The 57671-nt window shown below is 58.3% G+C and carries 52 protein-coding genes and 4 pseudogenes (1 of these 56 only partly in view); 28 read left to right on the top strand and 28 right to left on the bottom strand.

Annotated features, from left to right (window positions below):
• Positions 1-145 carry the 3' end of an MFS transporter gene (locus ACLH0J_RS04905; RefSeq protein WP_411391074.1) on the top strand. Its footprint begins 989 nt before the window's first position, so the window shows 145 of its 1134 coding nt (coding positions 990-1134); the start codon falls outside the window, past its left edge; its stop codon occupies positions 143-145.
• A 28-nt stretch (positions 146-173) separates the two neighbouring features.
• Here the strand turns inward: ACLH0J_RS04905 and ACLH0J_RS04900 are convergent, their stop codons facing one another.
• The gene (locus ACLH0J_RS04900; protein ID WP_411392924.1) at positions 174-434 is read right to left on the bottom strand and encodes a hypothetical protein; all 261 of its coding nucleotides are present in this window, start codon (positions 432-434) and stop codon (positions 174-176) included.
• Here ACLH0J_RS04900 and ACLH0J_RS04895 point away from each other — a divergent pair.
• From ACLH0J_RS04895 to ACLH0J_RS04885, 3 genes and pseudogenes are all read left to right on the top strand, one after another.
• Positions 420-620, top strand: a pseudogene (locus ACLH0J_RS04895) (integrase); the annotation flags it as partial. The gene ACLH0J_RS04900 and the pseudogene ACLH0J_RS04895 sit on opposite strands and share 15 nt — an antisense overlap.
• Entirely contained in the window at positions 617-889 is a 273-nt protein-coding gene (locus tag ACLH0J_RS04890; RefSeq protein ID WP_411391073.1) for a hypothetical protein, read from the top strand. The pseudogene ACLH0J_RS04895 and the gene ACLH0J_RS04890, both read left to right, overlap by 4 nt.
• A 216-nt stretch (positions 890-1105) precedes the next feature.
• Positions 1106-1426: a hypothetical protein gene (locus tag ACLH0J_RS04885; RefSeq protein WP_411392923.1), complete on the top strand. Its 321-nt coding sequence runs from the start codon at positions 1106-1108 to the stop codon at positions 1424-1426.
• A 10-nt stretch (positions 1427-1436) separates the two neighbouring features.
• Here ACLH0J_RS04885 and ACLH0J_RS04880 read toward each other — a convergent pair.
• The 8 genes and pseudogenes from ACLH0J_RS04880 to ACLH0J_RS04845 form a co-directional block, all read right to left on the bottom strand.
• Positions 1437-1571, bottom strand: a pseudogene (locus tag ACLH0J_RS04880) (hypothetical protein); the annotation flags it as partial.
• Positions 1572-1689: 118 nt separating this feature from the next.
• The gene (locus tag ACLH0J_RS04875) at positions 1690-2820 is read right to left on the bottom strand and encodes an acyl-CoA dehydrogenase family protein (protein ID WP_411391072.1); all 1131 of its coding nucleotides are present in this window, start codon (positions 2818-2820) and stop codon (positions 1690-1692) included.
• Between the two features lie 13 nt (positions 2821-2833).
• On the bottom strand, positions 2834-3304 hold the full coding sequence (locus tag ACLH0J_RS04870; RefSeq protein WP_057711097.1) for a YbaK/EbsC family protein: 471 nt from the start codon (positions 3302-3304) through the stop codon (positions 2834-2836).
• A complete protein-coding gene (locus ACLH0J_RS04865; RefSeq protein WP_411391071.1) occupies positions 3291-4886 on the bottom strand; it encodes an amino acid adenylation domain-containing protein in 1596 nt (531 codons plus the stop codon). Before ACLH0J_RS04865 ends, ACLH0J_RS04870 begins: the two co-directional genes overlap by 14 nt.
• Positions 4873-5640 (bottom strand): thioesterase II family protein, encoded by a 768-nt coding sequence (locus ACLH0J_RS04860; RefSeq protein ID WP_411391070.1) that lies wholly within the window; start codon positions 5638-5640, stop codon positions 4873-4875. Before ACLH0J_RS04860 ends, ACLH0J_RS04865 begins: the two co-directional genes overlap by 14 nt.
• A gap of 4 nt (positions 5641-5644) precedes the next feature.
• Complete coding sequence (locus ACLH0J_RS04855; protein WP_179029042.1) at positions 5645-5914, bottom strand: phosphopantetheine-binding protein; 270 nt, start codon at positions 5912-5914, stop codon at positions 5645-5647.
• 25 nt (positions 5915-5939) lie between these two features.
• Entirely contained in the window at positions 5940-6899 is a 960-nt protein-coding gene (locus ACLH0J_RS04850) for a chlorinating enzyme (RefSeq protein WP_057711101.1), read from the bottom strand.
• Positions 6900-6929: 30 nt separating this feature from the next.
• Positions 6930-7619 (bottom strand): GntR family transcriptional regulator, encoded by a 690-nt coding sequence (locus ACLH0J_RS04845; RefSeq protein ID WP_411391069.1) that lies wholly within the window; start codon positions 7617-7619, stop codon positions 6930-6932.
• A gap of 395 nt (positions 7620-8014) precedes the next feature.
• On the opposite strand from ACLH0J_RS04845, the gene leuA reads away from it, so the two are divergent.
• The 10 genes from leuA to ACLH0J_RS04795 all read left to right on the top strand — a co-directional run bounded on the left by leuA (position 8015) and on the right by ACLH0J_RS04795 (position 21380).
• On the top strand, positions 8015-9709 hold the full coding sequence (leuA, locus tag ACLH0J_RS04840) for a 2-isopropylmalate synthase (RefSeq protein ID WP_411391068.1): 1695 nt from the start codon (positions 8015-8017) through the stop codon (positions 9707-9709).
• A 1-nt stretch (position 9710) separates the two neighbouring features.
• The gene (locus tag ACLH0J_RS04835; RefSeq protein WP_145336603.1) at positions 9711-10451 is read left to right on the top strand and encodes an AraC family transcriptional regulator; all 741 of its coding nucleotides are present in this window, start codon (positions 9711-9713) and stop codon (positions 10449-10451) included.
• Between the two features lie 212 nt (positions 10452-10663).
• Positions 10664-12160, top strand: a complete 1497-nt coding sequence (locus ACLH0J_RS04830; protein WP_411391067.1) for an efflux transporter outer membrane subunit — start codon at positions 10664-10666, stop codon at positions 12158-12160.
• A complete protein-coding gene (locus ACLH0J_RS04825; protein ID WP_411391066.1) occupies positions 12157-13329 on the top strand; it encodes an HlyD family secretion protein in 1173 nt (390 codons plus the stop codon). Before ACLH0J_RS04830 ends, ACLH0J_RS04825 begins: the two co-directional genes overlap by 4 nt.
• Positions 13322-14866, top strand: a complete 1545-nt coding sequence (locus ACLH0J_RS04820) for an MDR family MFS transporter (protein WP_057711107.1) — start codon at positions 13322-13324, stop codon at positions 14864-14866. Before ACLH0J_RS04825 ends, ACLH0J_RS04820 begins: the two co-directional genes overlap by 8 nt.
• Before the next feature lie 462 nt (positions 14867-15328).
• Positions 15329-16105, top strand: coding sequence for a DUF3050 domain-containing protein (locus ACLH0J_RS04815; protein WP_154974216.1), 777 nt, complete (start codon positions 15329-15331; stop codon positions 16103-16105).
• Positions 16102-16449: a DUF4437 domain-containing protein gene (locus ACLH0J_RS04810; protein ID WP_057711108.1), complete on the top strand. Its 348-nt coding sequence runs from the start codon at positions 16102-16104 to the stop codon at positions 16447-16449. Before ACLH0J_RS04815 ends, ACLH0J_RS04810 begins: the two co-directional genes overlap by 4 nt.
• A 25-nt stretch (positions 16450-16474) precedes the next feature.
• Entirely contained in the window at positions 16475-17404 is a 930-nt protein-coding gene (locus tag ACLH0J_RS04805) for a diiron oxygenase (protein WP_154974272.1), read from the top strand.
• A gap of 12 nt (positions 17405-17416) precedes the next feature.
• Positions 17417-20893, top strand: a complete 3477-nt coding sequence (locus ACLH0J_RS04800) for an amino acid adenylation domain-containing protein (protein ID WP_411391065.1) — start codon at positions 17417-17419, stop codon at positions 20891-20893.
• Between the two features lie 19 nt (positions 20894-20912).
• Positions 20913-21380 (top strand): SRPBCC family protein, encoded by a 468-nt coding sequence (locus tag ACLH0J_RS04795; RefSeq protein WP_154974212.1) that lies wholly within the window; start codon positions 20913-20915, stop codon positions 21378-21380.
• Between the two features lie 409 nt (positions 21381-21789).
• Here ACLH0J_RS04795 and ACLH0J_RS04790 read toward each other — a convergent pair whose 3' ends face one another.
• The 5 genes and pseudogenes from ACLH0J_RS04790 to ACLH0J_RS04770 form a co-directional block, all read right to left on the bottom strand.
• Positions 21790-21957: a hypothetical protein gene (locus tag ACLH0J_RS04790; RefSeq protein ID WP_411392922.1), complete on the bottom strand. Its 168-nt coding sequence runs from the start codon at positions 21955-21957 to the stop codon at positions 21790-21792.
• A pseudogene (locus tag ACLH0J_RS04785) lies at positions 21920-23176 on the bottom strand (integrase domain-containing protein). Before ACLH0J_RS04785 ends, ACLH0J_RS04790 begins: the two are co-directional and overlap by 38 nt.
• A 1014-nt stretch (positions 23177-24190) precedes the next feature.
• Positions 24191-24778, bottom strand: a complete 588-nt coding sequence (locus tag ACLH0J_RS04780; RefSeq protein ID WP_411391064.1) for a hypothetical protein — start codon at positions 24776-24778, stop codon at positions 24191-24193.
• Positions 24779-24867: 89 nt separating this feature from the next.
• Positions 24868-25995, bottom strand: a complete 1128-nt coding sequence (locus ACLH0J_RS04775) for a hypothetical protein (protein ID WP_411391063.1) — start codon at positions 25993-25995, stop codon at positions 24868-24870.
• Entirely contained in the window at positions 25992-26969 is a 978-nt protein-coding gene (locus ACLH0J_RS04770) for a hypothetical protein (protein WP_411391062.1), read from the bottom strand. The genes ACLH0J_RS04775 and ACLH0J_RS04770 overlap by 4 nt, the downstream gene beginning before the upstream one ends.
• Before the next feature lie 165 nt (positions 26970-27134).
• Between ACLH0J_RS04770 and ACLH0J_RS04765 the strand changes: the two genes are divergently transcribed.
• Together ACLH0J_RS04765 and mobI are read left to right on the top strand one after the other, a co-directional pair.
• Positions 27135-28526 (top strand): hypothetical protein, encoded by a 1392-nt coding sequence (locus ACLH0J_RS04765; RefSeq protein ID WP_411391061.1) that lies wholly within the window; start codon positions 27135-27137, stop codon positions 28524-28526.
• 410 nt (positions 28527-28936) lie between these two features.
• Positions 28937-29398, top strand: a complete 462-nt coding sequence (gene mobI, locus ACLH0J_RS04760) for a conjugative transfer protein MobI(A/C) (protein ID WP_411391060.1) — start codon at positions 28937-28939, stop codon at positions 29396-29398.
• A gap of 369 nt (positions 29399-29767) precedes the next feature.
• On the opposite strand, the gene ACLH0J_RS04755 is transcribed toward mobI, so the two are convergent.
• The gene (locus tag ACLH0J_RS04755; protein ID WP_017735521.1) at positions 29768-30133 is read right to left on the bottom strand and encodes a hypothetical protein; all 366 of its coding nucleotides are present in this window, start codon (positions 30131-30133) and stop codon (positions 29768-29770) included.
• Positions 30134-30681: 548 nt separating this feature from the next.
• The gene (locus ACLH0J_RS04750; protein ID WP_411391059.1) at positions 30682-31656 is read right to left on the bottom strand and encodes an integrase; all 975 of its coding nucleotides are present in this window, start codon (positions 31654-31656) and stop codon (positions 30682-30684) included.
• A gap of 306 nt (positions 31657-31962) precedes the next feature.
• Here ACLH0J_RS04750 and ACLH0J_RS04745 point away from each other — a divergent pair, with 306 nt between their 5' ends.
• The 4 genes from ACLH0J_RS04745 to ACLH0J_RS04730 are packed head-to-tail and all read left to right on the top strand — an operon-like array spanning position 31963 to position 36442.
• The gene (locus ACLH0J_RS04745) at positions 31963-33642 is read left to right on the top strand and encodes a Mu transposase C-terminal domain-containing protein (RefSeq protein ID WP_003465068.1); all 1680 of its coding nucleotides are present in this window, start codon (positions 31963-31965) and stop codon (positions 33640-33642) included.
• 2 nt (positions 33643-33644) lie between these two features.
• Entirely contained in the window at positions 33645-34553 is a 909-nt protein-coding gene (locus ACLH0J_RS04740) for a TniB family NTP-binding protein (RefSeq protein WP_003465065.1), read from the top strand.
• Positions 34550-35767 (top strand): TniQ family protein, encoded by a 1218-nt coding sequence (locus tag ACLH0J_RS04735; RefSeq protein WP_054881237.1) that lies wholly within the window; start codon positions 34550-34552, stop codon positions 35765-35767. The genes ACLH0J_RS04740 and ACLH0J_RS04735 overlap by 4 nt, the downstream gene beginning before the upstream one ends.
• Positions 35768-35827: 60 nt before the next feature.
• A complete protein-coding gene (locus tag ACLH0J_RS04730; RefSeq protein WP_000904941.1) occupies positions 35828-36442 on the top strand; it encodes a recombinase family protein in 615 nt (204 codons plus the stop codon).
• Between the two features lie 52 nt (positions 36443-36494).
• Here the strand turns inward: ACLH0J_RS04730 and merE are convergent, their stop codons facing one another.
• The 6 genes from merE to merT are packed head-to-tail and all read right to left on the bottom strand — an operon-like array spanning position 36495 to position 39642.
• The gene (gene merE, locus ACLH0J_RS04725; protein ID WP_001087809.1) at positions 36495-36731 is read right to left on the bottom strand and encodes a broad-spectrum mercury transporter MerE; all 237 of its coding nucleotides are present in this window, start codon (positions 36729-36731) and stop codon (positions 36495-36497) included.
• Entirely contained in the window at positions 36728-37093 is a 366-nt protein-coding gene (gene merD / locus ACLH0J_RS04720; RefSeq protein WP_003465059.1) for a mercury resistance co-regulator MerD, read from the bottom strand. The genes merE and merD overlap by 4 nt, the downstream gene beginning before the upstream one ends.
• A gap of 16 nt (positions 37094-37109) precedes the next feature.
• Complete coding sequence (gene merA, locus ACLH0J_RS04715) at positions 37110-38756, bottom strand: mercury(II) reductase (RefSeq protein ID WP_411391058.1); 1647 nt, start codon at positions 38754-38756, stop codon at positions 37110-37112.
• Complete coding sequence (gene merF / locus ACLH0J_RS04710; protein WP_000654684.1) at positions 38753-38998, bottom strand: mercury resistance system transport protein MerF; 246 nt, start codon at positions 38996-38998, stop codon at positions 38753-38755. The genes merA and merF overlap by 4 nt, the downstream gene beginning before the upstream one ends.
• Before the next feature lie 2 nt (positions 38999-39000).
• Positions 39001-39276, bottom strand: a complete 276-nt coding sequence (gene merP, locus ACLH0J_RS04705) for a mercury resistance system periplasmic binding protein MerP (protein WP_000735441.1) — start codon at positions 39274-39276, stop codon at positions 39001-39003.
• A 15-nt stretch (positions 39277-39291) separates the two neighbouring features.
• Positions 39292-39642, bottom strand: a complete 351-nt coding sequence (gene merT, locus ACLH0J_RS04700) for a mercuric ion transporter MerT (RefSeq protein ID WP_001294667.1) — start codon at positions 39640-39642, stop codon at positions 39292-39294.
• Positions 39643-39713: 71 nt separating this feature from the next.
• On the opposite strand from merT, the gene merR reads away from it, so the two are divergent.
• A complete protein-coding gene (merR, locus tag ACLH0J_RS04695) occupies positions 39714-40148 on the top strand; it encodes an Hg(II)-responsive transcriptional regulator (RefSeq protein ID WP_000429838.1) in 435 nt (144 codons plus the stop codon).
• Positions 40149-40536: 388 nt separating this feature from the next.
• Complete coding sequence (locus ACLH0J_RS04690; protein WP_262049555.1) at positions 40537-41079, top strand: recombinase family protein; 543 nt, start codon at positions 40537-40539, stop codon at positions 41077-41079.
• Between the two features lie 211 nt (positions 41080-41290).
• Here ACLH0J_RS04690 and ACLH0J_RS04685 read toward each other — a convergent pair whose 3' ends face one another.
• Positions 41291-41854, bottom strand: a complete 564-nt coding sequence (locus ACLH0J_RS04685; RefSeq protein WP_262049554.1) for a hypothetical protein — start codon at positions 41852-41854, stop codon at positions 41291-41293.
• A 168-nt stretch (positions 41855-42022) separates the two neighbouring features.
• Between ACLH0J_RS04685 and ACLH0J_RS04680 the strand changes: the two genes are divergently transcribed.
• Positions 42023-42946, top strand: a complete 924-nt coding sequence (locus ACLH0J_RS04680; RefSeq protein WP_262049553.1) for an HNH endonuclease — start codon at positions 42023-42025, stop codon at positions 42944-42946.
• Positions 42947-43226: 280 nt separating this feature from the next.
• Here the strand turns inward: ACLH0J_RS04680 and ACLH0J_RS04675 are convergent, their stop codons facing one another.
• Positions 43227-44972, bottom strand: a complete 1746-nt coding sequence (locus tag ACLH0J_RS04675; RefSeq protein ID WP_262049552.1) for a recombinase family protein — start codon at positions 44970-44972, stop codon at positions 43227-43229.
• A gap of 41 nt (positions 44973-45013) precedes the next feature.
• Between ACLH0J_RS04675 and ACLH0J_RS04670 the strand changes: the two are divergent.
• Positions 45014-45583, top strand: a pseudogene (locus tag ACLH0J_RS04670) (ATP-binding protein); the annotation flags it as partial.
• Between the two features lie 9 nt (positions 45584-45592).
• Here the strand turns inward: ACLH0J_RS04670 and ACLH0J_RS04665 are convergent.
• A complete protein-coding gene (locus tag ACLH0J_RS04665) occupies positions 45593-46807 on the bottom strand; it encodes a benzoate/H(+) symporter BenE family transporter (protein WP_411391057.1) in 1215 nt (404 codons plus the stop codon).
• Between the two features lie 142 nt (positions 46808-46949).
• Here ACLH0J_RS04665 and ACLH0J_RS04660 point away from each other — a divergent pair, with 142 nt between their 5' ends.
• Positions 46950-48449, top strand: a complete 1500-nt coding sequence (locus ACLH0J_RS04660) for a PLP-dependent aminotransferase family protein (RefSeq protein ID WP_411391056.1) — start codon at positions 46950-46952, stop codon at positions 48447-48449.
• A gap of 12 nt (positions 48450-48461) precedes the next feature.
• Here the strand turns inward: ACLH0J_RS04660 and ACLH0J_RS04655 are convergent, their stop codons facing one another.
• Positions 48462-50438 carry a methyl-accepting chemotaxis protein gene (locus ACLH0J_RS04655; RefSeq protein ID WP_411391055.1) on the bottom strand — a complete coding sequence of 659 codons (1977 nt, stop codon included), beginning with the start codon at positions 50436-50438 and terminating at the stop codon, positions 48462-48464.
• Between the two features lie 177 nt (positions 50439-50615).
• Positions 50616-51536, bottom strand: coding sequence for a LysR substrate-binding domain-containing protein (locus ACLH0J_RS04650; RefSeq protein ID WP_411391054.1), 921 nt, complete (start codon positions 51534-51536; stop codon positions 50616-50618).
• Between the two features lie 152 nt (positions 51537-51688).
• Between ACLH0J_RS04650 and ACLH0J_RS04645 the strand changes: the two genes are divergently transcribed.
• On the top strand, positions 51689-53092 hold the full coding sequence (locus ACLH0J_RS04645) for a NorM family multidrug efflux MATE transporter (RefSeq protein WP_411392776.1): 1404 nt from the start codon (positions 51689-51691) through the stop codon (positions 53090-53092).
• Positions 53093-53098: 6 nt separating this feature from the next.
• Here the strand turns inward: ACLH0J_RS04645 and ACLH0J_RS04640 are convergent, their stop codons facing one another.
• Complete coding sequence (locus tag ACLH0J_RS04640) at positions 53099-54763, bottom strand: putative bifunctional diguanylate cyclase/phosphodiesterase (protein ID WP_411391053.1); 1665 nt, start codon at positions 54761-54763, stop codon at positions 53099-53101.
• Positions 54764-55018: 255 nt separating this feature from the next.
• Between ACLH0J_RS04640 and rep the strand changes: the two genes are divergently transcribed.
• Both rep and ACLH0J_RS04630 read left to right on the top strand, forming a co-directional pair.
• Positions 55019-57028, top strand: coding sequence for a DNA helicase Rep (gene rep / locus ACLH0J_RS04635; protein WP_411391052.1), 2010 nt, complete (start codon positions 55019-55021; stop codon positions 57026-57028).
• Positions 57029-57086: 58 nt separating this feature from the next.
• Positions 57087-57659 (top strand): xanthine phosphoribosyltransferase, encoded by a 573-nt coding sequence (locus ACLH0J_RS04630; RefSeq protein ID WP_411391051.1) that lies wholly within the window; start codon positions 57087-57089, stop codon positions 57657-57659.
• The last annotated feature ends 12 nt before the right edge of the window (positions 57660-57671 follow it).

Genomic DNA, 57671 nt, shown 5'->3' with positions numbered 1-57671 from the left:
GCTGGGTGTGATCATCGGCGCAGGCGCGCTGGATGTGGCCGGGTTCAAGGGGGCAATGCTCTCGGCCAGTGTGGTGATTGTCCCTGCTATCGTCCTGATGGTTGCCATACGGGTTCGCGCTCGGACAGAGCCTGTGTTCTTGTGAATGTGGCCTTGCATTCCATGACACGGCCTCATCGAGTGACAATCAACACGGGAATCGCGTTGTTGAGGGAGAACGCCACCAGAAACACAGCCAATCCCACATCGATCTGGCGGGTGTATTTGAGAAACAGCGCCTTGATCGGGCCCTGGCCGAAGAGCAGCGAGACCAGGGAGTACCAGATGACTTCCAGGGTAGAGCACAACATCACCACCAGTACCTTTTCCAGGTCGGTACGTGGTGCAGAAAGAAAGCCGGCGTAGATGCTGATCATGAAGGCGATGGTTTTCATGAGCTACGGGCGGCTTACGCCTGTGAGCGCTATGAGCAACTGAGCGGCGTCCCTGCACCTGTTAATGGCGGTCGTGTTGATCGAGAGGAAAGAGCGCTCGATCAGCGTGCACGACAGCAAATCAGCCACGAGTTGGGACACAACCGCATTGATGTGGTGAGTGCCTACATCGGAGGTCTGCGATGAGATCTGAGTTCGACATGGTGTTGTTTCTGAACCCTGTGCTCAAAGGTGCGCATGCCACGCGGCGGCGGCACATCAGGCAAGCAGAAAGGATGCACGAGGCAATTCGTGAGCGCTGGGGTTGCGCGACTCCATGGTCCTGGAGAGAAAAGCATGTGGGATGGTTTCTGAATCATTACCTGAGCGGCTCCGCACCCGCAACCCTTTACTACTTTGAGTTAACAGCGCGGTTGATCCGTGGCGCGAAGAGCAAGTGTGCATCCGATTCATGATTGGCAAGTTGCGCGCGTAAGCTGGGGCAACATGATCCTTCAGAAACCGTCTATTTGGTGTTAAGTATTTTTATAATCTTATTTCTTAAAAGTATTGGTTTTTAGAATTTCCGCGATGTACTAATCGCTTCGTAATCAGGTCGGATCCAGAGAGATTAAGGCCATTCTCATACCTGTCTGTCACGGAAACTTGGAAAGCGATCAGGACGGTGATCCATGGACGATCAGAAAATTCTGGATGAAATAAAAGATTGGTTTGTCAGTTGCTTGGGATGCGCGGCGGGTAGACGAGAGTTCAGTAAGAATCGCTACATGCTGGCTATTGCTCGAACCGCCCAAGAGGCCAGGGCCAGTTTTGAGAATTATGTGCGAGCGCTTGAGGCCAGAGAAGCAGTAGCTTGTCTAATCATCTGCCCGACCACCAGCGTAGAGCAGAACACATACAGCGTGGCTCAAGAAGTTCGACGTCTATCTGCGCCGTGTCAAGGCTATAGGGGCTTGGCCAATATGCATGCCTCAAAATCCTTATGCCGATGATGAGAACGTAGCAGGCACCTGCTAACTGGATGCCTACGACGAGCAGGTTTGAAGCCGCAATCACTGCGCCCAGGCCATAAAGCAGAAGAGTGGCGGTGATCAATGTACCGCCGAGGTCGGCAAGCAGGCGTCGTACGGCAAACATCCGGCTGTAACGCAGACTATTACGTACCACGAGGATCGTCGAGGCCGAGCGATAAAATTGGCAGCAGTGAAAGTCCGAGAAAATTGACCATGTCCATGGTGATTGCCTCTTTGGATATTCAACTTGCTGGCGTACTGTCGAAGATCATGTCGCGCATCAGTTCACTCGCACCGGCGGCTATAGTGCCGGCCATGGCATCTCGATACACGCGTGCCACCTCGGAGTTAAGTTGATAGCCCTGCGCACCATGCAGTTGCGCGCAAGCCTGCGCGGCGCTGAGAGCGAGTTCGGTGGCGCGCAGTTTGAGGATGCAGGCGGAGCGCGTGTCGAGTTGGCCTTTGCTGTGCTGCCATGCCACCTGATAGGCGTAGTGCCGTAGGATTTGTTGTTCGCCGACGAGGTCTGCCAGACGGTGCCGGACACTTTGTTTGTCGCTGAGTGGCCTGCCCTGGAGTTGATGTCGGCGCACGAACCCGTCGAGTACACGGATGCTGTGGTGGGCCCCACCGAGGGCTAGAAGACCTGCGACCAGGCGTTCGAAATCCAGGCCCTGCATCAGGTAGAGCAGGCCCTTGCCGGATTTGCCGAGCACATTGCAGGCCGGCACCACCAGATGGGTGAAGTCGAGATCGCAGACGTCGGCGCTGCACCAGCCAAGCATGGGGTGCGGCGTGCGCACCAGCCCCGGGCTGTCGCCATCGATCAGCAACAGACTGCTGCTGCCCAGTGCGTGCTGGCCTTCGCCGCTGCGCACCAGGGTCACGATCAAGGAGGCGCGGGAACCATTAGCGATATAGCGTTTGCTGCCCTCAACGATAAAACCGTTAGCCGAGGGTAGCGCCCTGCATTGCATCTGGCTGAGATCGCTTCCGGCGTGTTCTTCGCTGATAGCCAAGGCGGTGATGATCCGTCCTTGGCGAATGCCAGGAAGGTAGCGCTGGATTTGTTCTTCGCTACCGAACAACTCCAGGTAGGCGCTGGCCATGTAGGCATGCACCCCAACCGACGCACGGATACCGGCGTACCCCAGCGCGCCCAGCTCTTCAAGGAACACAGCGCTTTCCAGAAAGCCTTCGCCACGCTGTGGCAAACCTAGCAGGCCGTGCTCGGCCAGGATCTGCCAGGCGTTTTCGCACAGATGTCCACGTTCTTCGGCCGCGTCTGCTATCGGCAGAAGCTGACTCTGCAGGATCTGGCGCACCTGTAGGGCGAAGTTGCGATGGCTGTCGCTCAGATGGGGGCTGGGCATAGTCGGTTCGCTTTTATTTCACCGAGATCACTTGGTGTGCCGAGATGATGTCTGTCAGACAGCCAGGAATTCTGAATACGGCGTTAGGGGTACCGGCTGCGGCCCAAATTTCGTCGAACGTCAGCAAGTCTTCATCGACGAACAGCTTCAGCTCTTGCTTATGTCCGAGAGGCGGAACGCCACCGATGGTGAAGCCGGTCACCTCTTTGACGAAGTCGGCATCTGCCTTGAAAATCTTGTCGCCGACCAAGCGCGAAATGGTCTTCTCGTTCACTCGGTTCGGCCCGCTTGCCAGTACCAGCACCGGGATATTGTCGCGGGTCCGAAAAATCAGCGACTTGACGATTTGGGCCTTTTCGCATCCCAACGCTTGGGCGGCATCGTCGGCAGTGCGGGTCGAGTCCGGCAACTCCTGAACGGTCAGGTCGAGGCCGCGCTCATGAAGGGTGTCCTGGAATTGCTGAGCGCGTTTACTGATTGTCATAAGCGGGTTCTCCCAATGGATGAAGCGTAGATAGCAGTCGCCGATGATCGATCTTGCCGGTGGCGGACAGCGGCAGGATTTCGCAGAGTTGGATGTGGCGTGGAACCATGTAGGCCGGCAGCTGCGTGGCTAGGCTAAGACGCAGTTGCTCCGGGCAACATGAGGGGTCGACGGCGATCACGAAGGCGACCAGCGACTTCTCGCCCTGCGGTGATTCAGTAACGGTAATGACGCTTTGCCGCACCTGCGGATGGCGGTTGAGATGGTAGGCAATTTCCCCCAGTTCGATTCGAAAGCCGTTGATCTTCACTTGGTCATCAATACGTCCTTGGAACACTATCGCACCGTCTCCGCGGAAGTAGCCTCGGTCCCCGGTACGATAGAGCCGTTCCTGGCGTTCGCCGATCAGGCATTCAAAGAAGCGCTCGCGGTTGACGTCTGGCAGTCCGAGGTAGCCTGGGGAAAGGCCGGGTCCGGCGAGACAAACCTCGCCGCTTTGACCCTGTTCGCAGAGGCGATCCTGGTCAATCAGGTAGACGCGGGTGTTCTGGATCGGGAAGCCGATGGGGAGGGCGGTATCCTCGTCGCGCAGTCCGCAGAGCGGATAGTACGTCGCGAACGTTGTACTCTCTGTCGGGCCATAGACGCTGACGATCCGTCCCGGGCCGTATCGCTCCAGAGCTTTGGCCATATGCCGCAGAGAGTGTGCTTCTCCGCCGGTGAGGACGGTACCGACACTGTCCAACGCCTGTGGCATTTCGTCGATCAGGGTATTGAATAGGGCTGTGGTCAGAAACAGCACGCTGATCTTTTGCGTCTGCAGGATGTGCTGTAGCCGCGAAGCGCGAATGTACACGTCCGGGTAAAGCACACAGGTGCCGCCGAGCAGCAGGGCACCCCAGATTTCGAAGGTGGCCGCGTCGAAGGTCGCAGGCGCCATTTGCAGCAACCTGCTGTTCTCGTCCAGGCAGGCGTAGCGGGCGTTGTATACCAGGCGGGTAATGCCCCGGTGTGGGATAGGCACGCCTTTGGGCTTGCCTGTGGAGCCGGAGGTAAAGTTGATGTAGGCGATGGCGTCGGCTGCGATTGTGAGCGGCGGGTCGCCTCGATCCTCAGTCGCTTCTGCAACAGCACTGGGTGCCAACACGTGGTAGCGGGAAAAGCGGGTGTCGTGCCTGGTGTTTTCGCTTCCCATCAGGTAGTCGCAGCATGCTTGGCCTAGCACTTCATGAATACGTTGCTCCGGCCAACCCTCATCGATGGGCAGGTAGCTCGCTCCAGCCTTCAGGATCGCCAGGAGCGCCACGATCAGTTCGGTGCTGCGCGGTAGGCTGACGGCTATTACATCGCCAGGTTGCACGCCCTTGGCGAGCAGGTACCACGCCAAGTGGTTGGCGTGGGTGTTCAACTGTTGATAGCTACACTCATGATCCTGATGCCATATGGCAATGGCGTTCGGGTGGCGCGCTGCGGTGCGGGAGAACAACTCGCCGACCGAAAGGTGGTCCGGATAAGGTACGTGGGTTTGGTTGACTTGTTTGTGCAGCGCCAAGGCTGAAGGGGTTAGCTCAAGCGTTTGCATGCTGATTCCTCATTCGAGTGGTCAAGCTGTGCAGCAGTTGATGGCGATGGCTGTCGAGGAAAAAGTGATCGCCATCGATCTCGATCAGCTCAAATTCTTTCGAGGTATGGATGGACCAACCTGCCATGCTGGCTTGTCGGTCGATCGGGTCGTGGCGGCCGAAATAGGCGTGTATGGGAATCTCTAACGGTTGCTCATGCCAGTCCTCCCAAATTTCCGAGAGCCGCATGTCGCTGCGCAGTGCTGGGAGCATAAGGCGCATCAGAATCTCGCTCTGTAGTACCGCCAGCGGCGTCCCGCCCATGGTGTGTAGGGCTTGATGGAAATCCTCGGCGCAGAGTTGATGCAGATAAGGCTGCGCTTGTCGGCTGGCCGGGCTGCGGCAGCCGCTGACGAACAAACGGTGGGTCTGGCCAGGATGGCGATAGCGGATTTTCTGAGCCAGTTCGTAGGCCAGGCGTCCGCCGAAGCTGTGCCCATAGAGCGCATGGGGTGCATTAAGATAGGGCGCCAGCACCTCGAGGCAGTCCTCGATCAGTGGCGACCATTCCTCATACGGCGTTTCCTTGATTCTGGAACCTCGGCCGGGCAGGCGTACGGCGAGCAGTTCCACGTCTGCGTCCAAACCATTCACCCAACTGCGAAATAGATCGGGGTTACCTCCCGCATAAGGGAAGCAGATCAGACGCAAGCGCGGACGAGTCCGGGGGCGGGGCACCAGAAGCCAGCGCTCATCGTATGCTTGCCCGGACATATCCTCAGATCTCCGTCAGGGCGTTAAAGTGTTTTGCGTTACGTTGAATGCAGGTAGCAATGTCACTTACAAGGCTCTGTGCGAAGAGATCCTCAGGGGGCAAACTGTCCTCGCCAAAATGCTCCTCTGCCTTCGCAATCAGGCGGATGGCGCTGAGTGACGTGCCTCCTGCGGCGAAGAAGTCGCTGCTGGCATTTTCCACACGTAGCCCCAATTCGCGGCAGGTATTAATCAGCCAGAACTCGATTTTGCCGATTTCTCCTACGTTACTCATGCTCTGTTCTCCTTCTTTATCTGGCTCAGCGCCGAGGGAATTGGAAGCCGTTGCAGGTGCGATCGACAAAACGGTTGTGAGGGAAACGATTATCCCCGGACACCAATACGCAACCGAACTTGTCCAGGCTGGCCTGGCCGCCGAATTCCTCGAGAGTGTTCGAGTACGGATAGACTTGCACTGAGGTCGGCAGATAACGGGCGGCGAAGCCCAGGCGCATCTGGTCGGTCAGGCCGTTGTGCGGGTGCGAGGCATGCATAAGGGTCGACCAGAAAATGATGAACTGGCCTTGGCGCATGACCATGGATTTGGCCTGGGACTCGTCGGGCTTCCAGTTCGGGTCTTTCTGCAGTTGTCGATAGTCATAACCGAAGAAGCCCCGACGGACGCCGTCCTTTTCCATCTTATTGATGGCGTCGGATTGGTAATCCATGGTCTTCGATTCGTCGTAGTTCATGGTCCGGTGAGTACCGGGAATGAACTGCAGACAACCATTTTCAATGGTGGCCTCGGTGAATGCGGCCCAGACCGTGATGGTGCCGCCGAACTGCGCGTCTTCTGGCCAGACTATTTGAGGATGCTTGGAGCCGGCAACGTTAGAGAAATTGTCGGCTTGGTGCCAGTCGGTGCCTTCGTCGCCGGGGTATTTGGGGAAGAACTCGGAGCGCCAGCAAAGCGTGTCACGCCCAAGGATGCTCGACACCCGATCGACGATTTCCGGACGAGTAATGTGCGCTGCGAGGAAGTCGACATCCAGGTGACGGTCATAGTTGGACAGATTGGTTATCCCGGATACCGCCTTGTCCTGGCTGTAGATCGCTTTCTTGGTGTTGAGCAGTTTGGGGCGCAGGGCTTGTAAGCTACGCTCCATTTCGTCCTTTTGATAAAGGTCGAAAGGCCCTATGTAACCGTCGCGGTGGAACTTCTCCAATTCACTTTGGCTGAGACTAAAATCCAGTTCAGTGGAACGTACCTGTTCTTCCATTTGACACCTCGCGGGTTTGTGGATCGTGTTCTAACGGGTCATCTGTTTTTCCAGATAATTTTTGAATGTGTCGCAAGCCTTTTGCAGGTGCTGGCGTAAAACAGCAGCCGCTTCTTCGGGGGCTCTGGCCTCGGCAAGCGATATCAATTTTTTGTGGTCATCCTGGGCCATTTCTTCCAGTCCCATGGCCGCCAGATGGAAGCGCAAAAAGCGCTCTTCTTCTTGCAACTCAACGTTGATCAGGTTGAGCAGCTTCCGGTTCGTCGAACGTCCATAGAGCGACATATGAAACAACCCGTTGAGGCGCCCAAGGTTGGCCAGATCGGTTTCGTTTTCCATAGCGGCGACGTATTCGCGGGCTTTCGCGAAATCTTCGTCACGCAGGTTTGGAATTGACTGACGCAGCGCCTCTGGCTCGAGTAGCAGGCGCAGGCAGTATGTCTCCACCGCATCGCTGACGTTCATCTGCAACACGACGGCTCCCTTGTTGGGGGTGTTGCGTACTAATCCCTGGGCTTCAAGTTTCAACAACGCTTCTCGGACTGGCATTCTGCTGACACCGAACAAGCTCGCTAGCTCTTCCTGTCGCAAGGCCGTTCCGCCTGCAAGGGTTCCGTTCAAAATCCCATCCCTCAATGTCTTTTCCACCAGGTTTCGTGATAACGGAGATTGAGCATCTATCTCAGGAAAAGCTGTTTTAAGGTCTACGGTGGCTTTCAATTTTGTCTCGCTGACAAGCTTGTTTTTGGATCCTGGATCCAATATATAATTTTACAATTCAGCTCTGTCAAGTAGCGCTGAAGCGGGTCCTTAGCACGGCGTTGGAACGCCTTCGGCGCCCGAGCGAGCGTCCTTACAGAGGCTGAGAGAGGGTTGGTCGACCCTTTTTGTCGGGGCTTTGTTGGTGTGCTTGGGTTGCATTTAATTTTGCCTTGGTGATGTAAATCGCCAACAAAATTATAATTACTGATGTTTTATTCTTGGTTTTATGGTTTTTTTGGGAGGATTAGCAATTGGTTTTCGTCTGTTTCGTTTAGTGTTTGTTCTAGCGAGCGAGGGTGAATGGCCGCTTCGGCTGCCCACTGTCGTAACTGTCGAAAAAAGGAGAAACCGTCATGATGCTCAAGGATCCGTCCAGCAAATATCGCCATTTTAATACCGTGGACTTGCCCGACCGCCAATGGCCCGGCAACGTGCAGGCGCTAGCTCCCACTTGGTGCAGCGTTGATATGCGCGACGGTAACCAAGCCTTGATTGAACCGATGAATGCCGAGCGCAAACGCCGTTTTTTTGATTTGCTGGTCAAGGTGGGCTTCAAGGAAATTGAGGTGGGTTTTCCCGCCGCTTCCCAGACCGATTTTGACTATGTGCGTGAGTTGATCGACAGCGGCTCGATTCCTGACGATGTCACGATTCAAGTGATGACGCAGGCGCGCAGTCATCTGATCGAGCGCACCTTCGAGGCACTGAAGGGGGCTCCACGGGCGATTGTGCATGTATACAACGCCACCGCTCCGGTGTTTCGCGATGTTGTCTTTGGTGTGGATCGTGCCGGCTGTATCGAGATTGCCACCCAAGCGACGCGCGAGATCAAGCGCCACATGGACAACAATCCCGGTACGCAATGGACATTCCAGTATTCCCCGGAAACCTTTTGCTTCACCGAGCTGGAGTTTGCGCTGGAGGTCTGTGAGGCGGTGACGGACGCGTTCGGGCCGACCCCGTCCAACAAAATGATCCTGAACCTGCCGACAACGGTGGAAGTCTCCACCGCAAATGTATTTGCCGACCAGATTGAATGGTTCTGTCGGCATTTCAGCCGCCGTGACAGCGTGGTCATCAGCGTCCATCCCCATAACGATCGTGGCACCGGCGTTGCTACGGCGGAGCAGGCATGCCTGGCAGGCGCTGAGCGTGTCGAGGGCACGTTGTTCGGCAACGGTGAGCGAACCGGTAATGTGGATATCCTGACGCTGGCTATGAACCTCTACACCAGTGGCATTGATCCTCGGCTGGATTTCTCGGACATCATTCATGTCCAGCGTGAGGTGGAGTTCTGCAATCAGTTGCCGACCCATCCTCGCCACCCATACGCCGGTGAGTTGGTGTTCACGGCTTTCTCCGGTTCGCACCAGGACGCGATCAAGAAAGGCTTTGCGGCACGCCAAGCCAACCCGAACGGAATATGGGAAGTACCGTACCTGCCAATCGATCCCGCCGATATGGGCCGCAGCTATGAAGCGGTGATCCGCGTCAACAGTCAGTCGGGCAAAGGTGGCGTGGCGTATTTGCTGGAGCAGCATGGCATCGTGATGCCGCGTCGCTTGCAGATGGAATTCAGCAGCCTGGTCCAACAGGAAGCGGATGGCTCCGGCCAAGAAATCAGTGGGGAAATGATCCTTGCCTGCTTTACCCGGCATTACCTGGAACAGGGCAAGCCTTACGCGTTGCGGATGCCAAAACTGGTCAGCGAGGGGGATGTGACCTATCTGGAAGCCGTGCTTGAACACGGTGCGCAGCACATCGACCTGAATGGCGAGGGCAACGGCCCACTGGCGGCGCTTGTCGATGCCTTTGCCCAGCGCGGCATTCACTTCGATATCGCTGATTACCACGAGCATGCCACCTGCGACGGGGCCCAGGCTGAAGCACTGGCCTATGTGGAAATTCGCGTGGGCAACCAGTTGCTGTTCGGTGCCGCCCGCGACGGTAGCAGCTTGCTGGCTTCCCTCAACGCGGTGACCAGTGCCGTCAACCGCGCATCGCGCCTGGGCCTGCTCAGCGTGGCGAGCATCGCGGTGCCTTCCTGAGATGATGGCGCACACCGCATTGGCGGCGCTCGCCGGTAACTATGGCCATGGCGACATAGTGGCTTCGCATCGGCATGAAGAAGGTCAACTGGTTTATGCCATTAACGGTGTGATGCTGGTATCGGTCGTTGGGACCACTTGGGTGGTGCCTTCCGGGCATGCGCTCTGGGTCCCTTCGGGGGCGGAGCACCAAATCCGCATGACCGGCGAGGTGCGCATGCGCACCCTGTTGATCTCGCCGGGCGCACACCGGGCGTTGACGGAGGAATGCCACGTTCTCAAGGTTTCGCCGTTGCTGCGGGAGTTGATCATCGCCGCGGCCGATGAACATGACACTGAACCCGCCCTGTTGCGCCATGTGCAGATTGTCGATCTGATTTTCTCTGAACTCGACATTGCGCAGAGGGTGCCGGCGCATGTGCCGATCCCTGATGAGCCAAGGCTTAAGTCGCTGTGTGCCGACTTTATCGACAACCCGTCACAGGAGTCGAAACTGGAGAGTTGGGCGGTGCAACTCAATATGAGTTCGCGCACCCTGGCGCGGCTGTTCCAGAAAGAGTTGGGCATGAGTTACGGGGAGTGGCGCAAGCGCACTCGGCTGCTACTCAGCATGCAACGGCTGGCCTGCGGCGTATCGATCCTGGAAGTGGCATTGGAGCACGGCTACCAGAGCCCAAGTGCGTTTACTGCAATGTTCAAGCGCACAATGGGCTACACCCCGAGCAACTGCCGCCTGGTCTGATACGCCCCGGCGAGCGCGCGACCCCCAAGCGTACATGGCCCCGCCTTCAGGCAGGGCTATGTTTTTGCGCGTGCCCGGCCCGTGGGCGCCTGCGATAAGGCGGTCTACAGACATATTGTCCAAATCGAAACGATGGTTGTCTGGAACTCGGGAGATGCGCGGCTCGATGCTCTCTTAACCTGCGCTTCTACTTGGCATTCTGGGTTTTTTCGATGGGTTCGCCTTTTTTCTGTGCGCGGCATGGTCGTCTTTCGCTCCTGGGTGTGGCGGTTGTCTTGCTGGCGGGTTGTTCCTCTTGGGTCGCCCACACACCCGCGCAGCCACACCCGCAGCGCATTAATGCCCTGAGCCGCCTGCCGCAGGGTGTTTCGGCCCAAGCGTTACCCGACCATTGGTGGCAGTTGTATAACGATCCGAAACTTGATGCGCTGGTGCAGCAGGCATTGATGCATAACCGCGACCTGGCCGCAGCCCAGTCCCATGTGCAGGCGATGTTGGCCGGGATCATGCAGGCCGATGCCGAGCGCTGGCCGTCGACCCAGGCGTCACTGGGCGCCGAGTACGGCAAGACAGCCGATGATCAGACCCTGGCCAAAGCCACCGATAGCCATGCGCCGTCACAGTGGGCGTTCAACCCAGGCTTCGAGCTGGCTTATCAAGTGGATGTCTGGGGCCAGGTCCAGCGCAGTATCGAGCGGGCTCAGGTCCAGGCGGCTGCGGCGCAGGACGCCGAAGACTTGTTGCGCATCACGGTGGTGGCGCAAACCACCCGCGCCTATGTCAATGCCTGTGCCCTGGGGGCACGCGCCAAGGTGCAGCGCCATTCGCTGGACGTGGTCGGGCGCAGCCTGGCATTGACCGATCGGCAGCGCCAGGCCGGCGTGGTGACGGATCTCGAATACACCCGCATGCAGGCGTTGCAGGGTGAAACCCTGGCACTGCTGCCGATGTTGGACGCACGCCGGCAAGCTGCCCTGTACGAGCTGGCGATGCTGACCGGCGTGGCCGAGCTGGAACAAGGCACTGGCGCGGCGACCTGTGAGGTCGTGCCGCAACTCAATGCCGAGCTGCCGGTGGGCGATGGCTGGCAATTACTGGCGCGCCGCCCCGATATCCGTCAGGCCGAGCGAGCGCTGCAAGCGGCCACGCTGCAAGTGGATATCGTCCAGGCCGACCTGTATCCGAAGGTGACCTTTGGCGCTTCAGTGTCCTCATCCGCCAACAAACCCCATGAGCTGGGAGACAGTAGCGCGGTGATGTTTGGCGTCGGCCCGCTGATTACCTGGCAATTCCCCAACTGGCGTGCCAATCGCGCGCGGGTCAACCAGGCCAGGGCGTTGGAGCGTGTGGAAGTGGCGCAATTTGAGGCCAGTGTACTCAAGGCCCTCAAGGAGGTACGCCAGGCTCTTGCGCTATACGACGGCGAACGCCGGCGCCACGCCGCGTTGAGCCAGGCCCTGGACAGCAGTCGTCAAGCCTACAAGTTGGCCCAGTTCAATTACGACGCCGGGTCTATCGACTTTCTCGACGTGCTGGACAGCGAGCGTGAGCTGATCCGCCTGCAGGCCACGCTCGCCGATGCCGATGGCCAGCTGTTGCAGCGCCAGATCAGCCTGTTTCGCGCGCTTGGCGGCGGTTGGCAGTCTTCTGCCTCCGCGACCGCTGCCCTCAGCCGCACTTCCGTCAATTTTTCCGGTACCCAGCCATGAATATCGCTGTCGATGAAAAAACCGCTGTCCAGGACGAGCAGGAGAAGGTGGTCGAGCAGCTCATGCATGCGCGCAAGCAGCGCCGCAAACGCAACCTTATCCTGCTGGGAGGCGTTGTGCTGTCGATCGCGGCAGTGGCGTTCGGGGTTTACTGGATGACGGTTGGACGTTACCTGGAACAGACCGATGATGCCTATGTGCGTGCCGACTGGATTCCCATCAGCCCGAGGGTCTCCGGGTATGTGGCCCAGGTGCTGGTGGAGGATGACCAGCCCGTCAAGGCCGGGGATGTGCTGGTGCGCATCGAGGACCGCGATTACCAGGCACGGTTGGCGCAGGCGCGTGCGCAATTGGCGGAAACCCAGGCCTCGGTCGCGGCCCAACAGGCCAACCTGCAAGTGACCGACAGCCTGATCGCTCAGCAAAAGGCCGGGGTAAACCAGGCTGAGGCCCACACCCGCAGCGTGGCGGCCGAGTTGCGCCGCGCGAGCCTTGACCAGCGCCGCTACCAGGGCCTGGTGCGCGAACACGCCGCCAGTGCCCAGCGTCTGGAAACGGCGGCTGCCAGCTACACCCAGGCCAATGCCGCGGTGGAAATCGCCCAGGCGATGCAGCGTCAACAGGAAACCGGGTTGACCGTCGCCATTACCCGGCGCCAGTTGGCCGAAGCCGCGCTCCAACAACAGATTGCCCGGCGCAGCCAGGCCGAGGCGCAGTTGAGCCTTGCGTCTCATGCGCTGGAAGACACCTTGATCCGCTCGCCCATCGACGGGGTCGTGGGGCAGCGCAAAGTGCGTACTCGCCAATACGTCGCGCCGGGCTTGCCGTTGCTGGCGGTGGTGCCCCTGCAGCAGGCCTATGTGGTGGCCAACTACAAGGAAACCCAGCTGCGCGACATGCGCGCCGGTCAACCGGTGGATATCAGCGTCGACAGCTATTCGGGGCGCAAGCTCAAGGGCCATGTGGTGAGCTTTTCGCCAGGTTCCGGGGCTGTGTTCGCGCTGTTGCCGTCGGATAACGCCACCGGCAACTTCACCAAGATCGTGCAGCGCTTCCCGGTGAAGATCGTCATCGATGAGCATGACGAGGGCGGGCCTATTCTGCCTGGCATGTCGGTGATCACCACCGTTGACACCCGGTCCGGCACCCAGGGCGCGACACATGACTGAGGCCGTTGAAAAAACCGTCTCTTTTCGCGCCTGGGTGGCGGTGATCGGCGGGCTGTTCGGCTGTTTCATGGCCGGTATGAATGTGCATGTGACCAGCGCCGCGCTGCCTGAAATCGAGGGTTCCCTGGGGGCGACCTTCGAGGAGGGCTCGTGGATTTCCACGGCTTATCTGGTTGCGGAAATCGTGATGATTCCGCTGACGGCCTGGTTGGTCCAGGTGTTCTCGCTGCGGCGAGTGATGCTGGTGGGATCGTTTGTATTCCTGGTGGCGTCCATTGCCTGCTCCTGGGCGCCCAACCTGGAAGTGATGATCATCATTCGAGTGATCCAGGGGGCCGCCGGCGCGGTGCTGATCCCCTTGTCATTCCAGTTGATCATCACCGAGCTCCCGCCCAGCAAGATCGCGATGGGCATGGCCTTGTTCGCCTTGTCCAACAGCGTTGCCCAGGCCGCCGGGCCATCCATTGGTGGCTGGTTGACCGATGCTTATTCGTGGCGCTGGATTTTTTACCTGCAACTGGCGCCGGGCATTCTCTTGTTGCTGGCGGTGGCATGGTCCATCGATGCCAAGCCCATGCAGTTGAGCCTGCTCAAACGCGGTGACTGGGGCGGCATCCTCGCCATGATCGTCGGCCTGGGAGGCTTGCAGATCGTGCTGGAGGAAGGTGGGCGCAAGGACTGGTTCGGCTCCGATTTCATTGTGTGGATGTCGCTGATCGCCGGGCTCGCTCTGGTGTACTTCGTGCTGTCGCAGTTGTACGGCAGCCGCTCCTTCATCAACCTGCGCCTGCTCAAGAGCTACAACTTCGGAGTGGCCAGTGCGGCGATGTTCATTTTCGGCGGGGCTACCTTCGGCCTGGTGTTCCTGGTGCCCAATTACCTTTCCCAACTGCAGGGGTACAACGCCCGGGAAATCGGCATCAGTCTGATTGCCTACGGTATGGTGCAATTGGTACTGGCACCGTTCATGCCGCGCCTAATGAAGTGGCTCAACCCGAAACTGATGGTCGCCAGCGGCTTTTTCATCATGGCCCTGGGTTGCTACCTCGGCGCGCACCTGGACGTCGATAGCGCCGCCAACGTAATCATTCCTTCCACCGTGGTACGGGGGATCGGACAGCCGCTGATCATGGTGGCGCTTTCTGTTCTGGCGGTTTCCGGGCTGGCCAAAGATGAAGCCGGTTCCGCATCCGCGTTGTTTTCCATGCTGCGCAACCTTGGCGGGGCCGTGGGTACCGCAGGGCTGACGCAAATCGTCGCGATGCGCGAGCGCTTTCACTCAGAGCGGGTGGGAGAGTCGATCACGCTGTTTTCCCCGTCGCTGCAGGAGCGGCTGCGCGACAGCATGGCAGACAGCGAAGATTTCATATTCAACCAATTGCTGCCTGCCCAGCAGCAGCTCATCGAGGGTCTGATCCACACCGTGCGTCGCGAGGCGTATCTGATGGCCTACAGCGATGCGTTCTATGTGTCCTGTATTGCCTTGATCTTGTGCGGTGTGGCGGCGCTCGCATTACGGCAACACGTAAAGAGTTGACCAAATTCTGTCCGCCAGCAATGAGCGGGTCTTTGTCAATGAGCAAGAGGGAACTTGAATGGTAAAAAGGCGCATGGCCTCTTCATAGATTGATTGATTGCTAACTTAGCAATGACATATAGGTGGTTTGCACTCCGGAAAAGGGGTGTCGGCCAACTATTGCCTGACGAAGTTGATGTTATTAACTTCGGTCGGGCTTCTGTTGTTTGCGTATTTATAACTTCGAAATAAATTGTATTAATTTTCAAAAAAGCACTTGCCGAGTGTCATGAACTTCCTCTAAGTTTTGTCTTGCTTTGGCGGTTTAGAGTTCGCGCTAACGAAGCATGAGACTATAACTAACTTGAATAAGACTTAAGTGCTGGCCGGCAATGGCGAGATGGGCCTGCTTATGCCTGGAAAAAGATAGCCAGGTAAGTCTCGCGTGGCCAGACCTGACTAACGCCTGATAAGGAGCGCAACATGGAAGATAAAAAGTCGCTATTGAGCGCAAAGAAATTAGAACTGGGCAACCATCAGATCTTTGCTGAAATCAATTCCTTGCCGGTGCTGCGTGCCTTTATGGAAACCCATGTATTCGCGGTGTGGGATTTCATGTCTCTGGCCAAGCGCCTGCAACAGGACCTGACCTGTACTCGCCTGCCTTGGCTGCCGCCGTTGGACCCGGCGGCAGCGCACCTTATCAATGAGATCATCCTGGGCGAGGAGTCTGACCAGAATCTGCAAGGCGGGCATTACAGCCACTTCGAACTTTACCTGCACGCTATGCGGGAAGTGGGCGCCAGCACTGACAAGATCGAACATTTTGTCAAACTGATGCGCGACGGCGTCGACCTGCAAACGGCTCTCACGCGTTGCGGCGCTGGCCTGGCAGCCTCTGCCTTCGTCACCGACACCATCGAAACCGCTATCAACGCCTCCACCCACAGTGTTGCTGCCGCCTTCCTGCATGGCCGTGAAAGCGTCATCCCCGAGATGTTCCAGCGAATCCTCGATGATTGGGACATCACCGCCGACGACGCCCCCACCTTTCGCTACTACCTGCAACGTCACATCGAAGTCGACTCGGAAGACCACGGCCCAGCGGCGGAAAGCCTGTTGGCGCGACTGGTCAATGGCGATGCCCAGCGTCAGGACGAAGTCTACGTGTCCGCGATTGCTGCAGTGCGAAGCCGTTTGGCCTTGTGGGACAACTTGCGTTTGTCCATGCGCGAAACTGTCAGTGAGTGCGTAGCATGAACTTCGAAGTCATCGAGGCTGAACAGGCCCAGTGGTTTGAGGTGACGTCGGAGCGCGACATTACCCTGACGGTATTCAAGGACACACTGGACCCTGTGACGAAAACCGGTGTTCGTACGCGGTTGGTACGTTTCCATCCTGGGGGCGGCACGCGTGAAATCTACACCCATGATTATCACGAAGAAGTGTATTTGATTGAGGGCGACCAGACCGAGTTGGCAAGTAAGGATCGTCCCGAGAAGACCTATCGCGACGGTAGTTACTTCTTCAGGGCGGCGCACACCGAGCACGGACCGTTTAATTCAAAGGACGGATGCCTGTTGTTTGAAGTGCATTACTACTGATCGTCATGAGCAAAGGGAACGATTCATGAGAGCTGAAGAATACCAGTCATTTTCCGAGTCGTGGGAGGAGCGGGCGACCATTCGTACGCGGCCGAGACGGCGCCTGGAAGATGATGGAAAGTTGATATTTCCGATCAGCCGCCAACCCTTGGTCATGGGCGCGACATTTATACGGGAATGCGCTCACTTGCAGCACTTTGTGCTTGCTCAAAGTTTGTACAAATTCATTAATGATGTAGTGATTTTTGAAACCGAAATTGTCGACAAGACTGCCAGGAGCATTGCGAAAGATAACTTCGCTATACGTTTTCCATTCGCCTGTCGATATGACGCGATGACCGTGGTGGTCGATGAGGACTATCACGCGCTCGTGGCGATGGACTACATGCAACAGACCATCGAGCTGACCGGCATCGAACCGATTGCCTTGCCAACGGAAATCGAACTCAGCCGTTCGATTCCCAAGGCATTGGCCATGGCGCCCGAGCACCTCAAGGCGGCTGTCGAGTTGATCTGTGTCGCCATCGCGGAAAACACCCTGACCAACGATGTCGCGGCCTTTGCCCGCGACGACTCGGTCAAGACGTCAGTCAAGGGGCTGATGGCAGACCACCTGGCTGATGAGGGGCGACATTCGGGCTTCTGGGCCAAGTTGACACGTATCTACTGGAGCACTGCGAGCGAGGAGGACAAACGTGTGCTGGCCTCGATCATGCCGGTGTTCCTGGGTGAGTACCTGACCAACGAGATCCAGCAGGGCTTTGATTTCGCGCTGATCGAGCAACTCCAAGTAAGCCCCGGGGTCAAGGCAGCCTTGCGTCAGGAGGTCGAAGGCATGAGTTTTCCAATCACGCCGTCTCACCCGCTGGTAGGCAACATCGTCCGATTCTTCAAACACAGCGCCCTGCTCGACGCTCCCTGCATGCAGGAAGCGCTCGCCGATTATCTGCGCTAGAGGACAACTTCAATGAGACATCTTGATATCGTTCTGTGCGGGCGCAGCCATGCGCTTGCCTGCCTTACGCAAGAGCTGGAGCAGATGGGCCACACCGCCCACTTGTTGACCAGTGATAACGCCATTGATCTTTGCCGGTTACCGGTGCCGGACTTGCTGATAGATGACGCCAGCACGGCGCAACTGCCCCATTATCCGTCGTGTCAGCGCCTGTCTTTGCGGGCGCACTCCGATAATGCCAGCGATGTCTTTGCGCCCGTGCGGGTGGACTGCCTATGGCGTCCTGGTGACGGCGACTGGATGTTGCTGGGGCGCCGCGAGGTGTGCGCCGATGCCGCTGGCAACGGCGCCGACCTGGCGCACGAAGCGGTTGCGCAGGTGGTGGAGATGGCCAGTATGCACATTGGGCGTTTCTCACGTAGCGCCGACTATCTTGAGGTGCCCCGTGAGCCGGTACGGGCGCTCGACCGGTTGTCGAGCCTGACGCTGATCGACAGCCTGGTGTGGTGCCATCACCACAATGCAACTGTCAACACCGGGATCCTGGAGGACGCCAAGCGCCCCTTTATACAACGCCTGGCCGATAGCCTGCTGATCAATGCCGAGCGCAACGCCCTGAAAGTGCAGGGGCGTGGCATGTCCTACGCGCAATTGCATGCCTATAGCGTGGCGATTCAAGAGCGCTTGCAGCCTTTGCTTGAAATCTCCACCGGCGGGGTGACGGTGGTCGCTATCTCGTTGCCTAAAGGCACGGCGCTCTACGCGGCGATCCTGGCGGTGCTCGGGTGTGGCGCGGTGTACTTGCCCCTGGACCCGAACCATCCTGTCGAGCGCCGCGCGGCGATCCTCAAGCATGCCGGCGCCTGCTTGCTGATTCAGGACACCCAGGCAGACGACCCACTGCCGGGCCTGGCCACCCTGGACATCAGCCACCTGGATTTCTTCCACCACGGCGCCCAGGGTTACAGCCGGGTCGCCCTGGCCCCGGATCAGCGCCTGCTGCGAGTAGCGCTTAGCGGCTCTGCGCCTTGCGTGGCGATTTACACCTCGGGTACCACCGGGCAACCCAAGGGCGTGTTGCTGACGGTCGATAACCTGAGCCACTTCTGTGCGTGGTATGCCCTCTATGTGGAACTGAGCCATCACAGTCGAGCCTTACAGTTTTCCACCATCAACTTCGATGCGTCGTTGCTGGATATCTTCCCCACGCTTATCCAGGGCGGCGAGTTGATCGTGCCCACCGAAGACCAGCGCCGCGACCCGGTGGCGCTTGCCGAGTTGATCCAGCAAGAACAGGTCACCCATGCGTTCTTGCCGCCGGCCTTGCTCAGCATTATTCAGCTCGAATCGCTGTACGGCATCCAGCACCTGGTGACGGGCGGTGATGTGTGCGAGCCCCATGTGATCGAGCAACTGGTGGGCCATTGTGCGCTGCACAATATTTACGGTCCCACCGAGACCACGGTGCTCGCCACCTGCCGCACCTTCCAGCCCGCAGACAACAATCGCAACCTGGGCGTGCCGATTGCCAATACCTCGGTTTACCTGCTGGATGAACACGGTCAACCGGTAGGCGAAGCGGACAGCGGTGAGATTCACATCGCCGGGCCCGGCGTAGGTGCTGGCTACCTCGGTGCGTTGGAAATGACTGCCGAACGTTACCGCCTGCATGAGTTGCCCGACGGTCAACGGGTGCGCCTGTACCGTACCGGCGATCTGGCGCGTTGGACCCGCGAAGGCATCCAGATCATCGGGCGCCTGGATAACCAGGTGAAGATTCGCGGGTTCCGGGTCGAGCCGGAAGAAATCGAGCACCTGCTGCAATCGAGCCAACTGTTCCGTCAACTGGCGGTGGTCATCGATAACCAGCGGCGCATCCTGGCCTTTTTCTCTCAGCCCCAAAATGCCGAAGGCCAAGTGGCCAGCGAAAAGTTGCAGGCTTATGCGTTCAAGCATTTACCCGACTACATGCGCCCCAGCGCCTACTGCCTGCTGGAGCGTTTGCCGGCCACGGCCAATGGCAAGATCGACCGCAAAGCCTTGAGAGACTTACCAGTCAACTACAAGACCCAAGGGCCGCACCTGGCACCCCAGAACATCACCCAGCAGCAGTTGCTGGAGCTGTGGTCCAGGCTGTTGGACCTACCCGCGGAGGACATCTCCGTGGATGACAGTTTCTTTAATCTGGGGGGGCATTCGATCCTTTTGTCGCAGATGCTCATGGGCATTCGCGAAACGTTTAGCAAGGGGGTCTCGATCAACCGTTTTATCGAACAGCCCACCCTGATCAACCTTGCCAACCTGATCGACCAGCACGTCGATGCCACCGCTACGGTCAGCCCTCAAGCGCTGCAGGACGCGATGATTCGTCCTGAACTGGACGTGTTGCCGATCAGTCGGCTGGGCAACATACACAAGGTCATCGTGACCGGCTCCAATGGTTTTCTCGGCGTGCATATTGTCGAGGCACTGCTGGAACTGGGCAGTACCGAAGTGGCTTGCCTGGTTCGCGAGTCGGCGGGGATGAGCGCCCAGCAGCGCTTCGAGCAGGCGCTGATCCAGAACCGTCTCGAGCATCTGGACCTGAGCCGCGTAAAGGTACTGGCGGCGGATATCAGCAAGCCACGCCTGGGGTTATCCGAGCAGGACTATGAATGGCTGGACCGTGAATATGGCGTGTTGATCTATAACGCGGCCAACGTCAACCACGTGCTCGACTACGAGTCGCTGGTCAAGGACAACGTCACGCCTGTGCTCGAATGCCTGCAACTGTGTGAAGGGCGCAGCAAGAAGATTTTCAACTTCATCTCCACCCTGTCAGCTTCAAGCACAGTGGATGAACAGGGGCGGGTGTTGGAAGAGCCACCGGCGTTCACGCCGCCGATCTACATTCGCAATGGTTACAACCTTTCCAAGTGGGTGGCTGAGCGCATTTTGTGGAATGCCAGCGAGTCGGGCGTCTGGGTCAACCTCTACCGGCCGGGAAACATTGCGTTCAATACGCGAACCGGGGTGTGTCAGCCGCACCAGAACCGCTTGATGTTGATGCTCAAAGGCTCATTGCAGCTTAAGGAAGTGCCCGAACTGGCGCTTAATTTCGACCTGATGCCGGTGGATTTCCTCGCCCGGTTCATTGCCTTTCATGCCAGCCGCCATAACCGTTCCAAAGCGGTGTTCAACCTGCACAACCCGCAGCCCCTATCATGGACTCACTATGTGGAGGCGTTTCGCGCTGCCGGTCACGACTTCCAGATGGTCCCGGTGACGCAATGGCAACAGCGCCTGTCGGCCATCGACAGTAATAACGCACTGTTCGGCGTGGTCGGCTTTTACCTTAATGGGTTTGAAGAAGACATTGGTGATATCTCGATGATCGAGTACCGCAATGCGCTCTCAGGCATCCAGAGCATGGGGGAAGACTACCCGGCCAAGAGCAGTGCGCTGCTGCAAAAAGGCTGTGACTACCTCAAGCAAATCGATTTCATCTAAACAAAAAAGGAGCTTTCTCATGCAACATTTTGAACCCGATACCCTGGTCCGCAACCCAGTGGGCAACCCTGTCGTCGCCAGCGTGATCGTGAACGGCGATGCTCGCAGCGTGTGGAAAGTCGTCGGAGATTTCTCCGGTTTCGCCAAGTTTATCCCTGCGCTTTCCCACATTGAAATGACCGGCGAGGGCGTACGTTCGGTACGCAAGAAGCTGTTCAAGGACGGTAATGTGGTGATTGAGCAACTCAATACGCATGACGACCAAGCGATGGCCATGACCTGGTCACTGATCTACACGTCGTTGAATATCGGCAACCTGTGGGCAGTAATGCAGGTTGCTCCTCAAGGCGAGCGCCAGAGCCTGGCGACCTGGACTATCATTGGCCAGCCCTACACTGGCGGCAAGGAAGACGTGCCAGCGTTCGAGGCTTTCCTGCAAAGCTTTGCCGATAGTGCGATGAAAAATGTACAGGAACTATTTATCTGACTCTAGAAGGCCAGGGCTGAAGTAACCCAAAGTCCATGTACGAGTCGGACTGCAGTAGCGGCAGCCGGCCCTCCCGTCTCTTTCCAGGAAAAAGAGACGGGAGGGCCGGCTGCCGCTACTGCACTGTGGGTAAGTGGACTTCGCTACGTTGAGCGTGCCTGTGCCTTATCGGAAGCGAGCACGCATGGGCTGGGTCCACCATTTGGCGTGGACTTAAAGACCCCTTGCTACTTTGGCAATGCTGTCGATGACAGCGCTTTTCGGCTCAGGTGTAGCGCGTGCTCGGCGGGTGGGATGGCGTTTATAGGCAGTGGACGTGTATGGAAGAAGGTGGCCATCAGATGGATGATAGGTCGTTCGTCGGTTTTTAAAGTGAGCCCTGAGGGCAGGACGGCAAGCCTTCCCGCCCTCAGGGGCTGGGCCTGAAAAGGTTATGGGCGATGCGGCTGGTGGCGACTGTCGCCACGTTGTCGCCATACGCCGCACCGCTAAATACATAGGTTGTCGCCGCTGTCGCCATTGTCGCCAGCAGGAGGTGATTAACGAAACGGAATGATTTTGCCGTTTTTGTTTTCATGAATTGCCGTCACCGACAAATTACCGGTTGCGGCCTTTTGAATGTACTGCTCCACCAAACCATCATCGGACGCCTACGCTCGATGTAGTTCGCTCTGTTGTAGGCACTTCGGACTTCGTCTTTGTCGACGTGGGCGAGGGCGACCTCGATCAACTCAGGGTCCCATCCATGTTCGTTGAGGATGGTGCTGGCCATTGATCGCGTACCGTGGCTGACCAACCGGTCTTGGAAACCCATACGCTTTAACGCCATGTTCGCGGTTTGGCTATTGGCGTGGGTACGAGGATTTCTATCTGCCGGAAACACATGTTCTCGGTGGCCGCTGTAGGGCTGGAGTGTCTCTAGTAGCGCGAGTGCCGGATCGCTCAGGGGGATGGGGTGCGCACGGCGTTTTTTCATGCGCTCCTTTGGGATAGTCCAGATACGCTTCTCGAAATCTATTTCTGCCCAGGTCGTTCCGGCAGCCTCTGCAGGACGGGTCATGGTGTGCAGTTGCCATTCGATCAGGCAGCGGGTGATGCGTTTGATGCTGGCGTTGGCAATCGCCACCATGAGATCGGGTAGTTCTTCGGGGGGAAGTGCTGACATGTTTTCTTTTTGCGGTTTCTTGAACACCGCTCGAATGCCGCTGAGAGGGTTGGCAAAGATCATTCCGGAGTTGACCCCGTAAGTCATGATCTCGTTAAGACGCTGGCTCACTCGCTTAACTGTCTCGAGGCTGCCTTTAGCTTCAATCGGACGAAGCAGCTTGATGACCATCGGCGCGTTCACTTCCGATAACGGCGTTGATTTCATGCTTGGAAAAACATGCAGTGTGAGCGAGCGCCAGATGTCTTCGGCATACGCCGGGGTGACGGAGTCCTTCTTCAATTCGAACCATGCGGTGGCTACGTTCTCGAACGTATGTTCCGTTTCCGCTCGTTTGGCTTCCTGCAGCTCATTGCGCTGAGCTTTTGGGTCGATGCCCTGTGCAAGCAGCTCTCTGGCCTCAACGGTTTTCTTCCTCGCTTGCGCAAGAGAAACCTCGGGACTAAGAGCCCAGTGCCATGTTGATTCGATTCTTGGTGACGGGATGCCGGTAGTTGAAATTCCACTGCATCGAGCGATTGACCCTGACTCGCAGCTGGAGCCCGTCGCCATCGGTGAGGACGTAATCCTTGTCTTTCGGTTTGACCGCCTTGAGCTGGCGGTCGGAGAGGCAGGTGGTTTGAGCGCACATGAGAAGTACTCCATGACACCTTTTGGTATTCCCAGGATTACCGTCGAGTAGCCGGGAATACCATTGGGAATACCAAATCGCCTGGAACTCAAAAAACCTCGAAAGCCCCCAATAGCCCTGCAAGCCACGTATTTACTGGTTTTCAGGCACAAAAAAAGACGTCCTTGAACGTCTTTAGATGATGAAGTGGTGGAGCCGGGGGGATTAAATATTTGTATCTAAGTTACTGTTTTAAAATGCATTTTTGTTTGTCTTCTGCGTAAGTGCCCCCATAAGTGCCCCCGCGCACATATTTTCGATGAACGGCTATTTGAGGAGTTGAACTGGCGTCCTGAATTATCGTTCTGCGAGAAGGCGGAGCTAGCCAGTCACCGACGGGCATTAGATGGTGTCGGTCGTGCACAGCATGGTATCGGTTATCTGGCGACCAGGGTTTGATCCTAGCCTAGGCCGGGGCGCTGGGTAGCTCGGGCCACGCAATTGGGTTTTTTCCGCGGTCGCGCACCATGGGCTCATCTAGGACGTCTGAGCTGAGGTGCGGTATGAGACACTCGATGGTTACCTGTCAAAACTGTGGCAAAGCGATGGTTCCGAGAGCTACATATAGCCGTGGCTTCTGGGGCTATTCGCCTTCGTCGAATCACTGTCCCTTTTGCCTGAGTGAGAATTGGCATGGCGGAAATCCGGGGTTAGGGACTCGGCTATCTGCGTTAATTGGCCTGGCTCTAGGTGTTCTGGCCTGTGTGTTGATGGGAGCGTTTCTGTTCAAAGTGCAGTGGTGGCTGGGCGTTGAAGGACAATGGCCTCTATTGAGCCTAACCACATGCGCGGTGTCAGTTATCGCGGGGTATCGATTTTACAACTGGTTTGTAGATTTCTGACTAATCATTCCCACTCAGAACGCCAGGTAGGAACCGGCCATAAGCAGTCCTCGATCACTTGCGTAGGTTTGCTTGGACTGCACGCTATGCTCTAGCGGGCCCGTATCCCTCTATCGCGGCATCTGGCGGCTGTTCAATTGATATTGTGAGGAAAGGACGTTCGTAGATGACGCAGAAGATCGCTCGGTAGCACCGCAGGGAGCTTCGCGGTGCCTTTGTTGGATAGCTGGATGGCAACGGTCTTGTTAAGGTCCGTAAATTTTACTTGGACTTTTTCCAACACATGTTTTCGGCCGGCCAGAAGGATATCAGTGGCATCGCGCACATCTTTTACCCCTTTGAGCAAAATTTTCCCTGTCACCCCTTCGTCTATTTCGACACCAGAGACTTGGAGCGAGTCGACGGTGACCACCTGATCTACCGCGTCCTGCAGAGCCGAGACCCACTCGATCAGGTTGACCGAAGGAGGCGTCACTACCAAGTTGAAACTGCAGGCTTCAAGCAAGCGGCTGATCAGTTCCTTGAGACTGCGCTGGTAATTTCTGAGCTCAATGTGGGGAGGCGAATCGAAAAGCGTGAACTCCGTCGTCCGATACCCTATTCGATCAAGCACCTCTTCACTCCCAAAAGGGGTCGATATCACCTCCTGGTAACTGTACTTTTCGATGTAACGCCCCTCGATGAAGTCATCCCTGATTCGCTCGATAGCGAAGCCATCCATTCTCTCCTCCGTGAATGGCATGTCGATGAGCCTCTTCCCTACCGATCGAATCGATGAAGGCCATTGGGCATTCAGCCACCTCACCCTGTTCATGCTGGCTCTCCTTGCGTTTCAGCGCCTGCTTGAGCTTGCACTCTGAGTTCCTTGATAACCTTCGCAGCGGTTTCTTCGATGATGCCCAGATAGGTTTCTTTGTCTCCGGCGGTGACCGGTCGGATCGTCTTGGTGTACTCGAGTTCTACCAGCCGGTAGGCACCTCGGACGAAGTACTTGAAACCTTTCCCTTGCATCGGCTCCTCAAACGCTGCCTCAAATTCAACCATTGGTTGTGGGGCCTTATGCAGTACAGAGCGCCAGATAATCGAGGTGATGAAGAACCCCTTCTTGGTCAGGCTCTGGTACTCATCAGACGCTAGCAGCGTCTCGCCTTTCAGCGCTACGTTCTTGACCAGCGCCAATGCCTCGTCTTTGGCCACCTCAGCTTCTTGGTCATCGTCTAGGTCGAGCTCGTCCTCTTCAGGTTCCTGGGGCAAGCGCTCCACCTTCACGCTGGTTACGTTCTTCAATGAGAAGCCCGTGAGATTGCTGATCAGGGATGTAAAGAACTCTGTGCGCAGGGCAGGTGACTGGAACTCGCCGAGCTCGATGCGGATTGCGGGGATTTCAGCTTTGGCCTTGGTATCCAGCTTGTCCTTGAGCTTGGAGTAGATGGTTTTCACACGATCGTTGGCAGGCATCCGAATGACCGTCTTGTCCGCTGAGACGTGGAACTCGATCGAGGCCTCTTTGGGTGTGCGCTGGACGAGCCGTGTTTTGCCGTAGTCGACGTCGGAGTACTTAATATTGGCGACGACTTGGTTGCCGTCCTTTATCTGCTGAGTGACCTTCTCGTCCTCGGGAGACTCCTCAATGTATTCCCGGAGCACTTCCCGGATTCCTTCCACGGTTAGCGCGGTTGGCAGCGTCACCGAGGTGAGCTTTTCCTGTCGGCCCGAGTGCTCCCGCTGTTCCAATAGGGTGTTCAGATCATGATAGTCGTGGGGGAGGAGAGAGATGGCACTGACCAGGTCATCCCGGCTGTCCTTGGCGGAGTAGAAAATCCCCCTGTCCTTCGCGAGTTCAAGCAGAACCTTTTCATTGATTTTCTGTTTGGCCGACATCAAAGCGTCGTGAATTTCCTTGTCCGTAGCACAATACTGAAGCGTGTTTTTGATCATTGGCGGGACAGCTCCAGTTCACAGAAGGTGGTGCGTACGTGTTCAAGTTTGCCGAAGTCAATGGCGTCCAATATCTGTCTAAGATCGTCCCCGCCCTGGTAGTCAGCGATGTACTGGTCTTTTGCCTTGGCAAAATTAGCCGAAGCATTTTGGTGCGGATCAACCAGGCGGATCGTGACTTCCGTTTCGGCTTTGATTACCTGGTAGTGCATCAGGTACTCGATGAGGTAAAGAAACTCATCGGTCGTGATTCCCCGCTTGCGCATGAAGATCACGAAGCCCTGCCTGCTTCCCTTCTTTGGGTTCACGTAGGACAAAATGATCCAAGGCGCGGTCAACATATCTAGCGTCGCAGCCTTGGCGTGCTCGAGTTGGACGTTCTTCCTGCGAACCAGATGGGGATAATAGAACTTACAGTAATCCCGCTCTGGTAGTAGACCGGCACCGCCGCGCAGATGGATGATCTCGTGGTGAACGTTGTTCAGCCAGTAAATATCCTCAGGGCCCATCACAACGATCTTGGAGCCCTTTGGGATGTCCAAGTCTTCGCATTTCACCTTTTCAAGGATCTTGGCGAAGTCCTTGTCATACTCGTTATCGTGGTTGTAGACGAAAAGCAGTCCCTGGATATTCGCCGATACATCCGGATGGATGTAGGTGTCGCTGAACTCCTGGCTGATCTCGGCGCACCGCAGGCTCATGGCTAGGCTCTCGATTGCCTCCCGGATGGCCTGTGTTTTGATGGTGCCCTTCGCGTAGCTCTTGAGGTCGCAGTTCACATAGGTGCGAGACTGCGAGTACGGCTCGTTATACCAAAAGACGACATCGGAGGGATGGGTCTTGACCTCGTGGGTTTCTTGATGCTCGCACGGCCAATTGATATTGGTGTGCTCCATGCGACCCCAGAGAAACTCGTTGAAAATTCCCTTCGATAGCTTTTCTGCCATCTTCGCGATGTTTATCGTCTCGGCCATAATTCCCTGGGCTCTTTAATGTTGGTCAAAGCGGCGCTAGCACCGTGATGGCACTAATAATAGCGCAGTGAACACGATGGATAAGCCGAGTTCAAGGTGATTACCTGTTCGCTTGGTATCACGCCTCTGCGCAGGATCAATCCGACACAAAAAATCGGGGACTCGATGAGTATCTTTGTTGGACAGCAAACGCCGCAGACCCGCCTGCGAATCTGGGCCCAGTACGCCCCGGCCATTGAGCAGCACATGCGCGCGGCCGCCGAAGAGGCACGACACGACTATTTTGAGTATCTGTACGTACATCGTGACGATAGTCGACGGACGATCCAGCTGTTCGCCGGCAACCACCCGATACCGTCGAACGATGACGGAAGTCCCCAGACGGAAGGCGGTGCGGCGCTCGTGTTGTCACAGGACACCCAATTTGGCCACGTCGCGGCCTTAATCTATCCCTACGAAACGTCCCAGCGCGCAGGGAAGCCAATTTTCTGGGGTTTCTTCGATAGTCCGGCGGATGCAATCGCAGGTAAATGGCTCGATCGCGCAGTGCATGACTTCGCCCGTTGCTGCCGCGCATCCAGCATCGTAGATCAGACGGCTTATCGCTCCGACCGGTTGCGGATGCGGTGGCTCAAACTTCGAAGCTGGGCGCTCTGTTTTCGTGGCCGCTTCCCCGGTGGCACGAAGCTGATCTGCGCCAAGCCGTCGTGGGGCCGGAGGATCATAGCTGGCATTTTTGTCGTCCTTACCACGTTAACCGCGTTGCTTAATCTGCCGAGTATGGTGGCGACGTTATCAGGCTACACCGTGCCTAGATTATGGGCTTTGTTGCATGAGGGTCCTGCAGTTGACAGCGCACCTCCTCCTGGATCAGAAGTGTCAGGCTCTGTGGCATCCCCGGCAGCAAACAGTTCCCAGAAAGCAATTCCGAGCCAGGCAGAGCCAGCTATTACGCCAGCAGTGATAGGTGTTGAGATGCCCGTCATTTCCGGCTGGTACACGTTCTGCCCTACCACGGCTGACCAAGGTAGCCCAAAACTTCTGGATCTCCTTTATGACGTGCGAGCGAATGCCGGCAAAGTGGCCTTCTTCGACATACAGGTGGACATCGACTGCGTGTTGGGTAGGCAACCGGACTATGATGCTGCGTTCAGTAGGCTCGAGGACGCGGACGAGGTAATTTACCTCTTGCGCGTGCCCCTAGTAATGGACGGCGATCCTGTCACGCCCCGGCAATGGATTAGCGGCAAGCGCGATGCCTCCGTTCTGCGTACCATGTATAGCGACAATGGTTCCGCGATAGCGATACACAATGGGAACGACAGTCGTAATCCCCTGTCACGTTTCCAGCCCCATGTTGAGGGAAGCAACGACATCCTCTTCGGGCCCTATGCGATAAAGGAAAGCTCCGACGACGATGCCATCACGTTCGATCTGAACGCTTCGTTTCTTGACAGTGCCGCTCTGCAGCAGGCGACCATTATCGCGGAAGAACTCCGTGCTACCCGTGCGCTGCCTACGACTTTGCATTCGCCAGTCGGGAAAGGCGGGTCATAACCGTTTTTGTTTTGCGCAACTGCCATTCTGCTTGTGGTTGGGAATGTTTGCGAACCAACACCGCAATGTTCGAAGCGCGAGCGGTAAAGATCCGGCTTGGGGCGGAAGCCGTCGATCAGAAGGATCAGCTCTTGGCCATTGCCTGCCTATCGTAACTTTGGCATTCGTTGATTCTGTTCAATCTCGAGCCAGGGCATCCGTCGTCGTCTGTTGTGCATCCTTTGCACGTAATGTTGCTGTACGTCTGCAATGTCGTCATCTGCCGCCCATCTAACGCGCGGCAGAGCGGCAGCGGTGCATTGCCAACTCCGCTTCCGTAAATTTCTGACGGTAAAATCGCTTGAAAGCGAATTTTTGATACCGGATGAGATGCCACCATTTGGGCTCTAGAAGCAGTTGGAGCCTTGGCCATGAGCAAAGAACCGCAAGCGATAGTCGCCTTGCTGGATCAGCAATATGAGCAGTTGTTGGTGGACGCGAGACGCCTGGTAGCAAGCTATGTGGATGCGTCCATGAAGCTGTACAAAAAGACTGGGGCCAGATCTGTTGTAGCTGCCGTGTCAATCAAGCAAACGAGCCCGAATGCGTACTCGATCTACTGGTGCAAACTGGTGCCACTGCATGGGCAAAAAAACAAATTCGCGCCCCTTACTATTGCCAAGGGCAATGGCAAACACAAATACCCGGCTTCCTCGTTCGAGTTTGTTAAATACCCTTACCGCCGCCTGGTTTTGCAGGTTGAGGAGCGTCTTGCTGAGATTCGTAGCATTGCCAGCGAGAATCGTCAGCTGCGTCGGACGTTGGTCGCTTATGAAAAGAAACTGTCTAGATACCAAGCGCTTGATCATGGCGGTCTCTATTCGGGAGAGTAGAGGCAGAGTGCCTATAAGCAGTGCCGAGCGGATCTGAACCGATTTTAGCGTCCGAAAGCCCCGTGCAGCATGGTCTGACGGGGCTTTCTTGTATCAGCAGTGAATTCCTGTGCGACATGTTGCAGCGCTTGAGTAGGTTACGGGCTATAAGCAGTGTAGTGCGCTAAATCTACTCGCTGCCAGCCAGCAGGCCAGTGCATGCGGGATTCACAGGCTATATTTGCTATTAGCAGTGATGCGTACGTCCAAGGCTGCTGGCCAACTGCGATCTGTATTAGCAGTGAGAGGCTTCACTTTCATAAAATAAACATTGGTAGGTGCCGGTCTAGCTGGTACCTGTGTCGCGCAGCGGATGGCGGCGGTGATGCGCTACCCTTCACTGCATCGCTGCTGTTCGAATGCAATGCGGTTCATTACGCAGATGGGGATGGGGTAGCCCTGGATGTGGGTCGTGAGAGCCTCGCTGCCGGCGATCACCATGATGCAGGAGAGGCCTCTGCGGAAGCGCATTCCTCGTCCCGAGTAATTGCGCGGGATGATCTCCCATGATTCGTCGTCGTAGTAAAAACCAACGATTTCTGACCAGTGCGATTGGACGCCCGCGCCCATGATGCCTACTGGTGTCAGGCAGAAAATTTCTACCTGGGTTTCCTGCCCAAGAGGTACGGCGTAAACCCGACCGTTTGGTGCAATGGGTGGGAAGTACTGCCCGTTACCGAGGTGGCGAAATTCCATGGTGGTGCTCCGGATAGATGAGGTCGCTAGACACTCTCCGGTAGTTTTAGGAAAACCCAAGATCAGATGGTGCCTGCGAGTCGGCGCACGGGTTATGGCGTACCGGGCAAGCTAATTCGCCACATCGAGAAGCGAGCATGCCGTTGATCTAAGCGCTTCGGCGCTCCGGTCATTTTCGCGTTGACGCGGCAACTGACTACCCAGCCAAGATCATCGCTGATCTCATGGACTTGGGTGGCAAATATTGCGTATCGCAGTAGTGATGCCTTGCAGGTGGATTCGGGTAGGCGCCCGCTGCTGATGAAAAGGCAGCGGACAGTTTGTTACAGGTATCTGGTCATACCGCTGAAGACTCAATCGTCGCCACGCTTCTTGTCCAGATACGCTGCGACCATGTAGCCAACAGCACCTGTGATGGTGAGCGCACTGATGGCCGCAAGTACCGCATATACCAACAATTCAAAACGATCCACGCCCTGACTCCTTTGACTCGAGGTAAGCCAAGTTTAAGGGCGTCTGATCTAATCCCAAATCTGCTGCGTAGTGCCTTAGCGGCTTGTACCGGCTGCTTCCTTCAGTAGGGTGGCTCGGGCACCGACGTATGCATCAGTTTCCCAGATACGCAAATTTCCGAGCTCGTAGGCGACGTGATCCCGCGCCTCTAGATCCTCGTCGTGGGGAGCGTTTCCCCCAAGAATCGGAGCTTTATGATCGGCCCATTGTTCGTAGAGCTCGCAGGCATACGCTGAGCGGCAATCATCAAAATTTAACCCATGAGCAAGCAAAAGCTCCTTAGCTGCAGGTAGGCTGTTTTGCCGCCATATCCGCCATGCTTCTTGTCTTGGATGCTGACAGTGCCGCACACCTTGAACTGCCGAGGCCGTTTCCAAAACGGCGATCTGCTTGCCCCCTGAGATATTAATTTTGCGGTGATCGTATGGATCTTCGCTGCCGTTACTTACCGAAAGATATCCGTCTGCTTTGGCGTCATTCAGAGCTATTCGGGCATCGAAGAAAAACGCTTCACGCAGCGAAATGCCCAGATACCGCACTAACATAATCACCACCGCCAGGTGCTCAGAGAGGCGAGTTTGAACGTCTTCTACAGCGGCCTCGAACCTCGCTTGATCAAGGCTGCGCGGGACGGTAATCCGTGCATGGTTAGGAAAGCCAATACGGTCGCCAACGTCAGCTGTCGCGACTTTCCAGCCACCATCGGTTGCAAGGGCCATTACTGAATACACGGTCTCAAGCAAGTTCGCCGCGCCTTGCTGCGAGAGATTCCCGTGGTACACCTGGATACAGAGTTCTTCGCCGTATTGCCGCACCAGTTTTTTATTGACGAGCTCCAGGATGTCCACCTCATGAGACTCCTTGGCGTAAATACTAAACTGGGCCCACTGCTGGTCGTGGATCATTGCCTCGTGTTGGCTGAGGAGGCCGCGCCGGACTGCCTCCCTGAGGGTCGCCGAACCGGCCTTGCTCAAGTCCCGATCAAAATGTAGGTGGAAACTCTGCTTCATGGTCATTCCTCCAATCAGCTCAGGTGCTGAGCTGCTGTAGGGAATGTTGAGGAAGAAAAAATATCCTGTGGTTCGTTTTCGGTCGCTTTCAGCGCCTGAAATTGACGAGCGCATCCGTCCCGTAAACGGTCGTTTATGGCACACCTATTCCAAATGATCTTTTTGTCGTTTTCAGAAGACGACCGCACCATCTGACTGGATGTAACGCCTGGTGTGCATACGGCTCCTGACAGCCCAATATCAGGAGTCGTCTGCACCAATCTCGACTATGCTCAATACTCGTGTGCACCAAAGCGAGGTTTGGGCATGACATCAGACACTCCACCGATTGCCGCGCAAGGCGTGGCCACCCTGCCCGACGAGGCATGGGCGCAAGCCCGGCACCGGACGGAAATCATCGGGCCACTGGCAGCGCTTGAGGTGGTCGGGCATGAAGCCGCCGATGAGGCAGCCCAAGCGCTGGGCCTGTCCCGGCGACAGGTATATGTCCTGATCCGTCGCGCCCGGCAGGGTACTGGCCTGGTAACAGACCTGACGCCCGGCCGATCCGGCGGCGGCAAAGGCAAGGGGCGCTTGCCGGAACCGGTCGAGCGCATCATCCGCGAGCTGCTGCAAAAGCGCTTCCTGACCAAGCAGAAACGCAGCCTGGCGGCGTTCCACCGCGAAGTCGCGCAGGCGTGCAAAACCCAGAAGCTGCCGGTGCCGGCGCGCAACACCGTGGCCCAGCGGATTGCCGGACTACACCCGGCGAAAATAGCCCGCAGCCGGGGCGGGCAGGACGCTGCCCGTCCCTTGCAAGGCGCGGGTGGCATTCCGCCCGAAGTCACCATGCCGCTGGAACAGGTGCAGATCGACCACACCGTCATCGACCTGATCGTGGTCGACGAGCGCGACCGGCAACCGATTGGCCGCCCATATTTGACCCTCGCCATCGACGTGTTCACGCGCTGCGTACTCGGCATGGTGGTCACGCTGGAAGCGCCGTCCGCCGTCTCGGTCGGCCTATGCCTCGCGCATGCCGCCTGCGACAAGCGGCCCTGGCTGGAAGGGCTGAATGTGGAAATGGACTGGCCGATGAGCGGCAAGCCCAGGCTGCTCTATCTGGACAACGCGGCCGAGTTCAAAAGCGAAGCGCTGCGCCGTGGCTGCGAACAGCATGGCATCCGGCTGGACTATCGCCCACCAGGCCAGCCGCACTACGGCGGCATCGTGGAACGGATCATCGGCACGGCGATGCAGATGATCCACGACGAATTACCGGGGACGACCTTCTCCAATCCCGGCCAGCGCGGCGAGTACGATTCCGAGAAGATGGCCACCCTGACGCTGCGCGAGCTGGAGCGCTGGCTCGCGTTGGCGGTAGGCACCTATCACGGCTCCGTGCACAACGGCCTGCTCCAGCCGCCGGCCGCGCGCTGGGCCGAGGCCGTGGAGCGCGTTGGCGTCCCGGCCGTCGTTACCCGCCCCACCGCGTTTTTGGTCGATTTCCTGCCGGTGATCCGCCGCACCCTGACCCGCACCGGCTTTGTCATCGACCACATCCACTACTACGCCGACGCCCTCAAGCCGTGGATTGCCCGGCGCGAGCGCTTGCCCGCCTTCCTGATCCGGCGCGATCCGCGCGACATCAGCCGCATCTGGGTACTGGAACCGGAAGGTCAGCACTATCTGGAGATCCACTACCGCACCTTGTCCCATCCGGCCGTCACCCTCTGGGAACAACGCCAGGCGCTGGCCAAATTGCGTCAGCTCGGGCGCGAGCAGGTGGACGAGTCGGCGCTGTTCCGCATGATCGGGCAGATGCGCGAGATCGTGACCACCGCCCAGAAGGCCACGCGCAAGGCGCGGCGCGACGCTGATCGCCGCCAGCACCTCAAGACGTCGGAGCCACCGGCCAAGCCCATACCGCCGGATGTGGACATGGCTGACCCGCAGGCAGACAACCTGCCGCCGGCCAAACCGTTCGATCAGATCGAGGAGTGGTAGCCGTGGACGAATATCCCGTCATTGACCTGTCCCACCTGCTGCCAGCGGCACAGGGTTTGGCCAGGCTGCCGGCAGACGAGCGCATCCAGCGCATTCGCGCCGACCGCTGGATCGGCTACCCGCGCGCGGTCGAGGCGCTGAACCGGCTGGAAACTCTGTATGCGTGGCCGAACAAGCAACGCATGCCAAACCTGCTGCTGGTCGGCCCCACCAACAACGGCAAGTCGATGATCGTCGAGAAATTCCGGCGGGCGCACCCGGTCGGCACCGACGCTGACCAAGAACATATCCCGGTGCTGGTCGTGCAGATGCCGTCAGAGCCATCGGTGATCCGCTTCTATGTCGCGCTGCTGGCTGCGATGGGCGCGCCGCTGCGCCCGCGCCCACGGCTGCCGGAAATGGAGCAACTGGCGCTGGCCCTGCTGCGCAAGGTCGGCGTGCGCATGCTGGTGATCGACGAACTGCACAATGTACTGGCTGGCAACAGCGTTAACCGGCGCGAGTTCCTCAACCTGCTGCGCTTCCTCGGCAACGAGCTGCGTATCCCCCTGGTCGGGGTCGGCACGCGCGAGGCGTACCTGGCCATCCGTTCGGACGATCAGTTGGAAAACCGCTTCGAGCCGATGCTGCTGCCGCCGTGGGAGGCCAATGAGGACTGCTGCTCGCTGCTGGCCAGCTTCGCGGCGTCACTCCCGCTACGGCGGCCATCCCCGATTGCCACGCTGGACATGGCCCGCTACCTGCTCACCCGGAGCGAAGGCACCATCGGCGAGCTTGCACATCTGCTGGTGGCGGCGGCCGTCGCCGCCGTGGAGAGTGGCGAGGAAGCGATCAACCACCGCACGCTCAGCATGGCCGACTACATCGGCCCCAGTGAGCGGCGGCGACAGTTCGAGCGGGAACTGATGTGAAGTCCGCGCCGCGCTGGCCGCTGCATCCGGCACCCAAGGAAGGCGAAGCCCTGTCCTCATGGCTCAACCGGGTCGCCGCCTGCTACCAGATGGACGTGCACGAGCTGCTGGCCCACGATCTTGGTCACAGCCAACTTGATGACCTGGATACCGCACCATCCTTGTCGTTGCTGACGGCGCTCTGCCAGCGCAGTGGCGTCGAGCTGGAGCGGTTGCGCAGCATGAGTCTTGCAGGCTGGGTGCCGTGGCTGCTCGACAGTCTCGACGATTCGGTACCAGCAGCCTTGGAAACCTATACATTCCAATGCGCGGTGCTCCTGCCCAAGCGCACCCGCAAGGTGCGGTCCATCACTCGCTGGCGTGCCTGGCTACCGAGCCAGACGATTCGCCGGGCGTGTCCGCAGTGTCTGAACGATCCAACGAATCAAGCTGTGCTACTCGTCTGGCAGCTCCCCTTGATGCTGAGCTGCCCGCAGCATGGCTGCTGGCTGGAGTCCTACTGGGGCATGCCCGGCCGGTATCTTCAGTGGGAAATCGCCGATGCTGCGCCGCGCCCTGCCGATGACGCAATCGCCTGCATGGACCGGCGCACCTGGCAGGCGCTGACGACGGGTTTTGTGGAGCTGCCGCGTCGGCGTGTCCACGCCGGCTTGTGGTTCCGGCTGCTGCGCACCCTGCTTGCTGAGCTGAACACGCCGCTCTCGCACTGCGGCAGTTGCTCGGCGAGCATCCGCCATGTCTGGGAGCGCTGCGGCCATCCGCTGCGCGCCGGGCAGAGTCTGTGGCGTCCCTACGAGATTCTGGCCCCGGCGGTGCAGTGGCAGATGCTGGAGGCGGCGGCCACCGCCATCACGCTGATCGAGTCAAAGGCGCTGATCCCGCGCGGGGAACAGGCCGCGCTGTTTCAGACGGAGCCGCACACTGGTTTCACCAACGGCCTGCCGGCGAAGGTGCCGAAGCCGGAACCCATCAACCACTGGCAACGAGCAGCCCAGGCCATCGATGAGGCCATCATTGAAGCGCGACACAACCCGGAGACGGCCCGCTTGCTGTTCACACTGGCGTCCTACGGGCGACGCGACCCCGAATCCCTGGAACGTTTGCGCGCCACGTTCACCAAGGAGGGCATCCCGCCGGAGTTTTTGTCACATTACGAGCCTGAATGGCCGTTTGCAGGTCTTAGACTAAATGACGGGTTAAGTGACAGTTTTTGACGGCGAGAACTTTCTGGCTCACGCTGTCACATAATCGAACGTATATGTGACAGGTACGACATGCTGATAGGCTACATGCGGGTATCGAAGGCGGACGGCTCCCAGGCTACCGATTTGCAGCGCGACGCGCTGATTGCCGCCGGGGTCGATCCAGTACATCTTTACGAGGACCAGGCATCCGGCATGCGCGAGGATCGGCCCGGCTTGACGAGCTGCCTGAAGGCGTTGCGAACTGGCGACACACTGGTCGTGTGGAAACTGGATCGGCTCGGACGCGACCTGCGACATCTCATCAACACCGTGCACGACCTGACTGGGCGCGGCATCGGCTTGAAGGTATTAACCGGGCACGGCGCGGCCATCGACACCACGACCGCCGCCGGCAAGCTGGTCTTTGGCATCTTCGCCGCCCTGGCCGAGTTCGAGCGCGAGTTGATCGCGGAGCGCACGATTGCCGGCCTAGCCTCGGCCCGCGCGCGCGGGCGGAAAGGCGGCCGGCCGTTCAAGATGACCGCCGCCAAGCTGCGGCTGGCGATGGCGGCAATGGGTCAGCCAGAGACCAAGGTCGGCGACCTGTGCCAGGAACTTGGCGTCACGCGGCAGACCCTGTATCGGCATGTTTCACCCAAGGGTGAGCTACGTCCAGATGGCGAGAAGCTACTCAGCCGAATTTGATGCCGGCATGAGGCAACGTAGCGACAGCGTGGTTTGTCTCAATGGGAAGCGCTCATGATCGATCTTTGAAGGCCCGCAGCAGTCGTGTCACAGACAGGACGAACAAACCGGTCAGCGTGAGGGCTGCGATACCCCAGTACTCTCCGATGAACGCGCCGGCCGTCGTGCCGGCCAGCACAATGGCGAGAATCGGCAAATGGCAGGGACAGGTGAGCACGGCCAGCGCGCCCCACAGGTAGCCGGTGATCGGTTTGTGCGTCTCGGACGGCAAGCGCTCGGGGCTGTTCATGGCAGACTCTCCGCGTGCTGTGCCGGCTCGGTCGGCATGGTGGCCAACTGCACCTCCAGATCGGCCAACGCTTCGCGCCGACGCTCGACGAACTGGCGCAGAACGGCAAGCTGCGCGGCCGCTTCATCGCCGTCCGCAGCATCCAGCGCCCGGCACAGCCGCGCCAGCGCGTCCAGGCCGATGCCCGCCTCGAAGGCCGCCCGCACGAAGCACAGCCGTTGCAAGGCGGCATCATCGAACAGGCCATAGCCGCCCGGGGTGCACGCCACCGGACGCAGCAATCCGCGCAGCAGGTAGTCGCGCACGATATGCACGCTCACCCCGGCATCAAGGGCCAGCCGGGACACGGTGTAGGCGCTCATTGAAAACCTCCTTTTTTTATCCAGCGCAGCAGGAAAGCTGCTTCACGTCCTTGTTGAAGGTCTGCGCCGCAAGCCTCAACCCCTCGACCATTGTCAGGTAGGGGAACAACTGGTCGGCCAGTTCCTGCACCGTCATGCGGTTGCGGATGGCGAGCACCGCCGTCTGGATCAGTTCGCCCGCTTCCGGGGCCACCGCCTGCACGCCGATGAGCCGTCCGCTACCTTCCTCGATGACCAGCTTGATGAAGCCGCGTGTGTCGAAGTTGGCAAGCGCTCGCGGAACGTTGTCGAGTGTCAGCGTGCGACTGTCGGTCTCGATGCCATCGTGGTGCGCTTCCGCCTCGCTGTAGCCCACGGTGGCGACTTGCGGGTCGGTGAACACCACTGCCGGCATCGCGGTCAGATTGAGGGCTGCGTCGCCGCCGGTCATGTTGATCGCGGCACGGGTGCCGGCGGCCGCTGCCACGTAGACGAACTGCGGCTGGTCGGTGCAGTCGCCGGCCGCGTAGATGTTCGGGTTGCTCGTGCGCATGCCTTGGTCGATAACGATGGCCCCTTGCGCATTGACAGTGACCCCCGCCGCGTCCAGCGCGAGGCTGCGCGTATTCGGTGCCCGACCGGTGGCAACCAGCAACTTGTCAGCGCGCAATTCACCGTGTCCGGTGGTCAGCACGAATTCGCCGTTCACATGGGCGACCTGGCTGGCTTGCGTGTGCTCCAGCACCTCGATGCCCTCGGCGCGGAAAGCGGCTGTCACGGCCTCGCCGATGGCCGGGTCTTCCCGGAAGAACAAGGTGCTGCGTGCCAGGATCGTGACCTGGCTGCCGAGCCGGGCAAAGGCTTGCGCCAGTTCCAACGCCACCACCGACGAACCGATCACGGCCAGGCGTGCGGGAATGGTGTCGCTGACAAGCGCTTCGGTGGAAGTCCAGTAGGGTGACTCTTTCAGGCCCGGAATCGGCGGCACGGCCGGACTGGCACCGGTGGCGACCAGGCAGCGGTCGAACGTTACCTCGCGCTCGCCACCCTCGTTCAAACGGACGACCAGGCTCTGGTCGTCCTTGAAACGCGCTTCACCGTGCAAAACGGTGATGGCTGGATTGCCGTCCAGGATGCCTTCGTATTTGGCGTGCCGCAGTTCATCGACACGGGCCTGCTGCTGGGCCAGCAGTTTGCTGCGGTCAATCGCAGGCACAGTTGCCGCAATACCGCCGTCGAACGGACTTTCCCGGCGCAGATGGGCAATATGGGCAGCGCGGATCATGATCTTGGACGGCACACAGCCGATATTGACGCAGGTGCCGCCGATGGTGCCGCGTTCGATCAGCGTGACCGTCGCGCCTTGCTCGACGGCCTTCAGCGCCGCCGCCATCGCGGCCCCGCCGCTGCCAATGATGGCGATATGCAAACCGGCGCCCTCAAGTGCATCACGGATTTTTGGTTCATCTTTGAAATCACCAACCCGGATCGAGCCTTGATAACCCAATGCGGCGATGGCGGCCAGCAGTTGGTTGTGGCTCACGGCGGTGTCTGCCATGACTTGCGCGCGGCTTTCTGGATAGGACACCACAGCGGCATTCACGCCGGGAATCTTTTCCAAAGCATCTTTGACATGGGTGGCGCAGGATGTGAAGGTCATGCCATTCACGGTGATTTCGGTCATTTTTTTACTCCATTGAATTTCGGGGTGCAGCAGGCATCGGCTTGGCGTTTTCGTTGGATGGCGTAGATGGTCAAGCCGATGAAAATCGCCAGCGCAGGCAGCAGCACATAGTCCAGATAGCCGGTCAGCGCGGACAAGCCGACCACACCGAGCAAAATGACCAGAACAGGGGTGAAGCAACACAGCGCCACGAGGGTTGTGCCAATGATGCTGACCCGCAGCAGTGTCTTCGGGTCTTTCATGATCAGTTCTTGACTGATGATGGGTAGCCCGCATCCTCGGTAGCCTTGGTCAGTTTCTGCACGCTGGTCTTGGCATCATCGAAGGTGACCACCGCTTCGCGCGTCTCGAAGGTCACGTCAACTTTACTGACGCCATCGACCTTGGAAATCGCCTTCTTGACAGTGATCGGACAGGCCGAGCAGGTCATGCCCGGTACGGACAGCGTAACGGTCTGGGTGGCGGCCCACACGGGGGCAACAACGGCAGCGAGGGCAAGGGCGGAAAGCAGCTTTTTCATGGTGAACTCCTGTGATCAATAGAAAAATGGCACGACGTAGGGAAATCCGAGCGCGACCAAAACCAGCACGGCCACGCCCCAGAAAATGAGCTTGTAAGTAGCTCGCACTTGGGGAATCGCGCAAACCTCACCCGGTTTGCAGGCGGCTGACGGCCGGTAGATGCGCCGCCAGGCGAAGAACAACGCCACCAGCGCCACGCCGATAAAGATGGGGCGATAGGGTTCCAACACCGTCAAGTTGCCGATCCAAGCGCCGCTGAACCCCAAGGCGATCAGAACCAGCGGCCCGAGGCAGCAAGCCGAGGCGAGGATGGCGGCCAGCCCGCCAGTGAAGAGCGCGCCGCGCCCGTTTTGAGGTTCAGACATACGTTTGTCCTTTCGAATCTGAATTGGATAGCTTAAGCTTACTTCCGTAGTTATGTACGGAGTCAAGCGATATGGAAAACAATTTGGAGAACCTGACCATTGGCGTTTTCGCCAGGACGGCCGGGGTCAATGTGGAGACCATCCGGTTCTATCAGCGCAAGGGCTTGCTCCCGGAACCGGACAAGCCTTACGGCAGCATTCGCCGCTATGGCGAGACGGATGTAACGCGGGTGCGCTTCGTGAAATCAGCCCAGCGGTTGGGCTTCAGCCTGGATGAGATCGCCGAGCTGCTGCGGCTGGAGGATGGCACCCATTGCGAGGAAGCCAGCAGCCTGGCCGAGCACAAGCTCAAGGACGTGCGCGAGAGGATGGCTGACCTGGCGCGCATGGAGGCCGTGCTGTCTGATTTGGTGTGCGCCTGCCATGCGCGGAAGGGGAACGTTTCCTGCCCGCTGATTGCGTCACTGCAAGGGAAGAAAGAACCGCGCAGTGCGGACGCGGTGTAGCCCGAGGGAACTACGCCTTAGCGTGCTTTATTTTCCGTTTTCTGAGGCGACTCCAACGTCAGAAAAGACCGTGCGGTCGACTTTTGATATTTCGTGCTGTCGCCTTCTGAAAGTGACAGACACATGGTTCTTTATATTTTTTTGATCTTCAGTAACAAATGGAATCCGGACCCAAGCTGCACGATTACTTTTTGTCGTAGACGACATATCTACCGAAGCATTGACTGCAACACGCACCATAACCCGTATCAAATGAGTACACCCCTGAGACTACAGATCAGTGAATACAAAAGCCCCTTTGAAAATGTACTCAATAGGGTTGATTGCAATAATGAATACAGGCATACTCATAACATCTAGAATCTAATGAATACAAAAGGTAAAGAAAATGGCAAACGTTGGTTACGTCAGGGTTTCATCGGTTGATCAGAACACAGCTCGCCAGTTGGACGGTGTGACACTGGATCGCGTGTTTGAAGACAAGAAGTCGGGTGCGACTACAGACCGGCCCCAGCTACAAGAAATGCTGAAGTTCATCCGTGAAGGCGACACCGTTCACGTCCACTCCATCGATAGGCTGGCCCGGTCGTTGGAAGACCTGTTAAAGCTGGTGAAGGATTTGAACACTAGGAAGATCGGCATCCACTTCCACAAGGAACAATTGCTGTTCACCGGGGAAGCCAACCCCATGCAAGAGTTGATGCTGTCATTGTTAGGTAGCGTTGCTCAGTTTGAACGCGCAATGATCAAAGAACGTCAACGGGAAGGCATAGCTAAGGCTAAGGAAGCGGGCAAGTACAAAGGTCGTGCAAAGACTGTAGATGACGCCGCTATACGGGCTGCAATGCAAACTGAGGGTGCATCGTTCCGCAAGGTGGCGATGGCTTTGGATGTGAGTCTGAGCACGGTGCAAAGGGCTATGAAAGCCTGAGCGTAAGGCATCTTAATGGCCCGCCACGGCGGGCTTTTTGCTGTCTGGAGTTAGGATATTGCCCTGTGTCTGTAGGGCTTCAGAAGCAAGATTAGCGGCACCCCATGCTATGAGGTCATTTTGATTTCAAGACCAAATAGTCCAGATCCCATCTGGCCGCGTTCAACAACACCTTAAGATTGAGCGTTAATGCACAGATGCTTTTCCGTACTCAGAAAGGAAGCACAGACTTCGATGAGCATTTGCAGTCCTGTTCGTAGCCTGGCCAGGTGTTCTTTCCGTTCAGGGTGAGCCCATCAGCAACATTAAATTTCTGTCCGTTAGCAAGGCGATGGGCTTCATCTCGGCTTTTGGACTCTCCGTCACTCGGGTTAGCCATGCATGGCGCCCCTGAATAGACCCAAATGGCTTCCGTAAGCCCAAGCTTGATTCGCTCGTCGCGAGTTATCAATGACTTGGCTCTTCTCGGCAACCACCTACAAAGCTCTGTCGCCCGCTGCTTCTGTACCCCCAAACTCTTCAACACCTCAGCCATTTCATAAAGGTTGCCACTCACTGCGGTGCGCAGGGCAACTTCATAGACGATTTCTGCCGATTCGGCTGGGATATCCTCGGTCTGGACGATGGCTTGCCATAAGTCAGCCTTGACTGCATCTGTAACCCGAGAGAAATCCCCCTTCACCACCGGGATGCCGGAACTAGACGCTTGCGGTGGGTGCTCTGTCGTGCCTCCCGATTCCGACTTGCCCTTTAAAAAGCGTCCAAACAATGACATGGCCTAATCCTTTTTTCCGTTGTTCGTGGAGCTGGTGGTGAATAGGGGGACTTGTCGCGCTGAGAGATACCAATCCGGTGCGCGTGGTCGACGTCTAGGGAGGCGCTCGCTCAAGCCCCTAAGAGAGACTAGCATCGGACTAGGAACACAGCACATTGGGGGATCGAGATGAGTGTTGAAGGAGTACGACTCGAAGAGTTCCAGCTAATCGAGGCGGGGATAGCCGGCGCAGGACATAAGCGCTACATCGGAGAACGATTCACCTGCCGCTTCTGCGGCCGTGGCCGTGAATCTGTGACTTTCAAGAAGAAGGCTCATGCCATTCCTGAGTTTCTCGGCAATCACCAACTTATACTCCATTCGGAATGTGACAGTTGTAACGAGCACTTCGGCAATACGATCGAACCGCACTTGGAAAAGTACACGCATCCCTTCAGGGCCCTGAATGGAATCACGAACAAGACTAGGAAAACCCCAAAGCACAGTGACGAAAAAATTGGTGCGCTTCAGATGGACCGCCACACCAATCATATTGCTATCACTCTGAATGAAGACGACGCGCTCGGGCATCACGAAGACCGTAATCACGTTTCTTGGGTGATGCAGAGGAAACCGTTCGTACCCTACATGGCTTACAAGGCGCTCTGCAAAATAGCCGCCTCAGTCGCCAATGAAAGGTGCCTCCCCCTCTTCGATCCCACTCTCGAATGGCTAAACCCGCTCACTATTCGTGAAATGAGTATCAACCCGGCCATCGTAATCGAAACACTGACACCGGGGACAAGATACACCTCGTGCGTCTACAGGCTTTATCTTCGGAACACCAATACGATCCCGCACTGCCTATTCTGGATTGCCTTCGGTAGCTTTGCGCTAATGACGTTCGTTCCGACTAGGCTGGACTTCAAAGCTGGCGTAGTCCTTCAATCCGAATTGCCTTACGTCCCCGATACCCGACCGGAAGAAGAAATTGCCCTGTTCGGACAGCAACTGCACATTGAACGTGATTTCTCCTCTAGAGAGCTCACCAGCTTCCCGCACGAAGTTCACATGCAATTCGAGTCAGTTGAAGAAACCAAGGTTGACGGATGATAGCTGCTAGATGGTTTTATCGGCCTGTGCGCCATGGTGAGGTTCTTACGGAGAAAGCGGGGGACTAGACGGGGGGGATCCACTACATCCTGCCACAGCAGGCCTAAAGGGGCAAATAGGGACCAATTTATCAATATGACTAGTTAAAAAAAAACGCCGCAGTATTTTTTACATTCCAAATGTTTTCCGGTTTGAAAATCCGTACAACTTTACCGACACCCCAAAATAAGAATGCCTTGTACTAGCATCGATATCAATCAATCATCATTCTAGGATTCTCTTAAATTTGTTCGTAAAGGTCGGCTAGTCTCGGAATTCCAAAATGAGAAAGTGGTTTATGAAGGGGAAACTTCCTAGAAATGCTTAGAATCTCCTGTGTATCGCGATTCACCCACATGTGCAGACTTCTAGTAGATTTGTCGTATCGGAATTTAAACACTATTTTCGAAGCCTTGAAGAACTGGTTCAACTTCAAACGCCCTTCCTCGGTGCGAAACTGCTCAACAACATCATCGATCGTAGTTAATTTAATATCTGTAACGCTGGATTCATACTCGTCGCTAAGCTTGTCTATCAATGCAACTTGATCATCAATTGCAATTTCTAGTGATTCCAGCCTCTTTATTATCGGCATCGGAATTTTTCCATCAAAGCCGTCAAGTGACTTTTCAATATTCTCATATTTTTCTTTCAAACCAGCCAATACTTCGGACGCTTCCGCCAAGTTGCTTCCTAACAGTTCCCGCGACTTCTTATCATCCGACAGAAAAGAACTGAACTCATCCCCGAAGCCAGTCATGCTGGTCCGACGCGCCGAACGGACAATCGGATCCATTTTCATTCTTTTAACGACAGTACTATTAATATGTCCGTTAGGCTGTGCAACCTTCTTCTTACCGTCCGTTTCAAACTCGTAACGTATAACGCCGGGCGAAGCTTTCGACTGAATTACTTGCATACCATGTAGGAGCATACCGAAAGCCAAATCGAATCTAAATCGTTGATCACACTGCCCTTTCAACTCTTTCCGGGTGAAACAGTTAAAATAAGGGTACATTACGCCCTTCTGGTTTTTCTGCTTTTCAAACATCATTGTTTCGCCACACTCAGCACACTTAATTACATGCCGGAAGATGTTTGTACTCCCTATAGTTGTATTGCCGTAATCCTTTCTATCTTGACGATTTCTCATCGATGCAACGGCTTCATTGAACGCTGTTTGACTAATTATTTTAGGATAATATTCATCGATGTACTCAACAAATACTTTCTCCCCCTTTTCGTTACGCTTCTGGGACATCAACATACCCAAAGGATACTTATTCTCTATCATCAAAGCGACTTGGCGACTGGTCCACTTTCTTTTAGAACTAACGTTGACCCGTCTCGTTGCGTTAGAGACACCCATGGTTTTCAACAACTCAAAAATCATACGTATTTCTGATGCTTCGTCTTCAGCAATGACGAATTGTTCAGTTATCACATCGTAGCGATAGCCGTATGGGGGATTATGGGCGTTGAATTTCTTTCCACTTTCTGACGCTGCTAGTTTCGCTTTGTTCCAAGCAGATTTTCGTCGTTTCGACTTAATCTCTGACTCTTCATTAGCCCTTTTCGCAATCAAACTAATCATGATCAAATTTTCAAAATCACGATCCGGATCATCATAGGAATAGCATCGCGAATCAGTCGTCGTATAAATCTTAACGCCCGCTTTTAGGATGTTTTGCAGTAGTTCCACGCCATCAAGGACACGCTGGCGGGTGATTCTATCGATTGATTCTACAACCAAGTAATCGCCACGCCGGATAACCCCTCGCTCGATCCTAGCCAATACCTCCTTAAACTTTCCTTTGTTCGCATTATCGCCACGAAACGATGAAACGCCTTCATCAATGATCGTTTCAACAATATCTACGCCAGTTTCCCTTTCGAACGCTTTCAATGGACTGGTTTGCCGATCCACCGAATCACCCGATGACTGGACGGTAGATGAATAACGAACGTATGCATAGGCGTTTGGCATAGCGACAACCCGGATCTCAAAATTATGTGAGAATTATACCGCCTTTAGAGTCGGGGCATATCGTGATCTCCCGCGCCCGCGACCGCGTGAGTTTCCCGGCGCGCTTTCAACTGGTCGCCGCGATGAACCCCTGCCCTTGCGGTTACATGGGCGACTCCAGTGCGCGCTGTCGCTGTACGTCGGAACAGGTCCAGCGCTACCGCAACAAACTCTCCGGGCCGTTGCTGGATCGGATCGACCTGCACCTGACGGTCGCCCGCGAAATCACCGCGTTGAACCCCGCCCCTCAGCCCGGCGACAACACCGCCAATGCCTCGGCACTGGTTGCCCAGGCCCGGGAACGCCAGCAACAGCGCCAGGGTTGCGCCAATGCGTTCCTGGACCTGCCGGGGCTGCGCCAGCATTGTGCGCTGTCCAGGCCGGATGAAGCCTGGCTGGAAAGCGCCTGCGAACGCCTGACCCTGTCCCTTCGAGCAGCCCATCGTCTACTCAAGGTCGCCCGCACCCTGGCGGACCTGGAGCGCGTAGACACTATCGGACGCAACCACATTGCCGAAGCCCTGCAATACCGGCCATCGGCCTCCAACTCGGTCGACGGTGCAAACGCCTAGAAGTCAAAATCAGCGATAGACCGGAGCGCGGCGGCGACGTGGCAAGCGACCATTGAGCAACGCGTACGCGGCCAACCCGATCAACAACCCCCAAAATGCGCCACCGATCCCCAGCAGGTTGATGTTGGCGGCGCACGCCAAGAAGGTGATCAGCGCGGCTTCACGCGACCTGACGTCCGCCATCGCGTTGGCCAGGCTGGCGCCAATGGTGCCCAGCAGGGCCAAACCCGCCAACGTGGTGATAAACGCCGGCGGGAATGCCATGAATACGGCAGCCAGCGTCACCCCGAATACCCCGACGAGGATGTAGAACACCCCGGCGGCAACCCCGGCGACCCAGCGCTTGGACGGGTCCTCCGAGGCTTCCTTGCCCGTGCAGATGGCCGCCGTGATGGCCGCGACGTTGAACGCGTGCGAGCCGAACGGCGCCATCAACAGCGAACCCAGCCCGGTCACCGTCAGGATCGGGTTCGCGCTGGTCTTGAAACCATCGTTGCGCAACACCAGCATGCCCGGCATGTACTGGCCCGTGAGGGTGATCAGAAACAGCGGCAGCGCCACACTGAGCAACGCATTGAGCGAGAACGCAGGCCGGGTGAATACCGGCCCCGCCAGTTGCAGGGACAACCCCGACAGGTCCACCCGCCCCTGCACCAGCAGGAATCCCAAGCCCAGTACCAGAATGCCGACCACCGCGTAGCGCGCAGTGAACCGCTTGAGCGCGACGTAAGCGGCGATCAACAAACCGACCAGCACTGGGTCGAGGCTCATGCCACCGAACGCGCCGATGCCGAACTGCAGCAGAATTCCTGCCAGCATGGCCGCGGCGATGCCGGGCGGAATCAGCCGGATGACTTTTTCAAAGCAGCCGGACAGCCCGAGCAGCACAAACGCCACGGCTGACACGATGTACGCGCCGACCGCCTCGGCGTAAGGCGTGGCAGACAGCGCGACCACCAGGAACGCCGCCGCGGGGGTCGACCACGCGGTGATGATCGGCTCGCGGCTCACCCAACTGAGAAACAGCCCGGTCACCCCCACGCCGATCGACACCGACCAGACCCACGAAGCCGTGAGCTCGGGACTGAGCCCGGCCACCTTGGCCGCCTGGAACACCAGAATGAAGGTGCCGCCATAATTGACGATGACTGAAATCAGCCCGGCCACGATGGGGTGAAACACGTCGCGCAGACGCAGCGACGACGGTGAGATTGACGAAGACATAGGGACTTTGCTCCTTGCCAGGCGAGGTATTGAGCCTCGCGTGATGGGTCATTGGCCGGCGTTAAGGCCGTGGCACGGGTGAAAGTCTACGGATAGACTGGCCTGCCATTACCGGCCAATTCTTCAAGATAAGGCAGACCGCATGGCAAAAACCTTCGAGCTGGAAACCCTGCAAATGCGCCTCGACGACGTGCAATTCCAGGCGTTGGGTCTGCACCAGCGGATTCAACGTGCGCTGCGGGCGTTGATCCTCGACGGCGCCCTGGCGCCCGGCCTGAAGCTGCCGGCGACACGGGTCCTGGCCAAGTCATTGGGGGTTGCGCGCGATACGGTGGAAAACGCCTACGTGCAGTTGCACCGCGATGGTTTTATCGTACGGCGCGAAGGTTCCGGCAGTTACGTGTGCGAGGCCATCGGCACCGAATTGCGCGGCGCCTCCCGCCGCCGCCTGCAGGCGCAAGCGGTCAAAACCAGCCAGGCGGCAGCGGGCGCCGGCTTGAGCCAGCGCGGGCGGATGATCCTCGACAGCGGCGGCGTGAACGATCAACAGGTGATCAAGGCATTCGCCACCGGCCTGCCCGAAACCCGCTCGTTCCCGACCGATGTGTGGGAGCGTCTGCAACGCCAGGTGATGAAGGACTATCGCAGCAGTGTGCTGTTGCACGGCGACCCGCAAGGGAGCGCGTCGTTACGCCAAGCCATCGCGACGTATCTGAACCTTGAGCGCGGCGCCAACTGCGCGCCCGACCAGGTCCTGGTGCTGAGCAGTACGCGCCAGGCGCTTTTTCTGTGTGCACAGTTGCTGGTGGATGTCGGCAAACCGATCCTGCTGGAGAACCCAGGCTACTTCGGCGCCAGGAAGGCCTTTGAAACGGCCGAGACCAAGGTCGTGCCCATCGATGTCGATGCGTCGGGCATCCGCACCGACCTGCTGCACGCCGACCGCAGCGGCGCCCATTGCGTGTATGTCACGCCCTCTCATCAATACCCGACCGGCGCCACGCTGACCCTGGAGCGGCGTCTTGAGTTGATCAACTGGGCCGCGGAAAAAGGCAAATGGATCATCGAGGATGACTACGACAGCGAGTTCCACTACACCGGCAAACCCACGGCCTGCGTGCAGGGCCTGGACAAGTACCAGCGCACTTTGTACCTCGGCACCTTCAGCAAGACCCTGTTCCCCGGCCTGCGCATGGGCTACATGGTGCTGCCCCGTGAACTGGTCAAGGCCTTCACCTACGCACGCAGCATGCTGGACGGCCACACCCCGCAAATCCTGCAGCTGACGCTGGCGCGCTTCATGGAGGACGGGCATTACAACGCCCATGTCCGGGCGATGCGCAAACTCTACGCCGGGCGCCAGGCCATCATGCTCGACGCCATCGGCAAGCACCTGGGCGATGTGGTCACCGCATCCCGGCCCCAGGGCGGACTGCAAATTCCCTGCGTGCTGCATGAGGGCTGGTCGGAAGAAAAAACCATCCGCCAGGCCGCCAACGCGGGCGTGCAACTGCCCGGTCTCAGCCGACTGTATGCCGGTGGAGCAACGCAACAGGGATGGTTATTGGGCTACTCGTCCTTGACCGCCCATGAAATCGAAACCGCCATGCGGCGCCTGGCTCACGCGCTCAAAGCGCGCTAACCCGGCGCGCCGTCAACGAAACCGGTCGACCTCTTGGCGCAGGCTCGCCGCCAGCGTCTCCAGCTCCTTGGCGGTAATCGCCAGGTTGGACACCACTTCGCGCTGCTCGCTGTTGGCCAGTGCAATGCTCTGCAGGTTGCTGCTCAGCAAGGTCGCGGTGCTGCTTTGCTCCTGGGTGGCGGTGGTGATCGCGGCGAATTGCTGCCCGGCCGAGCGGCTTTGCTCGTCGATGCGCGCCAGGGCCGAGGCTACGTCGGCGTTGCGTGACAAGCCTTCCTGCATCAGCGCATTGCCCTGTTCCATGGTGCTGATGGCGTTGCCGGTTTCCTGCTGGATGCTCTGGATCATCCCGGAAATCTCATCGGTGGCCTGGCGGGTGCGTGAGGCCAGGTTGCGCACTTCGTCGGCGACCACGGCAAATCCACGGCCTTGCTCGCCGGCGCGGGCGGCTTCGATGGCGGCGTTGAGCGCCAGCAGGTTGGTCTGTTCGGCGATCGAGGTGATCACGCCGACGATGCCGCCGATTTCCTGGGAGCGCTGGCCCAAGGTGTTGATCACCGCAGCGGTGCTGTTCAGGGCGGTGGCGATGTGTTCCAGCGACGACGACGCCTCCTGCATCGAGCTGCGGCCGATGCGGGTCTGTTGGGCGTTTTCCTGGGCCAGTCGTTCGGTGTTGCCCATGTTGTCGGCGATGTTCAGCGAGGTGGCGCTGAACTCTTCCACCGCGCCGGCCATGCTGGTGATTTCGCCAGACTGCTGCTCCATGCCTTCATAGGCCCCGCCGGACAACCCGGATAACGCTTGGGCACGGCCGTTGACCTCTTCGGCGGCCTTGCGGATGTGCGAAACCATGGTCGACAGCGCTTCCCCCATCTGGTTGAAGCTGCGCGCCAGTTGGCCGATCTCGTCATGGCTGGACACGTTCAGCCGTGCGCTCAAGTCACCCGCACCCAAGGCCTCGGCCTGACGCACCAGGTCACTCAGGGGCTGCAATTTACTGCGCAGCAACCAGACCGTCGCCCCCACCGCGAACAGCATCGCCAGCACGCTGCCAATCACCAGGCGAATGCCCACCGCCCACGTGACTTCGCGGATTTCAGTCTTCGGCATGCTCGCCACGACCGACCACGGGCCGCCTTCGAACGGCACCGACACGCTGTAGAAATCTTCGTTCTTGTCGCTCCAGAAACGCCCTTCACCCGGCTTTTTCGCCAGGTCGAGCATCACCGGGATCGCCTGCTCCGGCGCCTGCACGCCGGCCGGCGGCACCAGCCAATGTTTCTGTTCATCCATCAGTGCGAGGGAACCGGTCTTGCCGATACGAAAGCGTTTGAGGTTGTCGAACTGGGCGTTCTGGGCGTCGGTGTAGTCGAAGCCGACGAACAGCACCGCAATCACCTTGCCGGCGGCATCGCGCACCGGCGTGTACTGGGTCATGTAGGAGCGTTCGAACAACACCGCGCGGCCGACATAACTCTGCCCGGCCAGCAGGCGTTGGTACGCCGGATGCTGGTGGTCCAGGGCCGTACCGATGGCGCGACTGCCGTCCTGCTTGGTCAGGGATGTGCTGATGCGGATAAAGTCTTCACCGCTGCGCACAAACACCGTGGCCACGCCGCCGGAGGTGTCCTTGAATTCATCGACCTCAGCGAAATCGTTGTTCAGCAGATTGCTGCCCAGATACAGGCCCGGCGTCTGTATCCCTGCGATCGCCACCGGCTGGTCAGCGCGCACACTCAAACCGGCGCCGAAACGCTTTTCGAACAGCCCGCTCAAGCGCTGAGTGCTCTCGCGCAAGGTGCTGTGGAAGGTATTGAGTTGGTCGGCGAGCAGTCGCGCCTCGCTGGCCAGGTGTTCCTCGCGGGTATCGAGGTTGGCGGAGTCGAGGGAACGCAAAGCAAACACGGTACTGCCGCTAATGACGACAGCCAGAATCACAGCGAGCGCGAGGCCCAACTGCGAGGCAATCCGGGCACGGGGTTGAGACATGACGGCTCCTCGCCGAGGCCAGGATCGTCCTGATCTCATAGCGCTGCTCGGCAAATTATCGAGTGGGAAACGTTGGTGCACGATAGTTCCAACACTCCTACTTCGGCGGCCAGAAGCAATACTTGAGCGATTCGCAGGGGTATCTCGCAAACGATTGCATCGGCTGTCTGCAGCCCGTCAGTCGAGGCGTTCGACCTGAGGCAGTTCCATGGCGCTGACCTCGCTCTGCAGAAAGTCCGCCAGCCGCCGCAAGCGCTCGCCGCCGGGACGGGTTTTCGGCCACACCAGGTAGTAACTTTCCCCACTGGCCACGGCGGTAGGCCACGGTAGGCTCAGCCGACCCTGGGCCACGTCTTCGGCCACCATCAGCAAATCGCCCATGGAGACGCCATAACCTCGTGCGGCGGCGATCATGCCCAGCTCGAGGGTGTCGAATACCTGCCCGCCCTTGAGCGACACCTGGGAGGACAGGCCCATACGCTCCAGCCAGTTGCGCCAATCCCGCCGGTCGGGCGTGGGGTGCAGCAATTCGGCAGTGGCCAGGCGCGCAGCGTCCCAAGGCCCATCGTCCAAGAGGTTCGGGGCACCAACGGGGATCAGCAGTTCCGGGAACAGGTAGCAGGCTTCCCAGTCCGCCGGAAAATGCCCATAACTCAGCAATACCGCGCAATCGAAAGGCTCCTGGTTGAAGTCCACTTCGTCCACGCTCATCCACGCGCTGGTCAGTTGCACCTCATTGCCCGGCTGCAAATGCCGGAAGCGACTGACGCGCGCCAACAGCCAACGCATGGTCAGCGTGGACGGCGCCTTCATGCGCAGGATGTCATCTTCGGCGTTCAGGGTATGGCAGGCCCGCTCCAGCGCGGCGAACCCTTCGCGCACGCCGGGCAACAGCAAGCGCGCGGCTTCGGTGAGCTGCAGGTTACGACCGCTGCGCTGGAACAGGCGGCAGGCGAAATGCTCTTCCAGGGTACGGATATGGCGGCTGACCGCGCTCTGGGTAATCGAAAGCTCCTCCGCCGCACGGGTGAAGGAGTTGTGCCGCGAGGCGGCTTCAAATGCGCGCAAGGCGTAAAGCGGAGGAAGACGACGAGACATAAGGAAAGCTCCGACGGCGCAATGCCCAAACCCTACCAGAATCAATCAGGCATGAGTTTTAATCATGCAAACGATCGCATTTATCCCTTTGTGCAACGGGCTGAGAGCGCCGAGAATCGAACCCTCCCCCGCCCTATGACTTTTTGAGCGTGATGATCATGCAGCATCCAGCACGTACCGAACTCTGGGCCATTCTGCGGTTGTCAGGGCCGTTGATTGCCTCGCAGTTGGCACACATGCTGATGGTGCTGACCGACACGCTGATGATGGCGCGCCTGAGCCCTGAAGCCCTGGCCGGTGGAGGATTGGGCGCGGCGAGTTATTCATTCGTATCGATTTTCTGCATCGGCGTGATTGCCGCCGTGGGCACCCTGGTGGCCATCCGTCATGGCGCGGGCGATATCGACGGTGCCACCCGCCTGACCCAAGCCGGGCTGTGGCTCGCCTGGCTGATGGCCCTGGCGGCCGGTTTACTGCTGTGGAACCTCAAGCCTGTCCTGCTGATGTTCGGCCAGACTGAAACCAATGTGCATTCGGCCGGGCAATTCCTGACGATTCTGCCGTTCGCCCTGCCTGGGTACCTGAGCTTCATGGCCTTGCGCGGCTTCACCAGCGCCATCGGCAAGGCGACGCCCGTGATGGTGATCAGTCTGGGCGGCACCGTCCTCAATTACCTGCTCAACCATGCGTTGATCGAAGGCATGTTCGGCCTGCCGAAACTCGGCCTGATGGGCATTGGCCTGGTCACGGCCATCGTCGCCAATGGCATGGCGTTGGCGTTGATGTGGTACATCCGCAGCAACCGCACCTATGCCGCCTACCCGCTGAGCGCTGGCCTGCTGCGCCTCAACACCCAGTATTTGCGCGAGCTGTGGCGCCTGGGCCTGCCGATTGGCGGCACCTATGCGGTGGAAGTCGGGCTGTTCGCCTTTGCGGCGCTGTGCATGGGCACCATGGGCAGCACCCAGTTGGCGGCGCATCAGATCGCCCTGCAGATCGTGTCGGTCGCCTTTATGGTGCCGGCGGGGATGTCCTACGCAGTGACCATGCGCATCGGCCAGCATTACGGCGCCGGGCAGTTGCTGCAGGCACGCATGGCCGGGCGTGTCGGCATAGGATCTGGCGCGGCGGTAATGTTGGGATTTGCCGTCGTGCTGTGGCTGTTTTCCGACCCGCTGATCGGACTGCTGATCGACCACAACGACCCGGCGTTCCACGACGTGATCATCCTGGCCGTCAGCCTGCTCGCCGTCGCCGCGTGGTTCGAGCTGTTCGACGGCGTGCAAACCATCGCCATGGGTTGCATTCGTGGGCTCAAGGACGCCAAGACCACCTTCCTGATCGGTGCGGGCTGCTACTGGTTGATCGGCGCGCCGTCGGCCTGGCTGATGGCGTTCACCCTGGGCTGGGGCCCGACTGGTGTGTGGTGGGGCTTGGCGCTGGGCCTGGCCTGTGCGGCCGTGAGCCTGACCTGGGCGTTTGAAGCGAAGATGAAACGCATGATCCGCCGGGAGCCGAAAGCTCACCGCGGGTTTCACGCGGCGCAGACCGAGTGAGGCGGGCTAGCCCAGCAAGACCTGCTGGCTTTGACCGAACGTCAGGTACTCGACCAACTCGGCCAACGGCAGCGGCTTGCTGATCAGGTAGCCCTGGGCCTGGTCGCAGCCGAACAAGCGCAACAGTGCCAACTGTTCCGGGGTTTCCACCCCTTCGGCCACCACTTCCAGGTTGAGGTTATGCGCCAGGTTGATCATGGCGTGCACCAACTTGCGGTTCTCTTCGCGCTCTTCCATGCCGCCGACAAAACTCTTGTCGATCTTCAACAAGGCGATCGGCAGGCTGTTGAGGTGCACAAACGATGAAAACCCGGTGCCGAAGTCATCCAGGGAGAACCGCACACCCAAGCGGCCAAGGGCATCCATGGTCTGCTTGACCAAGTCACTGCGACGCATCACGGCGGTTTCGGTGAGCTCGAACTCCAGCCATTGCGCTTGCACACCCCGCTCGGCAATCAGCCGGCTGAGGGTCGAAAACAACTGGCTGTCCTGAAACTGACGGAACGACAGGTTGACCGCCATGTGCAGCGGCGGCAGGCCGCGTTCGAGCAAGTCCTGCATGTCGCGCAGGGCCCGGGAAATCACCCAGTAACCCAAGGGTACGATCAGGCCGCTTTGTTCGGCCAATGGCACGAACTCACTGGGCGGCAATAGCCCGCGCTCGCCGTGGCGCCAGCGCACCAGCGCTTCGAGGCCGACGATATGGCCATCGTCCAGGTCCAGGCGTGGCTGGTAATGCAGCTCCAGTTCATCACGGCGCAGGGCCCGACGCAGTTCGCTTTCCAGGTCGGCCAGGCTGCGGGCGTTGCGGTTGATGCGTTCATTGAAGATATGAAACGTGCAGCCCTGGGTACTTTTGGCTTGCTGCATGGCGATATGGGCATGCCACATCAACGGGTCGGCGCCAGCACTCGCGCGGGCATGCGCGACGCCCAGGCTGCAACCGATCAGCAGGCTTTCGCCATCCACCCAATAAGGTTCGGCCATGGCTTCGATGATGCGTTCGGCCATCCATTCGGCGCGCTGGGGTGCGCGGCGGGTGTCGATCAGCAAGGCAAATTCGTCGCTGCCCAGGCGTGCCAGTTGGTCGCCGGCCTCGAGCTGGCTCTTGAGCCGCGAGACCACTTGCAGGATCAACCGGTCGCCGGCCTGGTGGCCGAGGGCATCGTTGGCGTGGCGGAAGTTGTCGAGATCCAGGTGACCCAGGGCCAGGCCGCGACCGTCGTTGTCCGCCAGCCGCGCAGTCAACAGGGTCTGGAAACCCTGGCGGTTGGCGATACCGGTCAGCGGGTCCTGTTCGGCCAGGCGCTGCAGGGTGTTTTCCAGCACGCCACGCTCGCGCACGTGGCGCAGGCAGCGGCGCAGGGTGTCGGCATCCATGGCATGACGAACCAGCCAGTCACTGACCCCCAGGGGCACCACCAGCGGCTCCTGTTCCAGCAATAACACGCACGGCAAGCTGCAACGACCAGGACCGGGTTGCAGGTTGGGCGTGGTCAACAGCACGGCGCTGTGGTCGTCGTCGAACAGACGACTCACCGAGTCCCAGTTGGGCGCACTGATCAGCACAGCCCCTTCGCCCATCGGCACCAGGCACTCGCGCAACAATGCTGCCCACTCGGGCGTATCGGCCAGTAGCAGCAAACGCAAGGGTTCGACAGGCGTAGACAAGCTAGCTCCCTAGACTCTGCAAGATTTCGTTGGCCGCGCGCATTATGACGTACGACTTGGCAATCACCAATGATAGGGGTTATCAAATACGGGCAATGCGCACAAAAGTCGCAAATACCCCCACATCCTGCGGCAAAGTAACAAATGCGGCAAATTTAGATCGAGTGGTACGTCACACCGTCGATCCAAGGCAGCAGAATCTTGCCAGCCTGTTAAAATGCCCGCCCTTTTGAACAATGACTCCCTGAACTCTGTATGTCCCGACTCAATCCCCGGCAGCAAGAAGCCGTGAACTACGTCGGCGGCCCTCTATTGGTGCTCGCCGGTGCTGGTTCCGGCAAGACCAGCGTGATCACCCGCAAGATCGCGCACCTGATCCAGAACTGCGGCATCCGCGCCCAGTACATCGTCGCCATGACCTTTACCAACAAGGCGGCGCGCGAGATGAAGGAGCGTGTCGGCACCCTGCTCAAGGGTGGCGAAGGCCGTGGCCTCACGGTGTGTACCTTCCACAACCTGGGACTGAACATCATCCGCAAGGAGCATGCGCGGCTGGGCTACAAGCCGGGCTTCTCGATCTTCGACGAAACCGACGTCAAAGCCCTGATGACCGACATCATGCAGAAGGAATACGCAGGCGACGACGGCGTCGACGAGATCAAGAACATGATCGGCGCCTGGAAGAACGACCTGGTCCTGCCGCCCGAAGCCCTGGAGAACGCGCGCAACCCCAAGGAACAGACCGCCGCCATCGTCTACACCCACTACCAGCGCACGCTCAAGGCGTTCAACGCGGTGGACTTCGACGACCTGATCCTGCTGCCGGTCAAACTGTTCCAGGAACACAAAGACATCCTGGAAAAGTGGCAGAACAAGGTGCGCTACCTGCTGGTGGACGAATACCAGGACACCAACGCCAGCCAATACCTGCTGGTCAAGCTGCTGATCGGTACGCGCAACCAGTTCACCGTGGTGGGCGACGACGACCAGTCGATCTACGCCTGGCGCGGCGCCCGCCCGGAAAACCTGATGCTGCTCAAGGACGACTACCCGTCCCTGAAAGTGGTGATGCTGGAGCAGAACTACCGCTCCACCAGCCGCATCCTGCGCTGCGCCAACGTGCTGATCTCCAACAACCCCCACGAGTTCGAAAAACAACTGTGGAGCGAGATGGGCCACGGCGACGAGATCCGCGTGATCCGCTGTCGCAACGAAGACGCCGAAGCCGAGCGCGTCGCCGTGGAAATCCTCAGCCTGCACCTGCGCACCGACCGGCCCTACAGCGACTTCGCGATCCTCTATCGCGGTAACTACCAGGCCAAGCTGATCGAGCTGAAATTGCAGCACCACCAGGTGCCGTATCGCCTGTCAGGCGGCAATAGCTTTTTCGGACGCCAGGAAGTCAAAGACCTGATGGCGTACTTCCGGCTGATCGTGAACCCGGACGACGACAACGCCTTCCTGCGGGTGATCAACGTGCCGCGCCGGGAAATCGGTTCCACCACCCTGGAAAAACTCGGCAACTACGCCACCGAACGCAAGATCTCGATGTACGCCGCCACCGACGAAATCGGCCTGGGCGAACACCTGGACACGCGCTTCACCGATCGCCTGTCGCGTTTCAAGCGCTTCATGGACAAGGTCCGCGAGCAGTGCGCCGGCGAAGACCCGATCAGCGCCCTGCGCAGCATGGTCATGGACATCGAATATGAGAACTGGCTGCGCACCAACAGCTCCAGCGACAAGGCCGCGGATTACCGCATGGGCAACGTCTGGTTCCTGATCGAAGCGCTGAAGAACACCCTGGAAAAAGACGAAGACGGCGAAATGACCGTCGAAGACGCCATCGGCAAGCTGGTACTGCGCGACATGCTCGAGCGTCAGCAGGAAGAGGAAGACGGCGCCGAAGGCGTGCAGATGATGACCTTGCATGCATCCAAAGGCCTGGAATTCCCCTACGTGTTCATCATGGGCATGGAGGAGGAAATCCTCCCGCACCGCTCCAGCATCGAAGCCGACACCATCGAAGAAGAACGGCGCCTGGCCTACGTGGGCATTACCCGCGCGCGTCAGACACTGGCCTTCACCTTTGCCGCCAAGCGCAAGCAGTACGGCGAAATCATCGATTGTGCCCCCAGCCGGTTCCTTGACGAACTGCCGCCGGACGACCTGGCATGGGAAGGCAATGACGACACCCCGACAGAGGTCAAGGCCGTTCGCGGCAACACCGCCCTGGCGGACATACGCGCGATGTTAAAGCGCTAAAATCGACTACTTTTCAATCTACTTTCGGCGCACCCCGCGCCATTAGAGGAAGCGTTCCGTGGAAGCACTGCACAAGAAAATTCGCGAAGAAGGCATCGTGCTTTCCGATCAGGTACTCAAGGTCGACGCCTTTCTGAACCACCAGATCGACCCGGCGCTGATGAAACTGATCGGCGACGAATTCGCCGCGCTGTTCAAGGACTCGGGCATCACCAAGATCGTCACCATCGAAGCCTCGGGGATTGCCCCGGCGATCATGACCGGCCTGAACCTCGGCGTGCCGGTGATCTTCGCGCGTAAGCAGCAATCCCTGACCCTGACCGAAAATCTGCTGTCGGCGACGGTGTATTCCTTCACCAAGCACGTGGAAAGCACCGTGGCGATCTCGCCACGCCACCTGACCAGCAGCGACCGCGTGCTGATCATCGATGACTTCCTGGCCAACGGCAAAGCGTCCCAGGCGCTGATCTCGATCATCAAGCAGGCCGGCGCCACCGTGGCCGGCTTGGGGATCGTGATCGAAAAGTCGTTCCAGGGTGGCCGCGCGGAGCTGGATGCGCAGGGTTATCGGGTTGAGTCCCTGGCACGCGTGAAGTCGCTGGCCAATGGGGTCGTGACCTTCATCGAGTAATCGCTGACGAAA

Source organism: Pseudomonas sp. MPB23 (genome assembly GCF_046605395.1).
Classification (GTDB): domain Bacteria; phylum Pseudomonadota; class Gammaproteobacteria; order Pseudomonadales; family Pseudomonadaceae; genus Aquipseudomonas.
The sequence above is the reverse complement of the archived record's forward strand: the minus strand, read 5'-3'. Positions and strand labels throughout refer to the sequence as shown.

Coding starts and splice junctions, on each gene's coding strand:
- ACLH0J_RS04900 (WP_411392924.1), bottom strand. CDS start 434: ATGAAAACCATCGCCTTCATGATCAGCATCTACGCCGGCTTTCTTTCT.
- ACLH0J_RS04890 (WP_411391073.1), top strand. CDS start 617: ATGAGATCTGAGTTCGACATGGTGTTGTTTCTGAACCCTGTGCTCAAA.
- ACLH0J_RS04885 (WP_411392923.1), top strand. CDS start 1,106: ATGGACGATCAGAAAATTCTGGATGAAATAAAAGATTGGTTTGTCAGT.
- ACLH0J_RS04875 (WP_411391072.1), bottom strand. CDS start 2,820: ATGCCCAGCCCCCATCTGAGCGACAGCCATCGCAACTTCGCCCTACAG.
- ACLH0J_RS04870 (WP_057711097.1), bottom strand. CDS start 3,304: ATGACAATCAGTAAACGCGCTCAGCAATTCCAGGACACCCTTCATGAG.
- ACLH0J_RS04865 (WP_411391071.1), bottom strand. CDS start 4,886: ATGCAAACGCTTGAGCTAACCCCTTCAGCCTTGGCGCTGCACAAACAA.
- ACLH0J_RS04860 (WP_411391070.1), bottom strand. CDS start 5,640: ATGTCCGGGCAAGCATACGATGAGCGCTGGCTTCTGGTGCCCCGCCCC.
- ACLH0J_RS04855 (WP_179029042.1), bottom strand. CDS start 5,914: ATGAGTAACGTAGGAGAAATCGGCAAAATCGAGTTCTGGCTGATTAAT.
- ACLH0J_RS04850 (WP_057711101.1), bottom strand. CDS start 6,899: ATGGAAGAACAGGTACGTTCCACTGAACTGGATTTTAGTCTCAGCCAA.
- leuA (WP_411391068.1), top strand. CDS start 8,015: ATGATGCTCAAGGATCCGTCCAGCAAATATCGCCATTTTAATACCGTG.
- ACLH0J_RS04835 (WP_145336603.1), top strand. CDS start 9,711: ATGATGGCGCACACCGCATTGGCGGCGCTCGCCGGTAACTATGGCCAT.
- ACLH0J_RS04830 (WP_411391067.1), top strand. CDS start 10,664: ATGGGTTCGCCTTTTTTCTGTGCGCGGCATGGTCGTCTTTCGCTCCTG.
- ACLH0J_RS04825 (WP_411391066.1), top strand. CDS start 12,157: ATGAATATCGCTGTCGATGAAAAAACCGCTGTCCAGGACGAGCAGGAG.
- ACLH0J_RS04820 (WP_057711107.1), top strand. CDS start 13,322: ATGACTGAGGCCGTTGAAAAAACCGTCTCTTTTCGCGCCTGGGTGGCG.
- ACLH0J_RS04815 (WP_154974216.1), top strand. CDS start 15,329: ATGGAAGATAAAAAGTCGCTATTGAGCGCAAAGAAATTAGAACTGGGC.
- ACLH0J_RS04810 (WP_057711108.1), top strand. CDS start 16,102: ATGAACTTCGAAGTCATCGAGGCTGAACAGGCCCAGTGGTTTGAGGTG.
- ACLH0J_RS04805 (WP_154974272.1), top strand. CDS start 16,475: ATGAGAGCTGAAGAATACCAGTCATTTTCCGAGTCGTGGGAGGAGCGG.
- ACLH0J_RS04800 (WP_411391065.1), top strand. CDS start 17,417: ATGAGACATCTTGATATCGTTCTGTGCGGGCGCAGCCATGCGCTTGCC.
- ACLH0J_RS04795 (WP_154974212.1), top strand. CDS start 20,913: ATGCAACATTTTGAACCCGATACCCTGGTCCGCAACCCAGTGGGCAAC.
- ACLH0J_RS04790 (WP_411392922.1), bottom strand. CDS start 21,957: ATGAAAACAAAAACGGCAAAATCATTCCGTTTCGTTAATCACCTCCTG.
- ACLH0J_RS04780 (WP_411391064.1), bottom strand. CDS start 24,778: ATGGATGGCTTCGCTATCGAGCGAATCAGGGATGACTTCATCGAGGGG.
- ACLH0J_RS04775 (WP_411391063.1), bottom strand. CDS start 25,995: ATGATCAAAAACACGCTTCAGTATTGTGCTACGGACAAGGAAATTCAC.
- ACLH0J_RS04770 (WP_411391062.1), bottom strand. CDS start 26,969: ATGGCCGAGACGATAAACATCGCGAAGATGGCAGAAAAGCTATCGAAG.
- ACLH0J_RS04765 (WP_411391061.1), top strand. CDS start 27,135: ATGAGTATCTTTGTTGGACAGCAAACGCCGCAGACCCGCCTGCGAATC.
- mobI (WP_411391060.1), top strand. CDS start 28,937: ATGAGCAAAGAACCGCAAGCGATAGTCGCCTTGCTGGATCAGCAATAT.
- ACLH0J_RS04755 (WP_017735521.1), bottom strand. CDS start 30,133: ATGGAATTTCGCCACCTCGGTAACGGGCAGTACTTCCCACCCATTGCA.
- ACLH0J_RS04750 (WP_411391059.1), bottom strand. CDS start 31,656: ATGAAGCAGAGTTTCCACCTACATTTTGATCGGGACTTGAGCAAGGCC.
- ACLH0J_RS04745 (WP_003465068.1), top strand. CDS start 31,963: ATGACATCAGACACTCCACCGATTGCCGCGCAAGGCGTGGCCACCCTG.
- ACLH0J_RS04730 (WP_000904941.1), top strand. CDS start 35,828: ATGCTGATAGGCTACATGCGGGTATCGAAGGCGGACGGCTCCCAGGCT.
- merE (WP_001087809.1), bottom strand. CDS start 36,731: ATGAACAGCCCCGAGCGCTTGCCGTCCGAGACGCACAAACCGATCACC.
- merD (WP_003465059.1), bottom strand. CDS start 37,093: ATGAGCGCCTACACCGTGTCCCGGCTGGCCCTTGATGCCGGGGTGAGC.
- merA (WP_411391058.1), bottom strand. CDS start 38,756: ATGACCGAAATCACCGTGAATGGCATGACCTTCACATCCTGCGCCACC.
- merF (WP_000654684.1), bottom strand. CDS start 38,998: ATGAAAGACCCGAAGACACTGCTGCGGGTCAGCATCATTGGCACAACC.
- merP (WP_000735441.1), bottom strand. CDS start 39,276: ATGAAAAAGCTGCTTTCCGCCCTTGCCCTCGCTGCCGTTGTTGCCCCC.
- merT (WP_001294667.1), bottom strand. CDS start 39,642: ATGTCTGAACCTCAAAACGGGCGCGGCGCGCTCTTCACTGGCGGGCTG.
- merR (WP_000429838.1), top strand. CDS start 39,714: ATGGAAAACAATTTGGAGAACCTGACCATTGGCGTTTTCGCCAGGACG.
- ACLH0J_RS04690 (WP_262049555.1), top strand. CDS start 40,537: ATGGCAAACGTTGGTTACGTCAGGGTTTCATCGGTTGATCAGAACACA.
- ACLH0J_RS04685 (WP_262049554.1), bottom strand. CDS start 41,854: ATGTCATTGTTTGGACGCTTTTTAAAGGGCAAGTCGGAATCGGGAGGC.
- ACLH0J_RS04680 (WP_262049553.1), top strand. CDS start 42,023: ATGAGTGTTGAAGGAGTACGACTCGAAGAGTTCCAGCTAATCGAGGCG.
- ACLH0J_RS04675 (WP_262049552.1), bottom strand. CDS start 44,972: ATGCCAAACGCCTATGCATACGTTCGTTATTCATCTACCGTCCAGTCA.
- ACLH0J_RS04665 (WP_411391057.1), bottom strand. CDS start 46,807: ATGTCTTCGTCAATCTCACCGTCGTCGCTGCGTCTGCGCGACGTGTTT.
- ACLH0J_RS04660 (WP_411391056.1), top strand. CDS start 46,950: ATGGCAAAAACCTTCGAGCTGGAAACCCTGCAAATGCGCCTCGACGAC.
- ACLH0J_RS04655 (WP_411391055.1), bottom strand. CDS start 50,438: ATGTCTCAACCCCGTGCCCGGATTGCCTCGCAGTTGGGCCTCGCGCTC.
- ACLH0J_RS04650 (WP_411391054.1), bottom strand. CDS start 51,536: ATGTCTCGTCGTCTTCCTCCGCTTTACGCCTTGCGCGCATTTGAAGCC.
- ACLH0J_RS04645 (WP_411392776.1), top strand. CDS start 51,689: ATGATCATGCAGCATCCAGCACGTACCGAACTCTGGGCCATTCTGCGG.
- rep (WP_411391052.1), top strand. CDS start 55,019: ATGTCCCGACTCAATCCCCGGCAGCAAGAAGCCGTGAACTACGTCGGC.